The organism is Winogradskya humida, assembly GCF_016862215.1.
Classification (GTDB): Bacteria; Actinomycetota; Actinomycetes; order Mycobacteriales; family Micromonosporaceae; genus Actinoplanes; species Actinoplanes humidus.
Genome location: NZ_BOMN01000100.1, coordinates 54,415 through 104,827 on the forward strand (window position 1 = coordinate 54,415; position 50,413 = coordinate 104,827).

The following is a 50,413-nucleotide window of genomic DNA, read 5'->3' on the forward strand; positions in this document are numbered from 1 at the left end:
GGGTGGCCAGTGGCCTGATCGCCGTGCTCTCGCGGCACACGGACCTGACCGTGGGTGACTCGACCGTCGGCATCGTCACCGTCCTGGTGTTCGGCGCGGGAACCGACTACGCGCTGTTGCTCATCTCCCGTTACCGCGAGGAGTTGCACCTGCACGAGGACCGCCGCGAGGCGATGCGCCGGGCCCTGCGCGGCGCCGGGCCGGCCGTGATCGCCAGCGCAGCGACCGTCGTGCTCAGCCTGCTGACCCTGCTGCTGGCCAGCCTCGGTGACACGGTCGCACTCGGCGTCACCGCGGCGCTCGGCATCGGCGTGGCCGCGCTCTTCGCCCTGGTCGTGCTCCCGCCCGCGCTGGTGGTCTGCGGCCGCGGCCTGTTCTGGCCGTTCATCCCCCGCGTCGGCGACGAGCTCAGACACGGTCTGTGGTCGAGGGTCGGTAACGCTGTGGCACGGCGCCCCGGGCTGGTCACCGTCGTGTCCATCGTGATCCTCGGCGCGCTCTCCGCGGGCATCCCCGGCACCCAGCTCGGCCTGTCGCAGACCGAGCAGTTCCGGGTCAAGGCCGAGTCCGTCGAGGGTCTCGACACGCTGAGCCGCTCGTTCCCCGCCGGCGCCGCGGACCCGGCCGTCGTGCTCACCGACCCCGCGCACGCCCAGGAGGTCCTCGCCGCCGTCACCGCGACCGCGGGCGTCGCCCAGGCCAGGATCGCCGAGCAGACCGCCACGGTGGTCCGGATCGCCGCGACCCTCACGGCCGCACCCGACACCCCCGAAAGCTACGAATCCATCCGTACGCTCAGAGCGGACCTCCCCGCCGGTGCGCTCGTCGGTGGCAGCGTGGCGACCGCGCTCGACAAACGGGACGCGTCACGCCACGACCTCAAGGTCATCGTCCCGGTCATCCTGCTCATCGTGCTGCTGGTCCTCGGCGTGCTGCTGCGCGCGGCGGTCGCGGCGGTGCTGCTCATCGTCACCGTGATCGCGAGTTTCGGGGCAGCGCTGGGCGCCGGATCGCTGCTTTTCCGCACCGTTCTCGGATATCCGGGACTCGACAACCAGGTCCCGCTGTACTCGTTCCTGTTCCTCGTCGCGCTCGGCGTCGACTACAACATCTTCCTGGTGACAAGAGCCAGAGAAGAAGCCGCCCATCGGGGTACGCGCGACGGAATGGTGCACGCCCTGGCCGCCACCGGTGCGGTGATCACGAGTGCGGGCATCCTGCTGGCCGCGGTCTTCGGGGTGCTCGGGGTGCTGCCGATCATCACGCTCACCCAGATCGGCGTCATCGTCGGGGTGGGTGTGCTGCTCGATACGCTGCTCGTGCGTACGGTGCTGGTCCCGGCCCTGGCCACCCTCCTGGGTGACCGGTTCTGGTGGCCCGCGCGCCCCGCGGCCCTTGCCGGAACCCCCTCCGATGACTGATGCTGATCACCCTCGCGTGCGCATCCCGCGAGAAAAAGTTCGCCCGGCGTTGAACCCTTCGGATCAGCCGAACGGATGATGCCCGCGGGTCGGGCGGGCTCACATATTTCTTCTTTAATTTACGCCTAAGAATGCATAAAGGTTCTGGCGTGAAATGGCTTTCCGGCTCCCGGACCCTTACCGTTCGGGAGCCAGCTCATATGGGGCCCGTAAGGGCGTCAGCAATCCTGGAAAAGGTTGCTGACGATGAGCGAAAGACTACAGAAGAGGTATCACCCATGCGAAGGTCGTCTTCCCGCCGGGCCGCTACCCGCCGCGGCCCCGACCGTCGTCTCATCGCCGGCGCCGCGGTCCTCGTGGCGATCGGCGGTGTCATCGGCTTCACCCAGTTCGCCAACGCGGACGAGACCAAGGTCGCCGCGTGCTCCGCCCCGGCCGCCGCCTCGTCGCAGGAGCCGGGCGGCGCGAAGAGCGCCACCGACCCGAAGGTCGGCGACTACGTCGACAAGAACGGCAAGCTGCAGCACAAGGGCGACGGGCAGCTGGCCAAGGGCGAGAAGGCCCCCGAGCCGGAACCGGTTGCCGAGTGCACCGAGGGCGCGACCATCAAGAAGACGGTCAACGGCCTCGAGATCCTCGAGAACACCTGCGAGAACACCAAGCTCGCGGCGCACACCGGCTTCCAGGACGGCGACCGCTGCGTCTCCACCGAGTTCGGTGAGGTCGGCGAGGCGGCGAAGAACCCCACGCTGCTGATCACGGACTCCCCCGAGCAGGTCACCGTGGGCCAGCCCTTCACGCTGAAGGTCAGCACCCGCAACCTGGTCCGCGACCGCTTCCTCGCCGCCGGTCAGGGTGGCTACTACGTGGAGAGCTCCGTTCTCAACGCCGAGGGCCTGGTCCGCGGCCACTTCCACACCGCCTGCCGGATGCTGGAGAGCACCACCGAGGCCGTCGACCCCTCGCCGGTCCCGGCGTTCTTCGTGGCCACCGAGGACGGCAAGGGCGGCGCGGCCCCCGACACCGTGACGATCCAGGTCCCCGGCCTGCCGCAGGAGGGCACCGCCCAGTGCGCCTCGTGGGCCGGTGACGGCTCGCACCGCGTGCCGATGATGCAGCGCGCCAACGAGACCCCCGCCATCGACGCGGTCCGCCTCAAGGTCAACGCCGCCGCGGGCGGCGGCAACGGCGACGACCAGGGCGACGACGGTGACGACCAGGGCAACGGTGGCAACAACGGTGGCGGCAACAACAACGGCGGTGGCAACAACAACGGGGGCGGGAACAACAACGGCGGCGGCGACAACGCCGGTGGCGGTAACGGTGCCGAGCAGCCGGATCCGGCTGAGAGCAGCGCCGCACCGGAGACCGAGACCGGCACCACGCCGCCGAAGTCCCCGACCGTGACCATCCCGCCGACGACGAAGCCCGCCACGGGCACCGACGGCCAGGCCGAGTCGACCAGCTCCCCCAGGCCGACGAAGACCACGGTCAAACCGACGACCAAGGCGCCGGCCGACAGCGACGACTCTTCCAGCGGTGGCTCGACCAGCGGTGACTCGGGCGACAACGGCTCGGGCGACAACGGCTCGGACAACAGCGGCTCGGGCGACAGCGGCTCGTCGGGCGACAGCGGCTCGTCGGGCGAGGCCGAGGAGGAGACCCCGGCGCAGAACGTGCAGGGGAACAAGACCTCGACGCCGAAGCCGGGCAAGTCCTCCGCGGCGGCGACCACCGGTGACTCCTCGGACGACGACGGTGCCCCCGACGCGGTCGCCCCGACCGCGCAGCACCTCGAGGACGAGGACATCCAGGCGTCGAACGAGAACAAGCTCGCCCTCACCGGCGCCAACGTCATGACGGCCGTGCTCGGCGGCGCCGTCCTGATCCTGGCCGGCTTCCTGGTCCTCAGCGTCACCCGGCGCCGGCGCTCCGGCGGCCAGTAGGCACCAGCGAGTTCCAGCATCCCGGCCCGGGTCGTCCACGTGACGGCCCGGGCCGGTTTCCGTCCGAATGAGACATGGCATTTGCGCTGGTGGATTGGTAGGTTCCCAGCGCATGGAAGCCTTCGATCAACTCGCCGAGCTCTACCAGGGCGAGCACAGCCACAATCCCTTCCAGGCCGCCCTCGTCGAGCGGATCGCCGCGCAGCTGCCCCCGAGCGCGATCCTCGACCTCGGCTGCGGCACCGGCGTGCCCACCGCGAAACTGCTCACCGGGGCAGGCCACCGCGTCATCGGTGTCGACATCGCCGAGGGCATGCTGCGCCTGGCCCGCGAGCAGGTCCCGCAGGCCGAGTTCCGGCACGCCGACATCCGCGAGCTCCCCGACGACTACGGCCCGTTCGGCGCGGTCACCGCGTTCTTCTCCCTGCTGATGCTCAGCCGCGCCGACATCGAGAAGACCCTGGCCCGCATCACCGGCTGGCTCGAGCCCGGTGGCCTGTTCGCCCTGGGCATGGTCAACCTCGACGCCGACAGCCTCCCCGTCGAGTTCCTCGGCGTACCCGTCCACGTCACCGGCTACCCCCAGGACCAGCTCGCCGCCAAACTCACCGAGGCCGGCTTCACCCTCGACAGCATCGAAACCGTCGACTTCACCCCGGCCGGCGGCCCGCCGGAGAGCCAGATCTTCGCCCTGGCCCGGCTCAGCGCATAACCTGCGCGGATGCGTGACGAATACGACGAGACGGCTCCGGGTGTCTGGACCTGGCTGCAGGCCTGGTACGCGACCCAGTGCAACGGCGACTGGGAGCACGAGTTCGGGATCCGGATCGAAACCCTCGACAACCCGGGCTGGACCATCGTGATCGACCTCGGCGACACCGCGCTGGAGGACAAACCGTACGAGCGGCAGGAGATTCACCGCAGCGAGCACGACTGGATCTTCACCCGCGTCGAGTCACGTCAGTTCACGGCGTCCTGCGGGCCGCTGAACCTCGGCGAGGTGCTGCACCTTTTCCGCTGCTGGATCACGGGGTGAGGCCGCGGAACGTGCGGCGGTAGGTTTCCGGGGGTACGCCGAGCTGCCCGCTGAAGTGGCGGCGCAGGGTGGTGGCGGTGCCCATGCCCGTACGGGTGGCGATCTGCTCGATGGTCAGCGACGTGGTTTCCAGGAGTTCCTGGGCCAGGCGGATGCGCTGGGTGTGCAGCCAGCGCAGCGGGCTCATGCCGGTGACGGCGGTGAAGTGGCGGGCCAGGGTGCGCGGGCTCATCCGGGCCTCGCGGGCCAGGTCACGCACCGTGGTGGGCCGGTCGAGGCGGTCGAGGGCCCAGGGCAGGACGTCGCCCAGGACGTGGCCGGCGCCGTGGGCGACCGCGGCCGGGATGAACTGCGCCTGGCCGCCGGGGCGGTGCGGCGGGACCACCAGGGTGCGGGCGAGGGTGTTGGCGACGGCGGTGCCGTGGTCCTGGCGTACGAGATGCAGGCAGAGATCCATGCCCGCGGCCTTGCCCGCGGAGGTGAGGACGTCGGTGTCGTCGACGTAGAGGACGTCCGGGTCGACCCGCACCGCCGGATATCTGCGCTGCATGAGGGCGGTGTGCGCCCAGTGGGTGGTGGCGCGGCGGCCGTCGAGCAGCCCCGCCTCGGCCAGCACGAACGCGCCCGTGCACAGCGACGCCACCCGCGCACCCGCGGCGTGGGCGGCGCGGACGGCGGCGACCAGGGCGGGCGGCGGGGGCACCTCCGCGTCCCGGCACGACGGGACGATCACGGTGTCCGCCTCGGACAACGCGTCGAGACCGCGGCCGATGCCGGCGTTCAGCCAGCCGCCGACCCTCGCACCGTCGTCGCCGCAGATCATGAACGAATACCACGGGTCGGCCAGCTCGCGGTCCACGCCGAACACCTCGCACGCCGCGGCCAGCTCGAACAGGGGCGTGCCGTCGGTGACGGCGAGGGCAACCGAGTGCATGTCCGAAACTGTACGGGTGACGGCGTAGACGTCAGGCCCTCAGATAACGCAGCACGGCCAGGACCCGGCGGTGGTCGTCGGCCGCCGTGGGCAGACCGAGCTTGGTGAAGATGCCGGTGATGTGCTTCTCGACGGACCCGTACGCGAGCACGAGCCGGTCGGCGATCGCGGTGTTCGACCGTCCCTCGGCCATCAGCGCCAGCACCTCGCGCTCACGCGGGGTCAGCGTGGCGAGGTGGTCGCCGTGGCGAGCCGCGTTCAGCATCGGGGTGATCACCTCGGGGTCGAGCACGGTCCCACCGGCGGCGACCCGGGCCACGGCGTCGATGAAGTCGCTGACGTCGGCGACCCGGTCCTTGAGCAGGTAGCCGACTTTCCGCGCCCCGGCGGCGAGCAGCTCGGTGGCGTACCGCGTCTCGACGTACTGCGAGAACACGAGCACCCCCGTCCCCGGATGATCGCGGCGGATGGCGATCGCCGCGCGCAGCCCCTCGTCGGTGTGCGTCGGTGGCATCCGAATGTCGACGATCGCGACGTCGGGGTGGTGCTCCCCCACCGCGGCGAGCAGGGCGCCACCGTCGGCAACGGCGGCCGGCACCTCGTGGCCCCGGGCGGTCAGGATGTGGGTGAGGCCGTCGCGCAGCACAGCGGCGTCCTCGGCGATCACGATCCGCACGGCAGCTCCACGGTCACGACAGTAGGACCGGCGACGGGGCTGTCCACGTCCAGACGGCCGTCGACCGTCCGGACCCGGTCGGCCAGCCCGGCGAGCCCCCCGCCGGCCCGGGCCCGGGCCCCGCCCCGGCCTTCGTCGCGGACCCGGAGCCGCAGGGTGTCACCGTCCTGCCCGACGGCGACCGTGGCCGCCTGTGCCCCACTGTGTCTGGCCACGTTGGTGAGCAACTCCGAAACGCAGAAGTAGGCGATGGTCTCCATCTCCGGGGCCGGGCGCCGGGGCAGGGAGACGGTCAGCTCCACCGGCTGCGGGGTGCGTTCGGTGAGGCTGACCAGCGCGGCGCCGAGCCCGTTGTCGAGCACGGGCGGGTGGATGCCGCGGGCCAGATCCCGGACCTCGACCAGGGCCTGCTTCGCCTCCCGGTGAGCGCAGCCGACGAGGTCGCGGGACTCGGGGTCGGCTCCGGTCCGGTCGAGGCGCTCCTTGGCGGCGCCGATGGTCATGGCCAGGGCCACCAGCCGGGCCTGCGTCCCGTCATGCAGGTCACGCTCGATGCGCCGCAGCGCCGCGGCGGCGTCCTGGACCGCGAACGCCCTGGTCTCCTCCAGCTCCCGGACCCGTTCCCGGAGCTTTCCCGGCCCGAGCTTTCCCGGCCCGAGCTTTCCCGGCCCGAGCTTTCCCGGCCCGAGCAGAGCGATGATGGCGAGCCGGTCGACGGCCACGACCGCACGCAGCGCGAACGGGGCGGTGAGGAGCAGCGCCACACCGGCGACGGCCACGAGCGCGACCCGCGGCCAGGTGTCGAGGTAGACGTCTCCGGGCAACGGCAGGCCGGCGTGACCGTCCTGGACGGGGACGAGCTGCCACCACGCCGGATAGGTCAGCGCCGCGAACCCGTACCCGTAGAAGAGGAACGTGACCGCGGCGGTGAGCACCGCTATCGGCGCCTTGAGCAGCAGGTAGGCCGCTGCCTGCCAGCCGGCCCGGTCGGTCAGGCCGATCGTGACCCAGTCGGTGAAGCCGGCGGCGGAACGCGGGGCTGCGGGAGCCGCGCCGGGCATCCCGATCAGTCGCCGCGCGAGGCTGTGGTGCAGCGCGCCGAGGCGACGGGCACCGCGCACGGCGGCGCCCAGCAGCGGCAGCCCGACCACGGTGAGCGACAACGCCGAGCCGGCCACGATGGTGAACACGACGTAGGCCAGCCCGAACAACCCCACCGGCAACCCGAGTAGGACGTAGACCAGCTGTTTCAGACCGCGCATGGGTCCAGAATGGCCGATCGCCGGGCGCGGGAACATCCGGTTGTCCCCCGCTTCGGGTACCGGGTTCTCCCCCGGGCCGGTTCGGGGGCTCGCCGGGTCGTTTCACGGACGCCGGGCCGGAAGAGTCGTTGCCACGAACCGAGTGAGGGAGCAGACATGACCAAGGCGGTACTGCGGGCGATCGGAGCCGGGACCGCCGACCTGAGCACCGGGCGCCCGGCCCACCCGGACGACCGCTGGCGGATCTTCAGCAACACCAAGTCGTTCGTCGCGACCGTTCTGCTGCAGCTGGAGGGCGAGCAGCGGCTGAGCCTCGACGACAGCGTGCGGCGGTGGCTGCCCGGCGTGGCCATCGACCGCAGGATCACGGTGCGGCAGCTGCTCAACCACACCAGCGGCGTCTACGACCCGACCGACGACCCGGAGGTCGCCACCGACCGGGGTGGGCTCGGCCCGCGCGAGGTGATCGCGCTGGCGGCCGCACACCCGCCGCTGTTCGAGCCGGGAGAGCAGTGGGACTACTCGAACACCGACTACCTGCTCGCCGGGATGATCATCCAAGCGGTCACCCACCACCGCGCCGACCAGGAGATCCGGCGACGGATCATCGTCCCGCTCGGGCTCTCGCACACGTCGTTCCCGCTGAGCGATCCGCGGATCCCGGGCCCGCACCTGCACGGCTACGACCTGAGCGGGCGGGACGTGACGGGCTTCGATCCCTCCGGCGAGTGGACGGCCGGGGCGATGATCTCCACCACCGCCGACCTCGCCCGCTTCGACGCCGCCCTGTTCGGCGGCCGGCTCCTGCGACCTCAGCAACAGCGGGAACTGCTGACCACGGTCCGTGGCGAGGGCTATGGGCTGGGGGTGCAGCGGATCGCCGTCCCTTGCGGGGAAGCGGCCGTGACAGTGTGGGAGACCGACGGCGGCGGTCCGGGATTCACCAGCGTCTCGATGACCAACGAGGATGCCTCCCGGCAGCTCGTGGTGGTGGCGGACGTCTTCGACCTCACCCGCGACCAGCGCAAGGTCCCGGGCCGGCCACCGGTTCCGGACGCCGGAGCGGCCTACCTCACGATGGTCACCAGCGTCCTCTGCCCTCGTTGAGACGGCTCTGAGGGACGCCTGTCCGAAACTGTACGGGTAACGTCGTTCCGGACACTCCCGGTTGGCGTCCGCGACGGCGATCCTGGTGCCATGTCCTACCGAATCGCCGTGCCGGGCGCCGCCGGCCACACCGGCCGTTTTGTCATCGCCGAGCTGGAGCGCCGCGGCGTGACACCGGTTGCCTGCGACCGCACGACCGACCTGGACACCGCGCTGCGGGACGCCGACGCCGTCGTCAACTGCGCCGGCCCGTTCGCCGCCACCGCGGACCCGGTCATCACGGCAGCGATCCGGGCCGGCATCCCGTACCTCGATGTCACCGCGGAGATCGAGGTCGTCACCAGCACCTTCGACCGTTACGCCGGCGCACCCGTCCCGATCGTCCCGGCAGCCGGGTTCTTCGGCGGCCTCGGCGACCTGCTCGCAACCGCGGTGGCCTTCCCGGGCACGGAAAGGCTCACCATTGCGTACGCCCTGAGCGGCTGGCGCCCCACCCCGGGAACCCGCGCGACGGGCCGGGTGTCCGCCGAGCGTCGCGGCGGCCTGCGACCCGTCCACAGCGGCGGGAAACTGCAGTACCGCGACGGCGCCCAGCCCCGCACCGAATTCGCGTTCACCATCGGCACCCACCCGGTCGTCGCCGAGTTCACCATGGCGGACAGCGCCACCATCCCCACCCACCTCGACATCCCCGACATCGACACCTACATGACCACCAACGCGGTCGACGACCTGCACGCCGCCGACCCCTCCGGCCCGGCCGCCGTGGACGCGCACGGCCGGTCCGCGCAGACCTTCCACATCGAGGTCATCGCGAGCGGCGGCGGAAAGCAACGCCGCATTGTTTACGCGGGCCGTGACATCTACGCGATCACCGCACCGCTCGTGGTCGGCGCGGCGCTGCTGATCCTCGCCGGGGAGGGCGCCACGAACGGTCCGGCGTCGCTCGGCGCCCGCTTCACCCTCGACGCCCTGGTCGGACCCGGCAGGCGACAATAAGGTCATGAGTGGGTACGACGTGCTGCGCCTGGCGGTGACGCCCGCCCCCGACCTGCCCGGCGGCTTCCAGGTGGAGGTCTACGTCAACGACGACGAGATGACGTCGGCGGGTGCCGGGCTCGGCATGGACCCACGTCAGATCCTCACCCCGGTGAACCGTCTCGAGGCGGCCCCGGAGCCCCGCACGACCCCGTTCGCCCGCTGCGACTGCGGCGACTACGGCTGCGGCGTGACCGACGTGACCATCACCCGCGACGGCGACGCCGTGCACTGGGACTGGTCCGTCGAACTCCCCATCAACCGGCGCGTCTCCTTCGCCGCCGACCAGTACGACACCGAGATCACCCGGATGGCCGCCGACAACTCCTGGGAGACCCCGGAACGCACGGCCGCCCGGCTCGTCGAGATCCAGGCCGACCGGGCCGCGCTGACCACCCACGGGCTCTCCTTCAGCTGGGCCGCCAACGACCACCGCGATCCCGCGACGTTCCGGGTCGCCGTGATGCTCGGCTCCGACTACCAGATCTTCGTCGGTACGCCGTGGCGGGACCACACGCCGGAGAGCCTGGCCGCCGAGGTCTGCGAAAACCTCGCGCAGGGACCCGGCAGATGGCGAGCCACCTGGCATCCCGTCCACTCCGGCGTCCCGGGCCCACCCCCGATCGCCCGCCCCTCCTGGCGACAGGAACAGGTCTGACCGGCCGGGCTCAGCGTCCCTGCGTCGAACGTGAGCACCACGGGCTGATCAAACCTTGCACGAGCGCGTTGTAACAACTACGGTTACAGCGCGAGGAGGTGGCGATGAGTGCGAACAGCAAGCTCACGGTGGCCGTGCATGCACTGGCGTGGATGGGGCTTCATCAGAGCCGCGGCCACGAGGTGTCGACCTCCGAGCAGATCGCCGCCAGCGTGGGCACCAATGCCGTGGTGATCCGGCGGCTGCTCGGTGACCTGCGGCGCGCGGGGCTGACGGAGTCGCGGCGGGGTGCGGGTTCCGGCTGGGTGCTGGGGCGCGAGCCGGCTGCGATCACCGTGCTGGACGTCTACGACGCGCTGGACGACGGGCCGGTCTTCGCCCTGCACCACAGCGAACCCGACCCCGGCTGCGTTGTCGGCGGCGGCATCCAGCCCGTATTGAGCGGGCTCTACGGCCGCGTCGACGGGGCCCTGCGCGCCGAACTCGCCCGCACCACCATCGCCGACGTCCTCAAAGGCATCCTCACCGCCCACTGAAACGCCGCCCACTGAAACGCCGCCCGCTGAAACGCCGCCCACTGAAACGCCGCCCGCTGAAACGGCCGCCCACTGAAACGCCGCCCTCTGAACGCCGCCCGTTGAAACGGCCGCCCGCCGAAACGCCACCCGCCGATCCACCCGCCGGCGTGCCGCCCGACGACTTCGCCGCCGAATCCCGCCCGCTGACATTCCACCCCGGCAACCCGGCCCACTCATTATTTTTTTTACCCGCCATTGTAACAATTCCAGTTACGCCTGAAAGGTTTTCCATGGACCAGCGGACAGCTCTCGTGACCGGCGCCTCCAGTGGCATCGGCCTGGCGATCGCACGACGTCTCACCGAGGACGGCGCACGTGTCTATCTCACCGGCCGCCGGGTGCCGGAGCTCGACGCGGCCGCGGCACAGCTCGGCCCGAACGCGATCGCCGTACCCTGCGACGTGTCGGAAGCAGCCGACCTGGACCGTCTCTTCGCGATCATCCGCGGCGACGGGCGGCCGCTGGACGTGGTGGTGGCCAACGCGGGCCTCGGTGCCGCCGCTCGGCTGCAGGATGCCACCGAGGAGCAGTACGCCCATGTCTTCGACGTGAACGTCAAGGGGACCCTGCTCACCGTACAGAAATCGGTCCCGTTGCTGGCGGACGGCGCCTCGGTCATCCTGATCTCGTCCTCGACCAACCGGCACGGCGCGGAGAAAATGGGGCTCTACGCGGCTTCCAAGGCCGCTGTCCGCAGCCTCGGCCGCACGTGGGCCGCGGAGCTGGCGCCCCGGGTGCGGGTCAACGTGATCAGCCCCGGCCCGGTCGTCACCCCGGCGACCGATGCCCTCGCGGGCCGGCTGGGCAGCACCCCGGAACAGTTCCACGAGAGTGTCGGCGCAACGGTGCCGCTCGGGCGGATGGGCCGTCCGGAGGAGATCGCCGATGTCGCCGCGTTCCTGGCCGGCCCGGGGAGCTCGTTCGTCACCGGCGCCGAGTTCGACGTGGACGGCGGCCTCAACCAGGTATGACACGGTACGGTCTGGCGTGCCCAACGATCGACGTCCGCCCATCATCGTGGCGATCGCCGCGCTCCTGCTCGCCACCGCGGGCGTCTGGTTGTCAGCCGGCGCGGGCGGGGACACGCACCGCGCACACGTCGTGGTCGACGGGGTGCCACTGGACGAGGTTCATCCCTCCGGTGACCGGCATCCCGGGGTGGTGGTGGCGCACGGGTTCGCCGGGTCGGCGCGGCTGATGGCGCCGTTCGGGGACACACTCGCCGCGCGGGGCTACGTGGTGGTGCTGCTCGACTTCAGCGGGCACGGCGCCAACACGCACCCCCTGCCGTCCGGCGACGACGCGCTGCAGCACGACCTCGACGTCGCAATGGCCCATCTGCGCTCGCTGCCCGATGTGGACCCTGCCCGCGTCGCGCTCGTCGGGCACTCCATGGGCGCCACGGCCGTCACCCGCTACGCCGGAAGCCACCCGGACGTCAGCGCCACGGTCGCCATCTCCCTGCCCTACGCCTCGGTCGCCCGGACCGGCGACCCGAAGCACCTGCTCCTGATGGTGGGCGCCCTGGAATTCCCCGCATTCCACGAGGTCGCCACCACCGCCGCCGCGGTCAGCCCCGGCCGCTCCCTGGTGGTCGTCCCCGCGGTCGAGCACATCTCCATCCTGTACGCACCCCGCACCCACCGCGAAACCGCAGCCTGGCTCGACAAATCCCTCGGCAACCCCGTCAGCTCCGGTCCGCTCCCCTCCCCGTTCCGGCGCCCCGCAGGCGCGGCACTCCTCCTGCTGGCATTCGCCATCGGCCTGTTCCCCCTCACACGACTCCTGCTCGGCCGACCGGCCGCCGAATCAGCCCACTCCGACGTACCCCCGGCCACAAGCTCAACCCGCTCCGACGCACCCCCGGCCACAAGCTCAACCCGCTCCGACGCACCCCCGGCCGCCGGATCGGCCCGCTCCGACGCACCCGCGCTCGGACGACCGGCCCGCTCCGACGCACCCGCGCTCGGACGACCGGCCGCGGGATTGTCACGCTTCGATGCGCCGCTGATCGGTCGCGTGAGCCTGGCTGCTGCCGGTGCCGCACTGGTGGGGGCGCTGCTGGCCCCGATCCTGCCGAGCAACAGGCTGCCACTGGACCTGGGCGGCTACGTCGTGGGGCTCACCGGGGTCACAGGCGCGCTGCTCCTCGCGTACACGATGAGGACACGGACCAGACGCCGAGCCGGACCGAAGATCCAGGTCTTGATCATGGTGTACGCCGCCGCGATCACCGTGCCCCTGCAGCTCGGCGTGACCCACGTCGTGCCCACGGGAATCCGCTGGTGGCTGCTCCTGGCGGTCTGGGCAGCTTTCACCCTCCTCACGTACGCCACCGAGCGCGCCACCAACGGCAACGTCTACGCCGCCCTGGCCGTCTCGGCGGTGACGCTGCTGGCCCTGACCGGAGCGGCGATCACGGGCCTGACCTCGTCCTTCGTCCTGCTGGTCGTGCCGCTGCTGGCCCTGCTCATGCTGTGGCAGGCAGCCTGGAGCACCCTCCTGAACCGCGCCGGCGCCTCCCCCTGGCTGACCGCCGCCGCCGGCTCCCTCCTCCTCGCCTGGCCCATCGCCACCGCCCTCCCGATCACCGGCGGTTGACCGGGCGGGCCGGCGGTTGACCGGCGGGCCGGCGGTGCCGCAGCCGTCCGTGACGGTCAGTTCGTGCGACCACGGTTGCGTTCCGGCCACCTCGATCCGCACGCCGGTGTGCTCCCCCTCGGTCTCCAGCCATATCCCTCCCGCTCGACCGCTACCGTCCACGCGTGACACCGCTGATCTTCCTCGACGTCGACGGCCCCCTGATCCCTTTGCGCGCGCGGCCGGGCAGCCGGCCGGCGACCGCGCCGGGTGACGGCGGCAACCCGCTGCTGGATCGGCTCGACCCCGTGGAGGGGCAGCGGCTTCTCGGACTGGGGTGCGAGCTGGTCTGGGCGACCACGTGGATGCACGAGGCGAACGAGATCGTGGCGCCGCGGCTCGGTCTCCCCCGGCTACCCGTCGTTGACTGGCCGGACGAGGATGATGACCCCCGGGACGGCCTGCACTGGAAGACGATCGCGCTGACCCGGTGGGCGGACGGACGGCCGTTCGTGTGGCTGGACGACGAGACGACCGGTGCCGACCGGCGATGGGTGGCGGCGAATCACCCCGGCCGCGCGCTCGTGCACCGCGTCGACCCCCTGATCGGCCTGACGAACGCGGACTTCACCGCGGTGGAACGGTGGCTCGGTCAGGCGTCGCCGCAGACCTGGTCCCCCAGGTCTGTGCGGGCGTAGCGCACCTGGCGCCCGTCCCTGTTGCCCACGACGAGCCCGGCATCGCGCAACGTCGTCAGGTGGTGCGACGCCGTTGCCGCCGAGATCCCGAGCGCCGCAGCGACCTCGCCCGTGCTGTGCGGTGCGGCGACCAGCGTCAGCACGGCTGCCCGCGTAGCCCCGAGCAGCGCCGACACCGCCGCTCCCGGAACCGGCCCCGGGGCGTTCCACAATGTCCCGAAACCGCGCGGTGGGTACCAGAGGGCTGAGCCGCGCGGTGAGGATGTAAGGGCGAATACCTTCGGCCCGGCGAAGGCTGACGGGAGCAGGGTCATGGCCTGGCCGGCGTACGTTTCGGTGGCTTTGTGGCTCTGCAGGGCCAGGACCGAGCCGTCCCAGCGAACCGTCGGATGCAGCTCGTGCAACATCGCCGGGCCGGTGCGGGTGCGCATCTCGCCCTCGGCCGCCGCGCGCAGGCGTGGCCAGAGCGGTGCGACGGCGACCTCGAAATACTGCCGTATGTCCCGCACCAGCAGGGCCAGGCCCCGCGCCGGATCGGTGGCGAACATCGAGATCTCCGGCGGCGGCTCGCTGCCTTTCCAGGCCAGGTCCATCTCGTACGCGACCAGGTCGAGCGGGGTCGCCGCGATCTGCGCCAGCTCGTCGCGGAGCCGGGGGCGGGGATGCCCGATCGCCGGGACCGGGGTGAGGAAGTCGGGAAGCCACACGTGCGGGTGCGCGACCACGGCGGGCAGCGTCCTCAGGCCGAGGGCGGCGAGGGCCGGTGTGACGCGGGCGCGCCAGGACGCGTACATCCAGAATCTGTCTGTTTCCTGGAGCGCGACCAGACTCGCCATGGTCTCCGCCATCGGGGAGTGAGCGAAGCGGACCTCGGCGGCGGTGAGCTCGAACGTGAGCATGCGACCATTCGAGCACAGTCGAACGGTTACCCGTCAGCGCGTACCCGGAGCCAGGATCGCGGCATGAGGTACACGAAGCTGGGGCGGACCGGCCTGCGGGTGTCGCGGGTCTGTCTCGGGACGATGAATTTCGGCTGGCTGACCACCGAGAGCGAGAGTCACGCGATCCTGGACCGGGCGCTCGCGGAGGGGATCAATTTCGTCGACACAGCGAACATGTACGGGGGCGTGGACGGCGACGGCACGGCTGAGAAGTTCATCGGGAGCTGGTCCGGGCAGCGTGACAAGGTGGTGCTGGCGACGAAGGTGTACGCGCCGATGAGCGACTGGCCGAACGACGGCGGCCTCTCCGCGCGGCACATCATCGCGTCCTGCGAGGCTTCGCTGCGGCGGTTGCGGACCGACTGGATCGACCTGTTCCAGCTGCACCACATCGAGCGCGGCACCCCGTGGGAGGAGATCTGGCAGGCCCTGGAGACGCTGACCCAGCAGGGCAAGATCCGGTACGCGGGTTCGTCGAACTTCGCGGGCTGGCACCTGGCCTGCGCACAGGCCGCCGCCGACCGCCGCAACTACCTCGGCCTCGTCTCCGAGCAGGCTAAATACAACCTGCTCACCCGGCACGTGGAGCTCGAGGTGCTACCCGCGGCGATCGAGCTGGGGATCGGCGTGCTGCCGTACTCCCCGCTGCACTTCGGCGCGCTCTCCGGGGCCCTGCGCAAGCAACGGGAGAACACCGGCGTCCGCACGGCCCGCGACGCCGCGATCCGGGTCGAACCGCACGTCGCAGCGCTCGAACGCTACGAGAAGCTGTGCGCCGGGCTGGGCCTGGAACCGACCACGGTCGCCCTGGCGTGGCTGCTGTCCCGTCCCGGGGTCACCGCCCCGGTGGTCGGCCCGCGCGTTCCCGGGCAGCTGGATCAGGCCCTGCTCGCGCTGGAGACCACGCTCTCCACGGAGACGCTGAGCGCGCTGGACGACATCTTCCCGCCGATCGGCAACGGCGGCCCGGGTCCGGAGGCCTGGGCCTGGTAGACGTAGTGACATGCACACCGTCGAACTGCTGCCCGACGAGCAGCTCGAGGCCGGCGTACGCCACCTGTGGTCACTCCTGGCCGCCGCCGGCCTGCCGAGCCTGGCCACCCACCCGCACCCGACCAACCGCCCGCACCTGACGATGATCACCGCGGCGTCGCTGGAAGGGCTGAGCCCGCTGCCACTCCCCGTCCCGGCGGAACTCGGCCGGGTACGCATCCTCGGGCGAGCCCTGGTCCGCGAGGTGACACCGACCGCCGGCCTCCGCGCCCTCCAGTCCGGCATCTGGACCTCCCTGACCGGCGCGGACCCGTGGCCGCCACCACCGGACTTCGTGCCGCACATCAGCCTGGCCCTCAAGATCACAGAGACAGCCCGTGACCAGGCACTTCATCTGCTCGCCGGCCTGCCACCCGCGCATGGGAGCTTCGTCGCCGCACGCAGTTACGACTCGGGGATGCGTACCGTCACCGGCCTGTAGCCGGTTGTCCTCACCTGGCCGGGGGGACTGCCGATTATGGGCGTCATGCAACGGCCGGCGATCGACGACCACACCGCGGAGTACTGGGCGCGGCAGGTCCGGCTGGGGTCGGGAATCGCCGGTGGGGTGACCCTGCTGGCCTCGGTACGCGTGGCGGTGAACTGGGCGCCCGACGTGCGGTGGTGGGTGGCGCCGCTGCTGGTTGCCGCTGCCGTGGTGCAGGCCGCTGCGGTGGCGCTCCCGTGGCGGCGGTACGTCCGCAATCATCGGCTGCGTCGGTGGCTTTTGCTCTGGTGGGTGGCCGAGCTGCCGATCCTGTGGCTGTTCGCGGCGAACGACCAGCAGGGCGTGACGGCGTACCTGCCGTGTGTGGCGTTGCTGTTGATCACCTCATCGATGCTGTACGGGCCGGCCGTGGTCGTCGCGATCGGCGTGACCTCGGTCGTGGGGCTGCTGGGGCTGGTGCAGCTGCGCGTCGGCGGCAACGCCGTCGCGGTCGTCACGCTCGCCGCGATCCTGGCCAGCGTCGCCGCCCTCTGCGCGGTCGGGGCGCAGAACCGACGGCGGCTGCACGCCCGGCGCCGCTCGGTCGAGCACCGCGCCGAGCTGCTGCTCGAGGCGTCGTCCGACGCGGTGTTCGCGATCGACAGGAACTTCCACATCCACTACGTGAGCCCGTCGGTGCAGACCGTCCTGGGGCGGGCGCCCGCCGAGTTCACCGGGGAACTGCTCGGGCAGCTGATGCACCCCGACGACCGGATCCTCGCCCGGTCCTGGATGGCCGCGCTGTTCGAGGCCCCGGAAGGCGGGACCAGCCGCATCGAGATGCGGATTCAGGGCGCGTACGGCACGTGGGTGCACCTCGACGTCATCGGCACGAACCGGCACGGCGACCCGGACCTGCGCGCGGCCGTGATCAGCCTGCGGGACATCGGGAGCCGCCGCGCCCTGGAGGCGGAACTCAGCCGGCAGGCGTTCACCGACTCCCTGACCGGCCTGCCGAACCGGGCGCTGTTCCGGGACCGGCTCGCTCAGGCCGTCGCCCGGATCGACCACACCGAGATCGGCGTGCTCCTGCTCGACCTCGACGACTTCAAACTGATCAACGACGACCTCGGGCACAGCCTCGGCGACGAACTGCTGGCCACGATCGCCACCCGGCTCAGCCGCGAGATCGGACCCGGAGACGTCCTCGCCCGGCTCGGCGGCGACGAGTTCGCGGTGCTGCTCGAGGACACCGACGAACCGGCCGCGGTGGCGCTCGCCGAACGGTTGCTGCGCGCCGGCCACGAACAGATCCGCCTCGGCAGCCGCGAGGTCACGTGCTCGCTGAGCATCGGCATCGCCGGTGGCACCCGCCCCGCCGAGCAACTGCTCCGCGACGCCGACCTGGCCATGTACGCCGCGAAACGGGCCGGCCGCAACGCGTACGCCGTGTTCGACCCGTCGATGTCACGCTCGGTGCTCGAAGAGGCGCAGCAACGCGTCGACATGGAACGGGGCCTCGCCGAGGACCAGTTCGAGGTGCTCTACCAGCCGGTCGTCGACATGCGCACCCGGCGGGTCACCGGGGTCGAGGCGCTCGTGCGGTGGCGGCATCCGGAACGGGGGCTGCTCAGCCCGTACAGTTTCATCGCCGCGGCTGAGGCGAACGGCCTGATCGTGCCGCTGGGTCGCTGGGTCCTGCGCCGCGCCTGCGCGCAACTCGCCCGCTGGCGCGCCGAAACGCCCGCCGCCGCCCACCTGAAGATCAACGTCAACCTCTCCGCCCGCCAGTTTCAGTACGCCGGCCTCGTCGACGATGTCGCCGCCGCCCTCTCCGACGCGGGCATCCCCGCGAACCACCTCACCCTCGAGATCACCGAATCCATGCTCATGGCGGACATCACCGCGGCGATCGAGACCTTGGGCGCCCTGCGCAGCCTCGGCGTCAGCCTGGCCATCGACGATTTCGGTACGGGCTACAGCTCCCTCAGTTACCTCAAACAACTCCCCGTCGACATCATCAAAATCGACAAATCCTTCGTCGACGGCGTCGACACCGACCCCAGCGACCACGCCCTCGTCAACGCCATGGTCGGCCTCGGCAAAGCCCTCCGCATGCAGACAGTCGCCGAAGGCATCGAAACCGACGCCCAATGGTCCGTCCTGCGCCGCATCGGCTGCGACCACGGCCAGGGCTACCTCTTCGGCCGCCCCGCCGACCACGCCACGGTCCTCGGCCTCCTCACCACCCAGGACCTCCCCGCCGCGGCCTGAGACTGCCACGGCCCGGAGGATTGCGCGGCCAAGGTTCTGGCCCGCTCCGAGGGCGGCGTCCTGCACTTCGTCGGGCGTTCGCTGGACTCCATGCACGACCCTGCTCACCGGCGTGCTGGCGTGCTGGCCGACAGCTCGCGGTTGCGACGGTTGCCGTTCAGCACGGCCGGATCGATGTGGGTGCCGCATGACGAATGGCGTGAGGCGGCTCGCATCAACCTGACGCGAGCCGGCATCACGCCGTACGACCTGGCCCGTACCCGTGATCCGGTCTCGTTCGCCGACATCGTGTCCACCGGCCGGTCGTACGGAACCCTGTACGCCCTGCTCCGCGACTGGGCCGACGACGAGCGGGAGCCGTGGGACGTGATCCGCCGCAAGATCCGGTTCATCGGGGTCGTCTCCCGGCGAAGGACGAGCCCGAACACGCAACGCTGGCAGCAGCGCGCGGTCTGGACCTCCGGCCTGCCGTCGAGCATGGATCCGGTGCTGTACTCGTACCTCGCGGATCGCCAGGAGAAGCTGACAGTTTCGTTCGGCCCGGTCCCCTGGGCCCCGCCCGGGGTCCGGCGCGACGACGGCGTCCAATACGCGCTGGCGGAGGCCGTCGCCCTGGTGGACCACGGCCGCCGCCCCCGAGACCCGCGCGACGTTGATCCGGACCGTGTCGGCGCAGAAGCCGTACCCGGGGAAATGGGTCGCGATGCTCACTAGCGCGTGACGGATGCACCGCTTTCGCGCCAGGCACGTTCCTTGGCGACCCACTCGTTGTCCTGCGGGAATTCCTCGATGCCGGGCACCCGGCGGATCTCGACGCTCGAGCCGGGGAAGGCCGGGATCCGCTTGGCCCACTCGACCGCCTCCTGCTTCGAGGCGACCTCGAGCAGGTAGAAACCACCAAAAAGTTCCCTGGTCTCACCGTACGGCCCGTCGGTGACCACCGGGCTCTCGCCGCCGAGGTCGACCACCACACCCTGCCCCGGATCGTCCAGCCCCTCGGCGGCGAGCAGCACACCCGCCTTGATCAGCTCCTCGTTGAACCGGCCCGTCGTGGCCAGCATCTCCTCGAACGGCGTGGCCATCATGGCGGCGGTCGTCTCGTCGGTGCCCCGCATGATCAGCATGTACTTCGGCATCGGTCCTCCTCATCGGGCAGGGCCGCCCCTCGGCCCTCGCCCCCACCCGTCGAACGAGCGGCGCGCGGATCGACACGGCCCCGGAAAAAATGTCGCACCCCCACCATAAAATCCCGGCTATGTCATACGACCTCGCTGTCCGGGAAGGGGACCGCCCGGCGAACGACGCTGCGTACGCAGAGTGCCTGAAACTGTCCCCGGACCAGCGCTTCCGGGCCGGGGTGGTGAACATCGACAGGGTCGTGCGGGCGTTCACGGGTTTCCCCGACGGGGACCCGGCCATCGCCGTCCGATATTCGTGGCGGCCGTTCGTGGTGGGGCCATGAGCGAGTACGTGACGTTTTTCCTGGCGCGCGAGGACTCGGCGGCTGTTGCTACGCGGAATCGGGGGCCGGTGGGCGGCGTCGTGGGATCTTTCTTCAGTGCGGACGATGCGGTTGTCATCTGGGAGAGCTTGCTGACCGGCCGGTCCGTCGAGGAGCTGTGGGAAACCGGTGGGCCGCGGGTGGTGGCGCCGTGGGTCAACGACGGCAGCGCGGTCTTCGCCTTGTCCGATGAGCTGACCGGCCGGTTGCTGCACGCCGATGCCGCTCAGCTCGAAAAGCTGGCTGCGCAGTGGTCAGCGATGGTGGCGCGGGACGGGGACGAGCTCGCTGCGGACGTCGCGTTGCGGGTTGTCACGGGCGTGGCCGGGCTGGCCCACGAGGCGGTCAGGGCCGGGTGGCCGGTCTACTGCCGGGTTGCCTGCTGATCGGGGTGGATCGGGGTGGTGGCGCTGGGTGCCGCACCGGTCAGGACAGGACGGCGTAGGTGGTGATCCACGCGATTTCCAGGATGACGATGGCGATGCCGGCGATGCGGCCGCGGCGGGCGACCCGGGGGTGGTCCGGGTGGGAGCCGATGCCGGGATCTTTCGCGGAGGGCATGTCGGCGGGGAGTTTGCCCATCCAGAACAGAGGCAGGGCGGCGACCGCGAAGCCGCCACCGCCGAGCACCAGCTGTCCGGACGACGGACCGGCGGTGAGGGCGAAGAGGAGAAAGATTCCCAGGGCCGGGAGGACCCGCCCGGTCATGCTCCGGCGCCGGCGGTACGGCGGGGTCATCCGGAACAGGGCCGCGGCCAGCAGGGCTGTCCCGCCGAGCCCGAGGGACCATCCGAGCCAGGCGGGCGGGTTGGCGGCGCTCATCGACCTCACCTCACGGACGTGACTTCAGCCGCCATGTTTCCACGAGCCATCCCGAGGTTTCCCACGAGCCATCCCGGGCCTCCCCGGCCAGACCGGCCTCCCACCTACGCGCCGGGCCTCCCAGCCAGACCGGGCCTACCGGCCAGACCGGGCCTCCCAGCCATGCTCGGGCCTCCCAGCCATGCTCGGGCCTCCCAGCCATGCTCGGCATTCCCACCGGACCGGGCATCCCACACCACGCCGGGTCTTCCCAGCCATACCGGGCCTCCCCAGCTGTGCCGGGCCTTCGATGAGGCCGGGAATAGGGCCGGGATGAGGCCGAAGCGCCGCCGCCCCTGGCCGACGAGCGGGGGCGGCGGCGTCCGGGTGGGGTCAGCCGAGTTGTTTGCCGACGAAAGCCGTGGCGTCGTCGGCGAATTTGGCGTAGTCGAGGTGGGCGGCGAGGCTGGTGCCGCCCTGGCAGAACTGGTCGTTGCGGTTGCAGAAGGACTGGGTGCGGCCGGCGAAGGTGTTCAGGCGGCCCGCGCCGCGGGGGAAGACGCCGGAGCGGGTGCCGTCGGTGACGTTGAAGGGTTCGTTGCGGGTGAAGGTGGGGTCGCCGAAGAGCAGGACCGCCGCGACCCGGTCCTGCAGCGCGGCGGGCAGGGCCGACTGGCTGGTCAGCGCGTCGCCGACCACGTCCGCGCCCTGCGAGTAGCCCATCAGGACGAAGCGGGTGTTCTTGCAGGCCGCGGCCGTGCGCTGGACGTCGCCGGCCAGTGCGGTGACGCCCTGGCGGACGCTGGCGGTGTAGTTGAAGTTGGCGGGATAGTCGACCGCCGTGGTCCTGATGCTCTGCGGCAGCTCGCGGGTGAGCTGCTGGGCGAGCGGGGTGAGCAGGATGCCCAGGCCCGGTCGTTCGGTGGTGCCGCGGGCGCCGATCACTTCGACGTCGGCGCAGGCGTTTCCGGGTGCCTGCGCGGCGAACGTCAGCGGGGCCACCACGAGGCCGGCCGCGCCGACCACGCCTGCCGCTGCGAGGCTGAGAACTGTCCGTAACCGCATGCCGTCATCCCTTCATAGGCGGGCAACTTCATGCACTAACTACGCACATAGCTCCGCCACAGGATGTGTCCTGCTTGTTTCTTCACAGTGCCGAGGAAAGTTGAACCGCCGGGGTGGCCCCGATGGGGGATCAGGTGTCGTAGTCGACGATCACCTTGGGTGACAGCGGGAGTGACTGGCAGGTCAGGACGAAACCGGCTGCCACCTCCGCCGGCTCCAGAGCGAAGTTGCGGCGCATCTCCACCTCGCCCTCCGTGACCATGGCCCGGCACGTTCCGCACACGCCGCCCTTGCACGCGAACGGCAGGTCGGGCCGGGACCGCTGGGCACTCGCGAGGATCGTCTCGCCGTCGGCGACCGGGACCGTCGTCGAGCGGCCGTCCATCATGACCGTCACCTCACGGCTAGCGCCCAGGTCCGCCGAGGGCCGGTCAACAACCGGCGGTGGCTCATCCACCCAGAACAACTCACGGTGGATCACACCCACATCCGTCCCGTACGCCCGGAGCACCTCGGTAGCGTCCGTCACCATCCCGAACGGCCCGCACAACCACCAGTGATCCACCGCCGCCACGTCGATGAGCAGCGGCAACAGGGTGCGCAACTTCGCAGCGTCCAGCCGGCCGGACAGCAGCGAAACCTCGCGCTCCTCCCGCGACAGCAGGTGCACCAGCTCCAGCCGCGACGGGTTCGCGTCCTTCAGATCGGCCAGCTCCTCGGCGAACATGACGGTGTCCGCGCGGCGGTTCCCGTACAGAATGGTGACCTGAGAAGTGGGGTGCCGCAGCAGCGACGACGCGATGGACAACACCGGGGTGATCCCGGAGCCGGCGGCGATCAGCACATGCCGGCCGCCCGCCGCGAGGTCCGGGGTGAACGTCCCGCTGGGCGGCGCCACCTCGACCACGTCACCCGGGCGCACGTCGTGCACCAGCCACGACGAGACCAGGCCGCCGGGCACCTCCCGCACCCCGATCCGGGGCGGGGCACCGGCAGCGGAACAGATCGAATACGTACGCCGTTCGTCCGCAGCCCCGGAACGCTCAGCCCCGGAACCTACAGCGTCAGAACGCACGGCCCCGGAACGCACAGCGTCAGAACGCACGGCTCCGGAACGCACGGTGAGAGACTGGCCGGGGCGGAATGCGAACGTGCCGGACAACTCACGGGGCACCTCGAAGGTGACGGCGACGGCATCTGCGCAGAGCCGGTCGACGGTCGCGACACGCAGTGGGTGGAAGGGCACCTCAGATCTCCTTGACGTGCTCGAATGGCTCCCGGCACGCGGGGCAGCGGCGCAGCTCGCGGCAGGCGGTGGCGCTGAACGCGGCGATCTGCTCGGTGGCCGGGGCGCCGCAGCGGGGGCAGGGCACCTGGGGGCGTACCGGGAAAAGGGTCAGGGGCACCGGCCCGGCGGCCCGGCGCGGTGCGGGACCCGGCGGGGCGATCCCGGCCGCGGTGAGCTTGTCCTTGCCCGCCGGGGTGATCCAGTCGGTGGTCCAGGCCGGGGTGAGCACCGTACGCACCTCGACCCGCGGATACCCGGCCGCTCGCAGCGCACCGGTGAGGTCGTCGCGGATCGCACCCATCGCCGGGCAGCCGGAATACGTCGGGGTGATCGTCACGACGACCCGGTCGGCCAGCTCCTCGACCTCGCGCAGGATGCCCAGGTCGGCGAGGGTGAGCCAGGGCAGCTCCGGGTCCTGCACGCGGGCCGCCACGGCGAAAGCGGTCACCAGGTGCCGCCCGGGTTGTCCCGTGCCACTCCCTGCAGCTCGGCGAGGATGTCCGCCATCGCCGGCGTGTGCGCGCCCCGCGGCTCGCCGCCACGCCACGGCGCCGCCTGCAGCTTCGCGGCGTCGAGGACCTGTGCCCAGACCCGTTCGACCTCGGTGCGGGTGCTCGCCGGGTCGACGCCGAACCCCGCCGCCGCCATGCTCAGCTCGGTCTCGTGCGGGGCGAACAGGTCCGCCGCGGACACCGCCTCGGCCGCGTCCTGCATGCGGATGTGCGAGATGTCCGTGCCGTCGCCGAGCCGCACGACCCACTGGGCGGCGTACTCGCGGTGGTAGGTCAGCTCCTTGGTGCCCTTCTCCGCGATCGCGGCCAGCACCGGGTCGGCGGACTTCGTCAGCTGATCGAAGATCGCCAGCCGCCATGACGAGAACACCACGAGCCGCGCGACCAGGTGCGCGAAGTCGTCGTCGGTGCGCTCCACCAGGCGTACGTTGCGGAAGCCCGCCTGCTCTCGCAGATAGGCCAGGGAATCCTCGTCCCGGCCCGCGTCCTCGACCACGGCCGCGCGGCTGAGCAGCAGCCGGGCCTGGCCGAGCAGGTCCAGGGCGATGTTGGCGATCGCCAGCTCGTCCTCGATCTCCGGCGCGCGGGTCACCCACTGCTGCAGCCGGTGCGACATGATCAGCGCGTCGTCACCGAGCATCAGGCAGTAGTCCGCGAGTGCGGCCCGGTCGGCACCGGCGGGCACCGCCGTGTCCACCCCGGCGAGAGGGTCGGCGAACCCCGTCCCGTATGCCCACCGCGCGTCGTCGTCGTGGTCGGTCAGCGCCTCGTAAGCGTCGTCGAAGGACATCGTGCACCGCCTCAGATGTGCGGCACGGAGCCGGGGATCGTGTAATACGTGGGATGCCGGTACGACTTGTCGCCGCTCGGCTCGAAGAACGCCGCCTTGTCCTCGGGACTCGACGCGACCACGTCGTCGGAGCGCACCACCCAGATGCTCACGCCCTCGTTGCGCCGTGTGTAGAGGTCGCGGGCATGGTGCACGGCCATCTCGTGGTCGGCGGCGCGCAGGGAACCGACGTGCACGTGGTTGAGCCCGCGTCTGGCTCGGACGAACACCTCGAACAGTGGCCACTCGTGGTTCATGCGACGACCTTCTCCCTCTTCCGCGCGTGCGCGGCTGCCGCTTCCCTGACCCAGGCGCCGTCCTCGTCGGCGCGGCGGCGGCGCTCGATGCGGGCGGCGTTGCAGGGTCCGTCGCCGGAGATGACCCGGGTCAGCTCGGCCCAGTCCGGCGTGCCGAAGTCATAGTGCCCGCGGTCGGCGTTCCAGCGCAGTTCGTCATCCGGAAGGGTGACACCGAGGGCCTCCGCCTGCGGGACACTCATGTCGACGTAACGCTGGCGCAGCTCGTCGTTGCTGTGCCGCTTGATCTTCCACGCCATGGACCGCGCCGAGTTGGGCGACTGGTCATCCGGCGGCCCGAACATCATCAGCGACGGCCACCACCAGCGGTTCACCGCGTCCTGGACCATGGCCCGCTGACCCGGCGTCCCGCCCATCATGGTCATCAGCAGCTCGAAACCCTGCCGCTGGTGGAAGGACTCCTCCTTGCAGATGCGGATCATCGCGCGCCCGTACGGACCATACGAGCTGCGGCAGAGCGGAACCTGGTTGCAGATCGCCGCGCCGTCCACGAGCCATCCGATCACGCCCACGTCGGCGAACGTCAGCGTCGGATAGTTGAAGATCGACGAATACTTCTGCCGGCCCTCGATGAGCCGCCGCGTCAGGTCGCCGCGGTCCGCACCGAGCGTCTCCGCCGCCGAGTAGAGATACAGCCCGTGCCCCGCCTCGTCCTGCACCTTCGCGAGCAGGATCGCCTTGCGGCGCAACGACGGCGCCCGGGTGATCCACTCCCCCTCCGGCTGCATGCCGATGATCTCCGAGTGGGCGTGCTGGGCGATCTGCCGGATCATCGTGCTGCGGTAGCCGTCGGGCATGGCGTCCCCGGGCTCGATCCGCTGATCCCGCGCGATGGTGTCCTCGAAGTCACTCATGAGACATGCCGCCGCGACTGCAGGGTGTAGAACCGGCCCGTTATGTAAGCCGCGTCGCTGAGCGATGCCGTAGCCGCGGGATTCGCGCCCGTGCCGTGCAGATCGCTGAACGCCGCCGTCTGGTTGACGAACACCCCGCCCGTGAGATTCTCGGACAGATGCACGCCGGCATCCAGCGCGGCATTTCGGGCTTGTTCCAGAATGTCATCGGAGGTCGAGTGGACCAGTGCGGTCAGCGCGCCGTGATGCCCGACGGTCTGCTCAAAGATCGAGATGCTCTCCGCAGTGGAAGCGGTGGTGATGACGAACGAGATCGGCCCGAACCACTCCCGGGTGTAGACCTTCTCGTCGGCGACATCAAGACGCACGATCAGCGGCGTACGACTGGACTCGATCTCTTGTGAGGGGTGTAGCACCCCCGGGAGCGTCCCCGCCTCGGTCAGCCGGGCGAGCACTCCGTCGTTGACGATCGCGCCGAGCGTGCCGACCGCCCGCTGCGGATCGCCGAGCAGCTTGTCGACCGCCGCACCCAGATCGGCACCGAACTCCGCGGGACTCTTGTGCCCGGCGTCCGTGTCGATGCCCGTCGCCGGGACCAGCAGATTCTGCGGGGTCGTGCACATCTGCCCGCTGTAGAGCGACAGCGAGAACGCCAGATTGCGCAACATCCCCTTGTAGTCGTCGGTCGAGTCGACGATCACCGTGTTGAGCCCGGCCTTCTCCGTGTAGACGACGGCCTGCCGGGCGTTCGCCTCCAGCCAGTTGCCGAACTCGCTCGACCCGGTGAAGTCGACGATCCGCACGTCGGGGTGGGTGGCGAGGGTCGCCGCGATACCGTCGCCGCGCTCCTCCACGGCCAGGGTGACCACGTTGGGATCCAGGCCCGCCTCGGTCAGCACCTCGCGGGCGATCTGCACGGTGATGGCGAGCGGCAGGACCGCGCCAGGATGCGGTTTGACGATCACCGGGTTGCCGGTGACCAGGCTCGCGAACAGGCCGGGATAACTGTTCCAGGTGGGGAACGTGGTGCAGCCGATCACCAGCGCGACCCCGCGCCCCACCGCCGTGCTGGTCTTCTCCAGCCGCAACGGATCCCCGCCACGCTGCGGTTTCGCCCACTGCGCGGCAGCCGGGATCCGGGTCGACTCGGCGAGCGCGACCGCGACGGCTTCCAGGCCGCGGTCCTGCGCGTGGGCGCCACCGGCCTGGAACGCCATGACGAACGCCTGCCCGGTCGTGAGCTGCACCGCGTGCGCCATCTCGAAGATGCGCGCGTTGATCCGCCGCAGGATCTCGGCGGCGACTCCGGCACGCCCCTGCGGTCCGGCAGCACGCCACCCCGGGGTCGCTGCGCGCGCTGCCGCGACCAGATCGCCCGGGTCACCCTTGGGATAGGAAACGTGCGCACCGGGCTCAGTCGACACAGTCGTGGTCGCACCGGGCACCTCGATCGGGAACTCCGCCCCGAGCAGTGCCTGGAAAGCGGCCTCCCCCGCCGGCGCAGCCTCCTCGCCGTAGACGGACTTGCTCGGCGACTCGGGATAGGCCGACCAGTAATCGCGGGCGGCGGCCGCCTCGATCGCACGGTCGAGCAGCTCGCGGTGCCTCTGGTAGAACTCAGCGGGGGTTGTCACCAGCGCTCCTTTGCGATTGGCTGTACCTATTATCTACCGTCCGTTCGGTCGGTTAATCAAGACCTGGGGGTGGGGATGGCACAAAATTCCAGTGGCCGCCGCGGCCGCCCCGGCCATGACGTGCAGGCCGTGCTCGACGCCGCCGTGGAGCTGTTCAACGAGCGGGGCTACGACGCCACCAGCATGGATGACGTCGCCCGGCGCCTCGAGATCACCAAATCGAGCATCTACCACCACGTCCGGGGCAAGCAGGAGCTCCTCCGGATGGCGATCGACCACGCCCTCGACGGCCTCGACGACGCCATGACCCAGGTGCGCGGCCTCGACGACTCGACCGCGCTGGAACGCCTGGAGACCCTGATCAGGCTCAGCGTGCTGGTGCTTGCCGGCCGCCTGCCCTACGTCACCCTGCTGCTGCGGGTCCGCGGCAACAGCGAGGTGGAGCTGGACGCACTCACCCGCCGCCGCGCCTTCGACCACGAGGTGACAGCCCTGGTGAAAGCCGCCCAGACCGAAGGCGGCATCCGCCCCGACATCGACCCGGCAACGGCCGCGCGCGTGCTCTTCGGCATGGTCAACTCGCTCGCCGAGTGGTACAGCCCCGCCCGCGGCAACGCCGGTGAACTCGCCACCATCCTGACCACCGTGGCCTTCGACGGGCTCAGCATCCGGGAGTGACAGGTTGACCATGGAATCCCGAACGCCACCTCCACATTCCCTGGAGCCGATCGAACGCGCCTCGGTCTCCTCGCTCCGCGACCTTCAGCTGTCACGCTTACGCTGGTCGCTCGCCCACGCTCACGCGAACGTCCCCCACTACCGCGACGCATGGGGCTCTCCCGAGATCGCGGATCTGTCTGACTTGGCGCGCTTCCCGTTCACGGACAAGGCGGTCCTGCGCGCCAACTATCCGTTCGGGATGTTCGCCGTGCCGCGCACGTCGATCGCCAGGCTGCACGCCTCGTCGGGCACCACGGGCCGGCCCACCGTCGTCGGTTACACCCGTGAGGACCTCGATACGTGGGCCCGCCTGATGGCCCGGTCGATTCGTGCGGCGGGCGGGCGGCCCGCTGACCGCGTACACATCGCATATGGATATGGACTCTTCACCGGAGGACTCGGCGCGCACTACGGGGCCGAGCAGCTCGGATGCACGGTCATCCCGGTCTCGGGTGGCATGACGGAGCGTCAGGTCACGCTCATCAGCGATTTCGAGCCCGAGATCATCATGGTCACCCCGAGTTACATGCTGGCCATCGTGGACGAGATGCGCCGGCAGGGCATCGACCCGCGTACGACCTCTCTGAAGGTCGGCATCTTCGGCGCAGAGCCGTGGACCGAGGATCTGCGTACGGAGATCGAGGACCAGCTCGACCTGCACGCGGTGGACATCTACGGGCTGTCCGAGGTGATGGGCCCCGGCGTGGCCAGCGAATGCGTCGAGACCAAGGACGGCCTGACCGTCTGGGAGGACCACTTCTACCCGGAGATCATCGACCCGCTGACCGGCGAGGTCCTGCCGGACGGCACCCTCGGCGAACTCGTTCTCACCTCTCTGACCAAACAGGCCATGCCGGTGATCCGCTACCGCACCCGCGACCTGACCCGCCTGCTCCCCGGCACGGCCCGCCCCATGCGCCGCCTCGAGAAGATCACCGGCCGCACCGACGACATGATCATCCTGCGCGGCGTCAACCTCTTCCCCACCCAGATCGAAGAACTCATCCTCCGTACGCCCGCCCTGGCCCCCCACTTCCAATGCGTCCTCACCCGCACCGGCCGCCTCGACGAGCTCACCGTCAAGGTCGAACGCCGCCCCGGCGCCGTCCCCGAAACCGCCTTCGCCGCCGGCCAGGCCTTGGCCGGCCACATCAAGAACACCATCGGCGTCAGCGTCACCGTCGACGTCATCCCCCCGGACGGCATCGAACGCTCCCTCGGCAAGATGCGCCGCATCGTCGACAACCGCTGAGGCCTACGATGACGGCCTCGCCATCCACCATGGAGGTCCCGGATGACCACGCCGCCCGTGATCGACACCTCTGTGGCCCACCCGGCGCGGCGTTACGACTACTGGCTGGGCGGCAAGGACAACTTCGCCGCCGACCGGGAGTCGGGGGATCAGATCGCCGCCAAGTTTCCCGGCATCCGCACCGCCGTGGTCGAGAACCGGCGATTCCTGCACCGCGCGGTCACCCACCTGACGACACAGGCGGGAGTGCGCCAGTTCCTCGACATCGGCACCGGTCTACCGACCGTTGACAACACCCACGAGGTCGCTCAGCGTACGGCGCCGGAGTCCCGCATCGTCTACGTCGACAACGATCCGCTGGTCCTCGTGCACGCGCGCGCCCTGCTGACCAGCTCGCCGCAGGGCGCCACGGCCTACGTCGACGCCGACCTGCGCGACCCCGCCACGATCCTCGAGCAGGCCGCGAAGACCCTGGATCTCAGTCAGCCGGTCGCCCTGATGCTCCTCGCGATCCTGCACTTCATCCCCGAGAGCGATGATCCGTACGCCGTCCTGCGCACCCTGACCGCAGCCCTCCCGCCCGGCAGCTACGTGGTGCTCTCCCACGCCACCAGCGATTACCTGCCGCCGGACCTCGTCGCGGATATCTCGTCGGGGCGTCACGGGCAGGGCCGGCTGCGTACCAAATCCGAATTCGCCTCTTTCTTCGACGGCCTCGACCTGCTCACCCCCGGTGTCGTCCCCCTCGCCGAATGGCACGCCGAAGGCGAGCCCGTCCCTCGCCCGGCCGCCGACGAGGTCGCCATGTACGCCGGCGTCGCCGCTATTCCGAGCCGGTGAGGACGAGCCTCCGCCTCGCCGCCGAGAACCTCCTCGCCGCCGCCGCGAAGGCCGACGTCGTCTAGGGCCACGTCGAGGCAAGGCTCCCGGGAGTTATCCACAGGGGAGCACATGAGGGCGGCGCGGGGTCGGCGGACGTCGCTAGGGTGGCGGGTGTCGAGCTGCCTGCGAGGAGGTCTGATGATGAGACGGCTATTGGCTGCGCTCACGGCGGGGCTGTTCCTCTGCGGGTGCTCGTCCCCCTCCCCGTCGCCTTCCTCCGCTCCCGCTCCGGTCCTGCCCGGAGCTTCCGCGGCCTCTACCGGCCCGTCCCTCGCTGATCCCTCCCTCACCGGTCCCTCCGTCGCACCGGTGCCGGTCGAGACGCGGCGGGTCGACGCCGGTGGCGATGCGCTCACCATGGCGGTCGGGCCACTGATCCGCTCCGGCGACGTCGTCGTGCTGAGCATCGGCACCACGCTCCAAAGCGCGGGCTCGGCGCAGGTGGGCCGCCAGTTCTCCGCCTCGCAGACGACCTCGTTCGACGGCGCCCGCCTCGTCGACACCGCGGGCCGCCGCGTCTACCTGACCGCCGAGGCCGGCGGCAACTGTGTCTGCACCACCAGGGTGCGGATCGGCCAGGGCGAGACCCGCCCGTTGCAAGCCGCCTTCTCCGGAGTCCCGGCGACCGTCACCAGCCTGTCGGTGATGCTGCCGTATGCGGGGGTGTTCGCCGACGTGCCCGTCGTCGCCGGCCCGGTGCCCGCCCCGCCCACCGGGCCCGACTCGCTCGGCCGCACCCAGAAGCCGCTCGACCTGACCGGTGCGGTGTCGGTCAGCGCCGCGCTCGATGCCTACTCGGACCGCTCCGACGTCGGTCTGCGCACCCGCAGCGGCGCTGACGGCGTCGACCTCAACCTGGACACCGACGTGCTCTTCAAACTGGACAGCTCGCAGCTCACCGCCCAGGCCGGCAAAACGATCGCCGCAGCCGTCGCGGACGTGAAGGCCGCCGGCGCCGGCCCGCTCACCGTCACCGGGCACACCGACGACAGCGGCAGCACCGCTCACAACCAGACGCTGTCGAAACAACGCGCCGAGGCGGTCGCCACAGCGATCACCGGCCCGCTACCCGACGCGACATGGCCCAAGACCGTCGCGGCGAAGGGCGAAACCCAGCCGGCCGTGCCCAACACCGACGCCGCGAGCCGCGCCCGCAACAGACGGGTGACCATCTCCTTCCAGGGCGACGGCCGGTCCGCCGCCCAGCGCGCCAAAGCCACGCTGCCGAAGACAGCCGGCGCCGTCGGCAAGGCCGCAGCAGGAGTCGAGGTGTCACTCCCCCTGCACCGCGGCACGATCCGCTTCACCCCCGGCCGCGCCCGGCTCAGCGGCCCGTTCCTGCAGCTCGACCTGATCGCCACCACCGTCGGCCCGGACAAAGCCACGATCCACGACTTCCTCGGCCAGGGCGTCTTCACCGCCCGCGACGAATTCGACCCCTACGCCCGCTACGGCGCCGCCGGCATCCGCCTCTTCGACGGCACCACCACCTCCTACAACCTCGACTACGAACTCCACCCCGGCGACCACCGCTGCCTCTGCGACCGCCTCCTCAACCAACCCATCCCACCCGGCAGCAGCCAGACCCTCTCCCTCTGGTTCCCCGCCCCACCCCCGGCAACGAAATCAGTCACCCTCGACGTCCCCGACAAACTCCGCCTCACCGACGTCCCCATCGGTTGACCCCCTGACTGCGCACGCCTCCGCGAGTGAACCGCCGACGCAAACCACGCCGTAGCCGTCGGTCTGCGGCTCGGCGAGTCGGCGAGTCGGCGGGTCTGCGGTCTACGAGTCGGCGGCTCGGCGGTCTGCGAGTCGGCGGTCGGCGGGTCTGCGAGTCGGCGACACGCCAGCCCGGGTGCGGAGCCGGTCGCACGGTGCCGGTGCCGGTGCCGGTCACGCGGAGCCGGTCACGCGGAGCCGGTGCAGGTGCCGGCCGAGCGGTGGGCTTGCCCGGTCACGCTCAACGTCCGACCCCGCGGGCACGAGATCACCAGATTCAGCCGCGGCCAGAGTGTCCGATTGAGCCCGGCCTTCTCGCGGTGCTCTCTGTAGAAGCTGTGGACAAATGGCTGGACCAGAGTCAGTTCCTCCGCCGCGCGCATGGGGGAGCTCAGTCGTGCATGGAGGCGGAGATGTTGCGGAGGATCGACTGCGTCATGGTGCGGGTGGGGGACCTCGGGGCGGCGACGGAGTTCTATGCCCGGGTTTTTGGGCTGCGGACGCTCTGGCACGACGAATTGGCTGTCGGGATGGGGATGCCGGAGACTGACGCGGAGGTGGTGCTGCACACCATGGACCTCGCACGGGATGTCGGCGTGCGCTACCTCGTCGATGACGTGCTGGCTGCGGTGGCGGCGTATGAACACGGCGGCTGTGTGATTCGCGAGCCGCTGTTCGACATCGCCATCGGCCGGTGCGCTGTTCTGGAGGATCCGTTCGGCAACGCGGTGTGCATCCTGGACATGAGCCGCGGTGCTCCTCAAGTAGCCCGACCGTGACTTACTAGGCTTCCTGGGTGCGCTACCTGACTAGGCATCCTGGATGCACTACATGACTAGGCTTCCTGGATGCGCTATCTGACCCGACAGTTCTCCGTCGCGGCTCTGCGACGTGGGAGAGCCGTTGAGCAGTTCCTCGGCGGCACGGAGGTGCACGGCGAACGCGCCGTCCGATGGGTGGCGATCAACTCCGAAGACGGGCAGTGCCGGATCTCGCTGCACACCGTCCGGGATCCGGATGACGAGAAAGCCGGTGACCTTGCCAACTTTTGGTCCCTGGATCCCGTCGACGAGGCGTATGCCGGCGAAGGTCGCGAAATCGGAACCCGTGCCGGCGAACGGGAAGCGCTCCTGCTCGCGGAACGGTTGACCGGCGCTGATCCCGGCCGCTGGGTCAACGAAGGGGTGGCCGGCGAGGAGTACCGGGATCACGTCCGCGGGCGGCGGGATGCGGATGGGGCAGGCAGATCTGAACCTGCGCTCGGTAGTCCATGAAGGACCTTGTAAAAGTGGGCGGTCGGAGACAGCGGCGGTCGATAGGGTTCGGATGTGGTCAGTTTTGGGGTTGATGATGTGGTCCGGGCGGCTGAGGTGCTGCCGGTGCGGCCGCTCGGTGGGCTGTTTCCGGATGCGTTGACCGTGGGCGGGGATGCGGGGGTGGCGGTTGTCGAGCCGGACGGGGTGCATCCTCTGCTGAGTGCCGTGGGGCAGGCGTTTGCCGGGCATCGGCCGCTGGTGTTGTCGCCCGATGCGGTGTGGCTGACCATCGCGCAGGGCGTTGCCCAGCATGTACGGCTGCACGAGGAGGAGTTGCGGGCGCGGCTCGTTGAGCATCCGGGGCGTAAGCGGATTGAGGTTCGGCACGTCGGGCCGATGCCGACGGACGCCGAGTCGTGGCGCTGGCTGGTGGAGGGGTTGAGCAGCCAGCTCGATGATGATGACTTCTTCGCGTGCGACTTCTCCACCAGCACGGACGTGGAGCGCATGGCGGGGCAGGTTGTGCTGCTGGATGCGTACTCTCCGTATTTTTCGGTGTGGCTGGTCTGTGTCTGCGGGATTCCGGAGATCATGCTGACCGGGACTGTGGACGATTGGCGCAGGATCCGGGAGCGGGTGGACGGGCTGGGGCGGTTCGGGCTGGAGCGGTGGGGTGAGTCGCTGGGGCCGATCGCCGGCCAGTTCGTGCGGGCGGCGGGCGGTGACGTTGATGTCGCTTTCTGGCGGAGGATCTACAACCCGGCTGACGCGTACGGCGCGAAGGTGATCACCGGGTGGATCGCACGGCTGTATCCCTACCTTGAAGGGGGCGGGAGCGTCGACCGGCCGAACCCGTTGCTGGAGCTGCCCCTCGACGAACCTCGCGACCTGACGTCCGGAGACCGGATGGGTTATGACGGGCCGGGAATTCGCAGCAGCAGCGTTCCGGCCATGCTTTCGCGCGTGATCGTGCACGTCAACGACGGCGACATCCACACGGTTGCCCTGCACGCCGGTCTGGTCGGGGTCGCCCAGGATCCGGGCGGGGCCCTGCGCCCGATCGCCGGCTGGCACCTCACACCGGCCGAGCCGTTGATCGACGACGTGATCGACCGGATCATCCGCGAGCATGTCACCACCCCGCCGACCGACCGGCGCATGTTCCACGCCTCCGCCGATCTTGCCGCGCTATACCGGCGCATCGGCTCGGGCACGCTCTTCGACGGGGCCTGGCGCCTGCGCCCGATCGCCGAGCACGGCCGCATCTACCGGGGCGAGACCCGCCCGGCCCTGCTCACGATCATCGACCTGCCCGACGGCAGCAGCATCGGCGCCGCCATCGACGCCACGACCCGGGCACTGCACTGGCTGATCTATCGTGTCGAGCCATCCGCCGGGACCGGGTCCGAGATCAGGACCGGGGCCGAGACTCTGCTCGACGACCCGGCCGGCATCGCCGTGCACGGCACCTCGCTCACCCTGCTGCTCACCGCGGCGCTCGACAACAACGGCGACATCAGCCACCTGCAGACCGGGCGCCTCGCCGACCTCGACGACACCCCCGCACCGGTCACGGCCAACCTGCGCCGCAAGTCCCCCGCCGCGCCCCTGCGAGACGTGGAGCCGGACGGTTCCGAGCTCGACAGGGAGATCTTCCGGATACGGCGCGCCAAGGAGAAAGCGATCGACGGAGAGGACTTCCAGCGGGCGGCCGATCTGCGCGACCGCGAAAAGGAGCTCCTTCGCGACATTGCCGCTACGACACCACAACCATGACTCGCCTTCACTACTGGAAAGCAGCTTACTGTCGGGAAGTACGCTGGTGGCGTGACGGAACCCCACCAGCTCGGCGTGGCGCAGCGGTTGCTGGCCAACGACACGTTCGACAAGAAGTGTGCGTATCGGCCGATCATGGATCAGGTGACCAATCGGTGGTCGACGCTGATTGTGGCGGCGTTGATGGGTGGGCCGTACAGGTTCTCGGCGCTGCATGGGCGGGTGGGCGGGATCAGCGAGAAGATGCTGTCGCAGAACCTGAAGGCGCTGGTGCGGTACGGCCTGGTCGCCCGCGATGTTGAGCCGACCGTGCCGCCGCAGGTGACGTACAGCCTGACGGAGCTCGGGGTGAGCCTGGCCGGGCCGCTCACCGAGTTGCTCGGCTGGTTCGGGCGCCACCGTGACGAATTGTTCGCCGCGCAGGGTCGTTACGACGAGGGCTGACGGCATGAGCCGGTCGTGGGCGGGTCGCCTTCGGCAGTGATGGTCCGGGTGGCGCCGTCGGAGGACATGGTCACGGTGCGCGAGCCCGAGTGGCCGTAGAGCGCGATGGTGACCGACCCCTTGCCGGCTGTGGAGCGGATGACGATCGGATATCCGGTGTCGTTGGCGATCTCGGAGGCTCCGGAACAGGGGAGCCCGGCGAACCGGGCCGCGTAGAACAGGGCGGGCGGGGCGTCCGGCAGCGTGAGGGTGGTTGAGTCGCGGACGGTCACCGTCACCGTCGCGGCGACGACGACGGTCACGGTGTGCGACGACGGGCCGGGGGTTGAGCCCGCCGACGCCGAACGGATCTTCGAACGGTTCACCCGGTTCGAGGAGTCCCGGCAGCGCGACGCCGGTGGAACGGGATTAGGACTCGCGATCGCCCGGGAGCTGACCAGCAGGATGGGCGGCACGCTCACCCTGACCGGCCGCAGCTGCTTCGAGGTGGCGCTGGACCTCGGCCAGGTTGAACCGGCAGCTTTCGGCGGCGCGTTCCTCCCACGCGAAGACGCAGACCGTGGCGATGCCGTCGAAGGAGAGCGCGGTGAGCGTACGGAAGAAAAGATCCCAGTCGACCTCGCCCTGGCCGATGTCGAGGTGCTGGTGGACGCGGGCCGTGGAGCCCGGCGGGTTGACGATGTAGCGCAGGCCCGAGCCGCGGTGGTCGAACGAGTCGGCGAGGTGCACCTGGGTGAGCAGCGGGCCGGCGTAGGTGAGGACGTCGGCCAGGTCGCCGCCCTGGTGGAACGTGTGCGGGGCGCAGTAGAGGAAGCTGACCAGCGGTGAGGTGATGCCGCGGACCAGGTCGACGCCCGCGCGGCCGTCCTCGACGAAGTCGTCGGGGTGGGGTTCCAGGACCAGGCGCACGCCCTCGCGTTCGAAGATCGGGAGCAACTCCTCGAGGGAGCGCCAGAACTGGGCCTCCGAAGCGGCGGCCGACGAAGGAGCGGCAGGGGCAGAGGGGCGGCCGTTGAATTCGGAGTTCATGACGCCGACGCCGAGGTCGACGGTGATCTGGAGGGCGCGTTTCCAGTAGCGGACGGCGGCCTGGCGTTCGTCCTCGTCCGGGCCGGACCATTTGTAGAGCGGCAGCACCGACGCGACCTGGACCTCCGCGGCGGCGAGGGCCTTCCGGAATCCAGCGCGATCCTCACGCGACCACCTCGTACAGCGCGGGCCGCTCCATCAGGCTGACCGCGACCAGGGAGCCACTGCGCAGCGCCTCGACACCGGCGTCGGAGACCACGGCGGCGGCGTACCCGTCCCAGGCGCTCGGGCCGGCCGGTGGGCCGCCGGAGGCGATGGAGTCGATCCATTCCTGCAGTTCCACGTCGTATGCGCGGGCGAAGCGTTCGCGCCAGTCGAGCGGCACCGGGCTGGCGACCCGGCCCCCGCCGCGTACGACGACCGGGCTCTGCGAGCCGAGTGAGGCGGTGCCATCTTCTCCCACGACCTCGCCGCGGATGTCGTACCCGTAGCGGATGTTGACCGACAGCTCGACGTCGATCAGAGCGCCGCCCTCGGTCTGCAGGATGAGCAGCAGCGGGTCCTGCAGGTCTCCCCCGTTGCGGTTCTTTCTCGGTACGAGCACCCGCGCGGAAGTGATCTCCTCGCCGAACATCCAGCGCACCATGTCGATCTCGTGCACCGCCGTGTCGGTGATGATGCTTTCCCTCTCATAGAAACCCGGCACCCCGGCGTTGCGGTGCGCGCAGTGCATCATGAGCGGGTTGCCGATCTCGCCGCTCTCGATCGCGGCCTTGAGTGCCCGGTACGCCGCGTCGTAGCGGCGCATGTAGCCGACCTGCACGAGCCGGCGCCCCGCGGCGACCTCGGCGGCGACGATCCGGCGGCAGGCCTCCTCGGTGGTCGCGAGGGGTTTCTCGCAGAAGACCTGTTTGCCCGCGGTGATCGCGGCGAGGACGTACTGCTCGTGGGTGGGTCCCCACGAGCAGACGACGACCGCGTCCACCGCGGGGTCGGCGATCAACTCTTCGCCCGTCTGGTGGACGACCGCGCCCGGGAGGCCCTCGGCGACCCGTTTGGCGAGGTCGGCGTCCACGTCGGTGACCGCCGTGACGGTCGCGCCGGCGAGGACCCTGGTGATCCGGCGGAGATGGTCCTGGCCGATCATGCCGGTTCCGATGACTCCGACGGTCAGCATCAGCGCCCCAGTTCGTGGGAGAGCTCGGCCAGCTCGTCGCCGCCGGCCATCTGGGTGGTCAGCTCGTCGAGGTCGACCTCGTCGCGGGTCTTGTCGAGGACGGCCTCGCCGAGTTTGAGGATGATGAAGTGATCACCCACGAGGTACGCGTGGTGCGGGTTGTGCGTGATGAACACGACGCCGAGCCCCGCGTCCCGGGCGGCGGCGACGTACTTGAGCACGACACCCGACTGCTTGACGCCGAGCGCGGCGGTCGGCTCGTCGAGGATGAGCACCCGCGCCCCGAAGTAGACGGCGCGGGCGATCGCGACACACTGCCGCTGGCCGCCGGAGAGCGTACCGATGGGCTGGTCGATGTCCTGCACGACGATGCCCATCTTGCGCAGTTCCTCGTCGGCGATCCGCTTCATCTGTTTGATCCGCAGGCCGGCAAGGGGGAACCGGCCCGCGGAGATCTCGGCGCCGAGGAAGAAGTTGCGCCAGACTTCCATCAGCGGGACGACGGCGAGGTCCTGGTAGACCGTGGCGATGCCGTGGTCGAGGGCCTCGCGCGGGGAGCTGAACGTCTGCTTCTCGCCGTCGACGAGCAGCGCGCCCTCGTTGTGCGGGTGCAGCCCCGACATGATCTTGATGAGGGTGGACTTGCCCGCGCCGTTGTCGCCGAGCACGCAGGTGACCTCGCCCGCGTTGACCTTCAGGCTGATGTCCCGCAGAGCGCTGATCGCGCCGTAGGACTTGCCGACGTTTTCCATCTCGATGAGCGTCGTCATGACAGCCTCCGGCTCGTCGCCATCCGCTTGATGTAGAGGTTCACGAGCACGGCGAGCAGCAGCATGACGCCGAGGAACGCCTTGAACCAGTTGGGGTCCCAGCCCGCGTAGACGATGCCCAGGCTGGTCATGCCGAAGATGAACGCACCGATCGCGACACCCACGGCGTTGCCGAAGCCACCGGTCAGCAACGTGCCACCGACGACCGCCGCGATGATGTAGAGGAACTCGTTACCCACCCCGTTACCGGCCTGCAGCGTGTTGAACCGGTACAGCGTGTGCATTCCCACGAACCAGCCCAAGAACGAGACACCCATGAAGAGGCCGATTTTGGTACGCACGACGGGTACGCCCACCGCGCGTGCGCTCGCCGCTGCGCCGCCCACGGCGTACACCCAGTTGCCCGTCCTTGTCCTTTGCAGCAACCACGCGGCGAGGGCGACGAACAGTGCCCACCAGAGCACCGTGATCCAGACCGTGACCGGGCCGACCTTGAAGCTGGACGCGAAGATCTTCCCCAGCGAGTCGTAGCCCTGGATCTGGCTGATGTCGGGGCTGGAGACCGAGCCGCTGACCAGCTTCGTCACGCCGAGGTTCGCGCCCTGCAGCACGAAGAAGGTCCCCAGCGTGATCAGGAAGCTGGGAATGCCGGTGCGCATCACCAGGTAGCCGTTGACAAAGCCGATGAGCAGGCAGAACGCGAGCGACAACAGCGCGCCGACCCACAGGTTGACCCCGAAGTACCAGCAGAACATGGAGTTGACCAGGCCGGCCGTGGTGGTGATGACGCCGGCGGAGAGGTCGAACTCGCCGCCGATCATCAGCAGGCCCACGCCGACCGCGACGATACCGATGGTCGACGACTGGTAGAGCACGGTGAAGAACGACTCGGCGGAGCGGAACGACGGCGCCGCGATCAGGAAGAAGACGAAGATGAGGATCGCCGCGACCAGCGCGCCCACCTCGGGGCGGCCGAGCACGCGGCTGGAGAGACTGCGGCGGAACCTCGGGGGTCCCGCGGGCGCCGGCATCGGCGGCGCCGCCTGCACGCTGTGACTCATCGCGTGTTGCTCTTCGTGAACGGCAGGATCTTCGCGATGTTGTCCTTGTCGACGAACGACGGGCCGGTCAGGACGGGCTTGCCGCCGCCGATGTCGTTACCGTTCTTCAGGTAGAGGTAGAGCGAGCTGACCGCCAGGTACCCCTGCGCGTACGGCTGCTGGTCGATGGAGAACTCGATCTTCCCGTCCGCGATGTTCTGGGCGATCTCGGCGTTGAGGTCGAAAGTGATCAGCTTCGCCGCGCTGCCGGCGGCGGCGAGGGCCTTGATCGAGTCCTGGGCGATCGGGGCGCCGAGCGTGACGATGTAGTCGATCGACTTGTCCTGCGACAGCTTGGCCTGCAGCGTCGACACCACCGCCGCGTCGTCCGCGCCGTTGACCTGGATGTTCTCGGTGCCGGGCACGGCGCTCTTCACCCCGGCGCAGCGGGCCTCGAGCGAGACCGAGCCGGCCTGGTGGATGACGCAGAGGGGGTGCTTGGCCCCGGCCGTGGCGATGCGCTGCCCGGCGGACTGCCCGGCGACGGTCTCGTCCGAACCGAAATACATCAGCGCGCCGAGCTGCTTGTACTGGTCGATGCCGGCGTTGAGGCCGACCACCGGGATCTTCGCGTCGGTCGCGGACTTCACCGCGCCGGCGAGCGCGTTCGGCGTGACCAGGGTCGTGGCGATGCCGTCGACCTTCGAGTCGACCGCGTTCTGGATGAGCACCGCCTGTTTGGTGGCGTCCGGGTCGTTGGAGTACTTGAGGGTGACGCCCTCGTCCTTGGCGGCCTGCTGCGCGCCCGCCTTGATCTTGTCCCAGAACGTGTCACCGGGCGTCTCGTGGGTGACGAACGCAACCGTGAAGCCGGAGCTGCCCGCGGCGTTCGCGCCCTCCCCGCTGCCGTTGTCGTCGGTCTTCACCCGTCCGCCGCCGCTGCACGCGGTGGCACCGAGGGTTACGACTGCGGCGAGCGCGACGATGCGCGCACCTCGCGAGAAGATCATCTTGGTTCTCCAAAGGTTCTACAGAGCTGTCGGAAATTGCAGCGATGCGCCGTGCGCGCTGGTGACGTGCGGCCACCGGGAGGTTACGACCTTGCCACGGGTGTAGAACGAGACACCCTCGGGACCGTGGATGTGCCGGTCGCCGAACAGGGAGTCCTTCCAGCCGCCGAAGGAGTAGTACGCCATCGGGACCGGGATGGGCACGTTGATCCCGATCATACCGACGTGCACGCCGCGCTGAAATCGCCGTGCGGCCTCGCCGCTGCCGGTGAAGATGGCGGTGCCGTTGCCATACGGGTTCGCGTTCACCAGGGCGATCGCGGCGTCCACCGAGTCGGCCCGCACCACGGACAGCACCGGGCCGAAGATCTCCTCGGTGTAGACGTCCATCCCGGTCTCCACCTGGTCGATCACGGTCGGCCCGACGAAGAAGCCGTCCTCGAACCCGTCGACGCTCAGGCCCCGCCCGTCGACCAGCACCTTCGCACCCTGCTGCTCCCCGGTGCCGATCAGCGACTCGACGCGCTCCTTGGCGGCGGCGGAGACGACCGGGCCCATCTCACTGCGCGGATCCCGGCCGGAGCCGACGACCACCTCGGCAGCCTTACGCGACACCAGCTCCATCAGCGGATCACCCGCACCACCGACCGCAACCGCCGCCGAGATCGCCATGCACCGCTCCCCGGCCGACCCGAACGCCGCCGCAGCGAGGTGGTTGGCCGCGAACTCCAGATCGGCGTCGGGCAGCACGATCGCGTGGTTCTTGGCACCCCCGAGCGCCTGCACCCGCTTCCCGGACGCGGCGGCCTCCTGGTGGATGTAACGCGCGATCGGTGTCGACCCGACGAACGAGATCGCGGCGACACCCGGATGCTGCAGCAACGCGTCGACGGCCACCTTGTCGCCGTGCACGACGTTGAACACCCCGTCGGGCAGCCCCGCCTGCCGCCACAGGTCCGCGACGAAGTTCGCCGCCGAGGGATCCCGCTCGCTGGGTTTGAGCACGAACGTGTTCCCGCACGCGATCGCGACCGGGTACATCCACATCGGCACCATCGCCGGGAAATTGAACGGCGTGATCCCCACGCACACCCCGAGCGGCTCACGGAAACTGAAAACGTCCACACCGTTCGAGGCCTGATCGGAATAGTCACCCTTCAACAGCTGCGGAATGCCACACGCGAACTCGACCACCTCGAGCCCGCGCTGCACCTCCCCGGCCGCGTCACTGAGCACCTTGCCATGCTCGTCCGAGATGATCCCCGCCAGCTCCTGCACATTCGCATTCACGAGCTCTCTGAATGCAAACATCACTTTGGTACGCGCGGAAAGCGACGCCTGCCCCCACGACCCGAACGCCGTCGTGGCAGCCGCAACGGCCGCGTCGACATCCGCGTGATCGGCGAGCACCACCTCATGCTGCTGCCGCCCGGTTGCGGGGTTGAACACCGCACCACGCCGTCCCCCGGCGCCCGCGGTGGGGCTGCCGCCGATCCAATGCTCAATGATGGACATGGGCAGGTCCCTCCCGGAGATACTGACGTTGGCCACGCTTCGCAGCCTCGTAACCCGCCCGCGCCTCCCGGGTGCTCCCCAGCTCGGAAACCGCACTCACCGGCACGTCCCACCACGACTCGGAGGACGGAATCGGCGAATGCGCATCGGTCTCGATATACACCACGGTCAGCCGATCGGCGTCCCGGGCGCGCTTCAGCCCCTCGGTCAGATCGGCGATGGTGCGGCACCGGACAACCGCGGCACCGAGGCTCTCGGCATTCGCAGCAAGATCAACGGGCAGATATCCGCCGTCGTAATCGTCGTCCGCCCCGCGATAGCGATAACTCGTGCCGAAACGCTGCGACCCGAGCGATTCCGACAGCGCGCCGATCGACGCGAAGCCGTGGTTCTGCACGAGCACGATGACAAGCTTCAGACCCTCGGCGATGGCGGTGACGATCTCCTGCGCCATCATCAGGTACGACCCGTCGCCTACCAGGGCATAGACCTCCCGGGTCGGGTCGGCAAGCTTGATCCCCACGGCGCCGGCGATCTCGAAACCCATACAGGAGTAGCCGTATTCCACGTGGTACTGCTTCGGATCGCGAGCACGCCAGAGCAGTTGCAGGTCACCGGGCATGCTTCCGGCTGCTTGCACGACAACGTCCCGCTCCCCACACGCGTCATTGACCGCACCGATCACCTCACTCTGCGCGGGCAACGGCCCATGATTCAGGTGATACGCCACGTCAACAACCCGCTGCCAAGCCACCACCTCCGCCTGCCAGACCCCCACCTCCCGCTGCCAGAGCGCCCCTCCCCGCCGACCGGACGCCGCTTCCCCCTCCCCGGCGACCTCCTCGCGCCGGGTGGACGCCACTCCACCCTCCCCGCCGGCCCCCTCACTCCGGCCGGGCACTTCCCCCTCCCCGGAGATACCCTCACTGCGGGCGGGCACTTCCCACCCCCGGCCGGCCCCATCACGCTGACCGGGCAGCCCCCGCTCCCCGCCGACCCCATCACGCTGACCGGGCAGCCCCCGCTCCCCGCCGACCCCATCACGCTGACCGGGCAACGCCTCGCGGGGGCTGGGCATCACTTCTCCCTGCTCGGACACCGCGTCGCGCCCAGCGGCCGCCATCCCCTGCCGCCAGGCCGCCGCTCTCCACTGGCCCGGCGCGGCCTCCCCTTGCTCCGAAACAGCCTCACGCTGCCCGGACACGACCTCACGCAGCCCGGCCGCCCCTTCTCCATGTTCGGGCACCGACTCATGCCGCCCGGACACCAACTCACGCTGGTCTCTCGCCACCTCACGCTGGCCTCTCGACACCTCACGCTGCCCTGTCGACACCTCACGCTGCCCTGTCGACACCTCACGCTGCCCTGTCGACACCTCACGCGGGCCTATCGACACCTCACGCGGGCCGGGCACCACGTTTTCCTGCCCAGCCATCGTCCGCCGCCCAGACACCGCCGTCTGCTCGCCGGACACCGCCGTCTGCTCGCCGGACACCGCCGTCTGCTGGCCAGACACCCCCGTCTGCTGGCCAGAGGCGATTTCCTCCGGGCTGGCTACCACTTCGCGCTGACTCACCACTCCCGTCGCTGTGTCATTATTTATCGCTATATCACTAAGTTCAGCGGTTAAAGCGGTCAGCCCAGAACGAGCATCGGCGACGACGGCGGTGGCTGACTGTTTGTGGGCGTCGAAGCTGGTGACGTTGAGGTTGACGAAGTGGACGCCGGGGTTGGCGAAGGCGGTGCGGGAGGCGGTGGTGAAGTCGCTGTAGCGCGTGCCGATGCCGATGATGACGTCGGCGTCCCGGGCGAGGTGGTTGGCGACCGGGGTGCCGGTGGAGCCGATGCCGCCGACCGACTGCGGGTGGTCCCAGCTCAGGGCGCCCTTGCCGGCGTGGGTGTCGGCGACGGGGATGCCGGTCGCGCGGGCGAACGCGTCGAGTTCCGCGGAGGCCTCCGAGTAGATCACTCCTCCGCCCGCGATGATCAGCGGACGACGGGCGGAGCGGATCGCATCGGCGGCACGGATGACGGCGGCCTGTTCGGGTGCCGGGCGGGCGATGTGCCAGACGCGGCGCGCGAACAACTCGTCCGGGAAGTCCCATGCCTCGGCCTGCACGTCCTGCGGGAGGCTGATCGTGACCGCACCGGTCTCCGCCGGGTCGAACAGCACACGCATCGCGGCGAGCAGTGCGGACGGGAGCTGCTCGGGGCGCCAGATGCGGTCGAAGAAGCGGGACAGAGGGCGGAAGGCGTCGTTGACCGTGACGTCGTACGTGCGGGGGTCCTCCAGCTCCTGCAGCACCGGGGCGGCCGCGCGGGTGGCGAAGACGTCGCTCGGGAGCAGCAGGACGGGGAGACGGTTCACGGTGGCGAGGGCGGCGCCGGTCAGCATGTTCGTCGAGCCGGGGCCGATCGATGCCGTGCAGGCGTACGTGGAGAGCCTGTTCTTCATCTTCGCGAAGCCGGCGGCCGCGTGCACCATGGCCTGCTCGTTCCTGGCGAGGCGGTAAGGCAGGTCCGCCGAACCCGTGCGCTGGGCCTGCAGCAGTGCCTGGCCGATCCCGGCGACGTTGCCGTGCCCGAAGATGCCCCACGCGCCCGCGATCGCGCGCTGCTCGACGCCGTCGCGCTCGGTCCACTGGCCGGCCAGGAACCGTACGACAGCCTGCGCGACGGTCAGCCTCACGATCGTCTCCTCTCGCGGATGGAAGTGAGCGGCAGCCGCGGGTCCATCTCCTGGTGGCTCCACGAACCCCGGACCCAGCCGTGCACGGGGTCGTCGGAGAACAGCCACCTGCGCTCGCCCGCGCCGGCCATCACGTTGAGGTAGTACAGGTCGTAGCCGGGGGCGGCCATCGAGGGGCCGTGCCAGCCGTACGGGATGAGGACGACGTCGCCGCTGCGTACCTCGGTGCAGATGTCGATGTCGTGGCCCGGGTGCCCGTACACCCTCTGGAAGCCGGCGCCCGGCGCACCCGAGGGCGACCCCGCGACCTCGAAGTAGTAGATCTCCTCGAGGGCGATCTCGTCCTCGGTGGTCTCGTCATGCTTGTGCGGCGGGTACGACGACCAGTTGCCGCCCGGGGTCAGCACCTCGACCGCGATCAGCCGCTCGGCCTCGAACGACTCCGGCGTGCAGAAGTTGTTGACCTGCCGGCTGGCCTGCCCGGCGCCGCGCAGCTCGACCGGCACCGACTCGGCCGGGCCGTAGCGGAACGGCAGTTTGCTCGTCGCCAGGGCGCTGGGCAGCGCGAACCGGCCGCCGTTGCCCGCCCGGATCGTCACCGACGAGTCCCGCGGCAGGTAGGCGAAATCGGTCACGCGGGAGAACACCGAGCGCCGCCCGGTCAGCGTCAGCCGCTCGTCGTCGCAGGTCACGTCGCAGCCCCCGGAGAGCGGCAGCACGATCGTCTCGGCGTCGCCCGTGTGGAAACTGACCCGCTGGCCGATGCCCATGTCGAGCACCCGCAGCCCGCTGTACCCCCAGCCGGCACTCGCCGGCGTCACGGCCAGCTCGAACGGCCCGGTCCCGCCCTCGCCCCGGCGCAGCAGATGGCTCACAGCAGGCTCACCGCCCGGTCGACGGCGTCCGCGACGTCCCCGCCCGCCGGATACAACAGGCTCCGGCCGATCACCAGACCCTGCACGGTGGGCAGGGCCAGAGCCTTGGCCCATTGGGCGTACGCGGCATCGGCGTCCTCGGAAACCTCACCGCCCAGCACCAGCGCGGGGAGCGTGGTCGCCGCCATCACCCGCTCCATGTCCGGGACCACAGGCACCTTCAGCCACGTGTACGCGCTGGTCGCCCCGAGCCCCGCGGCAACCGACGTCGCCCGGATCATCGCCTCAGCCGTCAGCTCGTTGCGCAGCCGCCCCTCGGCGTCGCGGTGCGAGATGAACGGCTCGACCATCGCCATCAGCCGGTGCGCCGCGAGCTCCCCCACGGCCTGCCCGCAGCTCTGCAGGGTCCGCGCGGTGCCCGCGTCCGCCGGGTCGATGCGCAGCAGCATCTTGCCGCCGTCGAACCCGGACGCGTTCAGGCTGTCCGCGTCGTACGCGGTGAACCGGTCGTCGACCTCGAACACCGTCCCGGCGAGCCCGCCCCGGTTCATCGAGCCGATCACGACCTTGTTGTCGAGCACCCCGAGCACCAGCAGATCCTCGAGGATGTCGGGGGTGCCGAGCACGCCGTTGACGCCGGGACGGGCGAGCGCGGTGCAGATGCGGTCGAGCAGGTCGGCCCGGTTTCCCATGGCCAGGGGATCGGCACCGGCCCGCAGCGCACCCCGCGCGGGGTGATCCGCCGCGATGATCATCAATCGGCCATGCTCCCCGCGCCACGACGCGGGACGATGCCGGCGCCGGGCCGCGGAGGCGATCGCATACGGCCGGTCGACCCGCGCCGTGATCAGGTCCTGAAGGTCACGCACGAGCCATCACCGCCCGGACCTCGTCCTCGGTCGGCATCGCATCCGCACACGCCATCCTCGACGCCACGATCGCCCCGGCCGCGTTGGCGAAACCGATGATCGTCGCCAGATCCCAGCCACTCAGCAGCCCGTGACAGAGCGCCCCACCGAACGCGTCCCCGGCCCCCAGCCCATTCACCACATCCACCGGGATCGGCTTGGCGCTGACCTCCTCGCGGAGGCCCGCGCCGGAGCCGGCGCGATCGTCGTCACCCCCCGCGTCGGAGCCGGCAGGCGCGGCGCCGGTCCGGCCGTCGCCGCCTGATTGGCCGCGGCGGGCCGTTACTCCGTCCGGGCCCTGCTTGACGATGACCAAGCCGTCGTCCGGGGTGGTGCCGGCCGTTTCCCACTCGTCGCGGTTGCCGACCACGATCGATGCGTGGGGTAGCGCCTGCTGGTACCAGCGGCGGGCCTCCTCACGGGACTCCCAGAACATCGGCCGGTAGTCGAGGTCGAAGACGGTCGTCTGCCCCTCGGCGCGGCATTTGAGGGCGCTGAGCGTGGCCGTCCGGGACGGCTCCTGACTGAGGCCGGTGCCCGTCACCCAGAATATGTCCGCATTTCCAATGGCTTCCAGATCTAATTCGGACTCGTGGATCTCGAGGTCCGGGGCCTTGGGGAAGCGGTAGAAGTACAGCGGGAAATCGTCCGGCGGGAAGATCTCGCAGAACGTCACCGGTGTGGGCAGGCCCGGCACGGCGGTCACGAACCGGTCGTCGACGTGGAAGCTGCGCAGTGCCTCGTGCAGGTAGGTGCCGAACGGGTCGGCGCCGGTCCGGGTGATCACCGCGCTGCGCCGGCCGTAGCGGGCCGCGGCGACCGCGACGTTCGTGGGGCTGCCACCGAGGAACTTCTCGAACGTGCGGACCTCGGGCAGCGGCACGCCGATCTGTTGTGGATACAGATCAACACCGATACGTCCCATGGTCAGTACTTCGTCAACGGCCACGCGTCCTCCTTGCGGAAGGATGAGGGCTTGCTCGAAGCGACCTTCAAGCCGCGGATGCCGCGCACGATGACGGCGCCATGAACAGGTTTCGATGTAATAACGTGGATGCTTCCAGGTCAATACTTTGTCCTGACAAACTCACATGGCGGTGTACGCCTGTCGAGGAGGGTCCACATGGCACCCGAACTGCACGCCCGCCTGGACAGATCCAGTCCGGTGCCGCTCTACTTCCAGGTCGCGTCGCGGCTGCAGGCATTGATCGAGCGCGGGGAGATCGGCGTCGGCGCCCGCATCGAGAACGAGATCGACCTCGCCGAACGGCTCGGCGTCTCCCGCCCGACCATCCGTCGCGCGATTCAGTACCTAGTCGAGCGCGGCATGCTGATCCGCAAACGGGGCGTCGGCACGCAGGTCGTGCATCCCAAGGTCCGGCGTCCGGTCGAGCTGTCAAGCTTGTACGACGATCTGGTCAGCTCCGGGCGTACACCCCGGACTGAGGTCTTGCAGTTGACTGTCATGCCCGTGCCGGCGCAGGCGGCCGCCGCCCTGGAGATCGAGCTCGGCACGGAGGTCACCTGGATCGAGAGATTGAGGTACGCGGGCGGCGAACCCCTCGCCCTCATGCACAACGCCATCCCCCTCGGCGTCCTGCGCCCGGACCGCGCCGACCTGGCCGAACACGGCCTCTACGAGCTCCTGCGCCGCGCGGGCCACGTCCCCAGGATCGCGACGCAGATGATCGGCGCCCGCTCGGCCACCTCCGCGGAGGCCCGCACACTCACGGAGAAACGCGGCGCGTCACTACTGACGATGAGCCGCACGGCCTGGGACGCCGCCGGGCACGTGCTCGAATACGGCTCGCACGTCTATCGAGCCAGCCGCTACAGCTTCGAGCTCAGCCTTTCGACTCACTGAGCCCTGTCCATCTACTCACTGAGCCCTGTCCATCTACTCACTGAGTCCTGTCTATCTACTCACTGATCTTTGTCTTTCGACTCACTGACCCTTGTCAGGAGTGCGTCCACCACGTCCTTGACCGGGCCCGCCAGCTCCTCCGCCGTCGCGCCGCTCAGCGGTTGCAGCCCCACCCCCGACCGGATGACCGCCACGCCCACACCCAGCGCCAGCAACAACTGGGCCCGCAGCATCTCGCCGTCCCCCGACACCTCCAGCAACCTGTTGCTGAAGTCCTCCATCGCTGTGCGGCGCAGCTCCTCGACGTTCTCGTTCTCAGAGACGCGCAACAGCATCAGCACGGGATGCTCGCCGAACTCCGGCCACGCATCCACGGACAACTGCCGGCTGAGCTCCTCCACGAGCGCATCCCGGTCACTCGGAAACTCACCGGGCCCGGGCGTCGCCGCCAGCGCCGCCTTGAACAGCCCTTCCTTCGAGTCAAAATAACGCTTGATCAGCGCCAGATTCACCCCGGCATCCGCCGCCACATCCCGCAACGTCGTCCCATCAAACCCCAACCGCATGAAACGTACGCGAGCAGCCCCCAACAAATCCCGCTTCGTCTGCCCCGAATCCCGCCGCCGCTCCACCACACCCCCATCCCCATGTCATCACTTGTTGACACCATCCCCCAGCATGACTACCTTATCAAGTCATCATGTGATTACATCCCCTGCGCAACCACACCCGCTCCTGCCCAACCGCATGTCCTGCGTAACCACACCGCCCTGCCCAACCACATCGCCTGCGTAGCTGGACCGCCCTGCCCAACGACATCGCCCTGCGTAGCTGGACCGCCCTGCCCAACTACATCGCCCTGCGCCACTACATCGTCTTGCGCAACTACATCGCGCCGTGTACTTACACCGCCCCGCGTACTTGGAGCCGCCCGCTATGACCCAGGCCCTGCTCGTCATGGACGTCCAACCCGTCGTCCTCAGCCGCTACCCCGACGACACCTACCTCCCCCGCCTGGCCGACGCCATCGCGGCCGCCCGCACAGCAGGCCTCCCGGTCATCTACGTGGTGGTCGGCTTCCGCCCCGGCTACCAGGAAGTCAGCAAAACCAACAAAATGTTCGGCGCCCTAGCCATAGCCAAGCCCCCCGCACCCCCGGAAGCCACCGCCGTCCACCCCGCCGTAGCCCCCGAAAAAGACGACATCATCATCACCAAACGCCGAGTAAGCGCCTTCACCGGCAGCGACCTGGACCTCATCCTCCGAGCCGGCGCCATCACCCACCTCACCCTCACCGGCTGCGCCACCAGCGGAGTAGTCCTCTCCACCCTCCGAGAAGCCGCCGACCGAGACCTCACCCTCACCGTCCTCTCCGACGCCTGCCTAGACAACGACCCCGAAGTCCACCAGCTCCTCACCGAAAAAATCTTCCCCACCCAGGCCACAGTCACCACCATCGCCACCTGGAAACAATCCCTCTAACCCACCCCACCCGCACCCACCCCGCCCGCACCCACCTCACCCGCACCCACCCGCCGCCCGACTCTCGACGCCGCACCGCCCGTCCTTCCCGGACGGGCTTCGGGTAAGCCGGCACCACGAGACCACCGCGCCAGGCGGTGGGTAAAACCAGCAGCACGAGACACCGCGGCGGCGAACCGCGGCTTCGGCATCGGTTCGGACATGCAGATCTCCGGCATCCTCACGGCATGCAGGGCTTTGGCATCGCTGTCGGCAAGGCGGGCCAGTCCCCCTGACCTCGACCATCGCGATAGCAGCAGCCGGCGCCATGGCCGATCAATCCGGCAGGGTGAACCACCCCAAGCCGCACGCTTGCCCGACACCACCGGGGGCGACCGCTTCAGAGCACAAGAAGTGCCGCCTCAAACTCAAGCGCACCGAAATCAGCTAGCGCGCACCAAGAACTCATTGCCGCCGGGATCGACCATCACAACCACACCACCCACGCCGCCTCCAACCTCCGCGCCGTCCGCACCGCTCCCAACCCCTGCGCCGTCCGCACCGCTCCCAACCCCTGCGCCGTCCGCACCGCTCCCAACCCCTGCGCCGTCCGC

The 50,413-nt window shown here is 69.9% G+C and carries 51 protein-coding genes and 2 pseudogenes (1 of these 53 cut by a window edge); 28 read left to right on the forward strand and 25 right to left on the reverse strand.

The features are described 5' to 3' along the window. From Ahu01nite_RS34770 to Ahu01nite_RS34785, 4 genes are all read left to right on the forward strand, one after another. On the forward strand, positions 1 to 1,421 hold the 3' portion of the coding sequence (locus tag Ahu01nite_RS34770; RefSeq protein ID WP_239159362.1) for an MMPL family transporter. Its footprint begins 592 nt before the window's first position; the window shows 1,421 of its 2,013 coding nt (coding positions 593-2,013); the start codon falls outside the window, past its left edge; it ends in the stop codon at positions 1,419 to 1,421. Positions 1,422 to 1,699: 278 nt separating this feature from the next. After that, a complete protein-coding gene (locus tag Ahu01nite_RS50765; protein WP_239159363.1) occupies positions 1,700 to 3,367 on the forward strand; it encodes an LPXTG cell wall anchor domain-containing protein in 1,668 nt (555 codons plus the stop codon). A 112-nt stretch (positions 3,368 to 3,479) separates the two neighbouring features. Beyond that, entirely contained in the window at positions 3,480 to 4,079 is a 600-nt protein-coding gene (locus tag Ahu01nite_RS34780; protein ID WP_203840962.1) for a class I SAM-dependent DNA methyltransferase, read from the forward strand. Between the two features lie 9 nt (positions 4,080 to 4,088). Further along, a complete protein-coding gene (locus tag Ahu01nite_RS34785; RefSeq protein WP_203840963.1) occupies positions 4,089 to 4,403 on the forward strand; it encodes an immunity 53 family protein in 315 nt (104 codons plus the stop codon). On the opposite strand, the gene Ahu01nite_RS34790 is transcribed toward Ahu01nite_RS34785, so the two are convergent. From Ahu01nite_RS34790 to Ahu01nite_RS34800, 3 genes are read right to left on the reverse strand one after another with little or no spacing between them, the layout of a single operon-like run. Next, positions 4,393 to 5,337, reverse strand: coding sequence for a helix-turn-helix domain-containing protein (locus Ahu01nite_RS34790; RefSeq protein WP_203840964.1), 945 nt, complete (start codon positions 5,335 to 5,337; stop codon positions 4,393 to 4,395). The genes Ahu01nite_RS34785 and Ahu01nite_RS34790 overlap by 11 nt on opposite strands. Positions 5,338 to 5,368: 31 nt before the next feature. Continuing rightward, complete coding sequence (locus Ahu01nite_RS34795; RefSeq protein ID WP_203840965.1) at positions 5,369 to 6,013, reverse strand: response regulator transcription factor; 645 nt, start codon at positions 6,011 to 6,013, stop codon at positions 5,369 to 5,371. Beyond that, complete coding sequence (locus tag Ahu01nite_RS34800) at positions 6,001 to 7,275, reverse strand: sensor histidine kinase (protein WP_203840966.1); 1,275 nt, start codon at positions 7,273 to 7,275, stop codon at positions 6,001 to 6,003. Before Ahu01nite_RS34800 ends, Ahu01nite_RS34795 begins: the two co-directional genes overlap by 13 nt. A 156-nt stretch (positions 7,276 to 7,431) precedes the next feature. Between Ahu01nite_RS34800 and Ahu01nite_RS34805 the strand changes: the two genes are divergently transcribed. The 7 genes from Ahu01nite_RS34805 (at position 7,432) to Ahu01nite_RS34835 (ending at position 13,934) form a co-directional block, all read left to right on the forward strand. Beyond that, positions 7,432 to 8,382: a serine hydrolase domain-containing protein gene (locus Ahu01nite_RS34805; protein WP_239159364.1), complete on the forward strand. Its 951-nt coding sequence runs from the start codon at positions 7,432 to 7,434 to the stop codon at positions 8,380 to 8,382. A gap of 90 nt (positions 8,383 to 8,472) precedes the next feature. Continuing rightward, on the forward strand, positions 8,473 to 9,381 hold the full coding sequence (locus tag Ahu01nite_RS34810; protein ID WP_239159365.1) for a saccharopine dehydrogenase family protein: 909 nt from the start codon (positions 8,473 to 8,475) through the stop codon (positions 9,379 to 9,381). Positions 9,382 to 9,385: 4 nt separating this feature from the next. Further along, complete coding sequence (locus Ahu01nite_RS34815; protein ID WP_203840968.1) at positions 9,386 to 10,078, forward strand: hypothetical protein; 693 nt, start codon at positions 9,386 to 9,388, stop codon at positions 10,076 to 10,078. A 104-nt stretch (positions 10,079 to 10,182) separates the two neighbouring features. Beyond that, on the forward strand, positions 10,183 to 10,614 hold the full coding sequence (locus tag Ahu01nite_RS34820) for an Rrf2 family transcriptional regulator (protein WP_203840969.1): 432 nt from the start codon (positions 10,183 to 10,185) through the stop codon (positions 10,612 to 10,614). A gap of 272 nt (positions 10,615 to 10,886) precedes the next feature. Continuing rightward, the gene (locus Ahu01nite_RS34825; protein WP_203840970.1) at positions 10,887 to 11,627 is read left to right on the forward strand and encodes an SDR family NAD(P)-dependent oxidoreductase; all 741 of its coding nucleotides are present in this window, start codon (positions 10,887 to 10,889) and stop codon (positions 11,625 to 11,627) included. A gap of 16 nt (positions 11,628 to 11,643) precedes the next feature. Beyond that, positions 11,644 to 13,257 (forward strand): alpha/beta hydrolase, encoded by a 1,614-nt coding sequence (locus Ahu01nite_RS34830; protein WP_203840971.1) that lies wholly within the window; start codon positions 11,644 to 11,646, stop codon positions 13,255 to 13,257. 173 nt (positions 13,258 to 13,430) lie between these two features. Next, entirely contained in the window at positions 13,431 to 13,934 is a 504-nt protein-coding gene (locus Ahu01nite_RS34835; protein WP_203841013.1) for an HAD domain-containing protein, read from the forward strand. Here Ahu01nite_RS34835 and Ahu01nite_RS34840 read toward each other — a convergent pair. Then, on the reverse strand, positions 13,889 to 14,833 hold the full coding sequence (locus Ahu01nite_RS34840; RefSeq protein WP_203840972.1) for an ArsR/SmtB family transcription factor: 945 nt from the start codon (positions 14,831 to 14,833) through the stop codon (positions 13,889 to 13,891). The genes Ahu01nite_RS34835 and Ahu01nite_RS34840 overlap by 46 nt on opposite strands. A 63-nt stretch (positions 14,834 to 14,896) precedes the next feature. Here Ahu01nite_RS34840 and Ahu01nite_RS34845 point away from each other — a divergent pair, with 63 nt between their 5' ends. The 4 genes from Ahu01nite_RS34845 (at position 14,897) to Ahu01nite_RS34860 (ending at position 19,322) form a co-directional block, all read left to right on the forward strand. Further along, positions 14,897 to 15,868, forward strand: a complete 972-nt coding sequence (locus Ahu01nite_RS34845; protein WP_203840973.1) for an aldo/keto reductase — start codon at positions 14,897 to 14,899, stop codon at positions 15,866 to 15,868. A 10-nt stretch (positions 15,869 to 15,878) separates the two neighbouring features. After that, positions 15,879 to 16,349 carry a 2'-5' RNA ligase family protein gene (locus Ahu01nite_RS34850; RefSeq protein ID WP_203840974.1) on the forward strand — a complete coding sequence of 157 codons (471 nt, stop codon included), beginning with the start codon at positions 15,879 to 15,881 and terminating at the stop codon, positions 16,347 to 16,349. 45 nt (positions 16,350 to 16,394) lie between these two features. After that, entirely contained in the window at positions 16,395 to 18,608 is a 2,214-nt protein-coding gene (locus Ahu01nite_RS34855) for a putative bifunctional diguanylate cyclase/phosphodiesterase (protein ID WP_203840975.1), read from the forward strand. Positions 18,609 to 18,698: 90 nt separating this feature from the next. Beyond that, positions 18,699 to 19,322 (forward strand): hypothetical protein, encoded by a 624-nt coding sequence (locus Ahu01nite_RS34860; RefSeq protein WP_203840976.1) that lies wholly within the window; start codon positions 18,699 to 18,701, stop codon positions 19,320 to 19,322. Here Ahu01nite_RS34860 and Ahu01nite_RS34865 read toward each other — a convergent pair. After that, on the reverse strand, positions 19,319 to 19,744 hold the full coding sequence (locus Ahu01nite_RS34865; RefSeq protein WP_203840977.1) for a YciI family protein: 426 nt from the start codon (positions 19,742 to 19,744) through the stop codon (positions 19,319 to 19,321). The genes Ahu01nite_RS34860 and Ahu01nite_RS34865 overlap by 4 nt on opposite strands. Before the next feature lie 119 nt (positions 19,745 to 19,863). Here Ahu01nite_RS34865 and Ahu01nite_RS34870 point away from each other — a divergent pair, with 119 nt between their 5' ends. Then, the gene (locus Ahu01nite_RS34870) at positions 19,864 to 20,070 is read left to right on the forward strand and encodes a hypothetical protein (protein ID WP_203840978.1); all 207 of its coding nucleotides are present in this window, start codon (positions 19,864 to 19,866) and stop codon (positions 20,068 to 20,070) included. Next, the gene (locus Ahu01nite_RS34875; protein ID WP_203840979.1) at positions 20,067 to 20,495 is read left to right on the forward strand and encodes a hypothetical protein; all 429 of its coding nucleotides are present in this window, start codon (positions 20,067 to 20,069) and stop codon (positions 20,493 to 20,495) included. The genes Ahu01nite_RS34870 and Ahu01nite_RS34875 overlap by 4 nt, the downstream gene beginning before the upstream one ends. A gap of 40 nt (positions 20,496 to 20,535) precedes the next feature. Here the strand turns inward: Ahu01nite_RS34875 and Ahu01nite_RS34880 are convergent, their stop codons facing one another. The 8 genes from Ahu01nite_RS34880 to paaN form a co-directional block, all read right to left on the reverse strand. Beyond that, entirely contained in the window at positions 20,536 to 20,931 is a 396-nt protein-coding gene (locus Ahu01nite_RS34880) for a hypothetical protein (RefSeq protein ID WP_203840980.1), read from the reverse strand. Between the two features lie 372 nt (positions 20,932 to 21,303). Further along, positions 21,304 to 21,975: a cutinase family protein gene (locus Ahu01nite_RS34885; RefSeq protein WP_203840981.1), complete on the reverse strand. Its 672-nt coding sequence runs from the start codon at positions 21,973 to 21,975 to the stop codon at positions 21,304 to 21,306. A gap of 130 nt (positions 21,976 to 22,105) precedes the next feature. Continuing rightward, positions 22,106 to 23,221: a 2Fe-2S iron-sulfur cluster-binding protein gene (locus Ahu01nite_RS34890; protein WP_203840982.1), complete on the reverse strand. Its 1,116-nt coding sequence runs from the start codon at positions 23,219 to 23,221 to the stop codon at positions 22,106 to 22,108. 1 nt (position 23,222) lies between these two features. Further along, the gene (gene paaD / locus Ahu01nite_RS34895) at positions 23,223 to 23,714 is read right to left on the reverse strand and encodes a 1,2-phenylacetyl-CoA epoxidase subunit PaaD (RefSeq protein WP_203841014.1); all 492 of its coding nucleotides are present in this window, start codon (positions 23,712 to 23,714) and stop codon (positions 23,223 to 23,225) included. Further along, positions 23,708 to 24,565: a 1,2-phenylacetyl-CoA epoxidase subunit PaaC gene (paaC, locus tag Ahu01nite_RS34900; protein WP_203840983.1), complete on the reverse strand. Its 858-nt coding sequence runs from the start codon at positions 24,563 to 24,565 to the stop codon at positions 23,708 to 23,710. Before paaC ends, paaD begins: the two co-directional genes overlap by 7 nt. Positions 24,566 to 24,576: 11 nt before the next feature. Continuing rightward, a complete protein-coding gene (gene paaB / locus Ahu01nite_RS34905; RefSeq protein ID WP_203840984.1) occupies positions 24,577 to 24,861 on the reverse strand; it encodes a 1,2-phenylacetyl-CoA epoxidase subunit PaaB in 285 nt (94 codons plus the stop codon). Continuing rightward, on the reverse strand, positions 24,858 to 25,775 hold the full coding sequence (gene paaA, locus Ahu01nite_RS34910) for a 1,2-phenylacetyl-CoA epoxidase subunit PaaA (RefSeq protein WP_203840985.1): 918 nt from the start codon (positions 25,773 to 25,775) through the stop codon (positions 24,858 to 24,860). The genes paaB and paaA overlap by 4 nt, the downstream gene beginning before the upstream one ends. Then, the gene (paaN, locus tag Ahu01nite_RS34915; RefSeq protein ID WP_438874852.1) at positions 25,772 to 27,412 is read right to left on the reverse strand and encodes a phenylacetic acid degradation protein PaaN; all 1,641 of its coding nucleotides are present in this window, start codon (positions 27,410 to 27,412) and stop codon (positions 25,772 to 25,774) included. Before paaN ends, paaA begins: the two co-directional genes overlap by 4 nt. 72 nt (positions 27,413 to 27,484) lie before the next feature. On the opposite strand from paaN, the gene Ahu01nite_RS34920 reads away from it, so the two are divergent. From Ahu01nite_RS34920 to Ahu01nite_RS34955, 8 genes are all read left to right on the forward strand, one after another. Then, on the forward strand, positions 27,485 to 28,087 hold the full coding sequence (locus Ahu01nite_RS34920; protein WP_203840987.1) for a TetR/AcrR family transcriptional regulator: 603 nt from the start codon (positions 27,485 to 27,487) through the stop codon (positions 28,085 to 28,087). 10 nt (positions 28,088 to 28,097) lie between these two features. Then, positions 28,098 to 29,381 (forward strand): phenylacetate--CoA ligase PaaK, encoded by a 1,284-nt coding sequence (paaK, locus tag Ahu01nite_RS34925; RefSeq protein ID WP_203840988.1) that lies wholly within the window; start codon positions 28,098 to 28,100, stop codon positions 29,379 to 29,381. Between the two features lie 42 nt (positions 29,382 to 29,423). Then, positions 29,424 to 30,221, forward strand: a complete 798-nt coding sequence (locus tag Ahu01nite_RS34930) for an SAM-dependent methyltransferase (protein WP_203840989.1) — start codon at positions 29,424 to 29,426, stop codon at positions 30,219 to 30,221. A 180-nt stretch (positions 30,222 to 30,401) separates the two neighbouring features. Next, on the forward strand, positions 30,402 to 31,946 hold the full coding sequence (locus tag Ahu01nite_RS34935; RefSeq protein WP_203840990.1) for an OmpA family protein: 1,545 nt from the start codon (positions 30,402 to 30,404) through the stop codon (positions 31,944 to 31,946). A 440-nt stretch (positions 31,947 to 32,386) separates the two neighbouring features. Beyond that, entirely contained in the window at positions 32,387 to 32,764 is a 378-nt protein-coding gene (locus Ahu01nite_RS34940; protein WP_203840991.1) for a VOC family protein, read from the forward strand. Between the two features lie 69 nt (positions 32,765 to 32,833). Continuing rightward, positions 32,834 to 33,259 carry a hypothetical protein gene (locus Ahu01nite_RS34945; protein WP_203840992.1) on the forward strand — a complete coding sequence of 142 codons (426 nt, stop codon included), beginning with the start codon at positions 32,834 to 32,836 and terminating at the stop codon, positions 33,257 to 33,259. Positions 33,260 to 33,313: 54 nt separating this feature from the next. Further along, on the forward strand, positions 33,314 to 35,017 hold the full coding sequence (locus Ahu01nite_RS52065) for a DUF4419 domain-containing protein (protein ID WP_203840993.1): 1,704 nt from the start codon (positions 33,314 to 33,316) through the stop codon (positions 35,015 to 35,017). A 51-nt stretch (positions 35,018 to 35,068) separates the two neighbouring features. Beyond that, positions 35,069 to 35,461, forward strand: coding sequence for a winged helix-turn-helix transcriptional regulator (locus tag Ahu01nite_RS34955; protein ID WP_203840994.1), 393 nt, complete (start codon positions 35,069 to 35,071; stop codon positions 35,459 to 35,461). Here Ahu01nite_RS34955 and Ahu01nite_RS34960 read toward each other — a convergent pair. Then, positions 35,446 to 35,826, reverse strand: coding sequence for a VanW family protein (locus Ahu01nite_RS34960; protein WP_239159372.1), 381 nt, complete (start codon positions 35,824 to 35,826; stop codon positions 35,446 to 35,448). The genes Ahu01nite_RS34955 and Ahu01nite_RS34960 overlap by 16 nt on opposite strands. On the opposite strand from Ahu01nite_RS34960, the pseudogene Ahu01nite_RS50780 reads away from it, so the two are divergent. Continuing rightward, positions 35,759 to 35,926 (forward strand): annotated as a pseudogene (locus Ahu01nite_RS50780) (ATP-binding protein); the annotation flags it as partial. The gene Ahu01nite_RS34960 and the pseudogene Ahu01nite_RS50780 overlap by 68 nt on opposite strands. Here the strand turns inward: Ahu01nite_RS50780 and Ahu01nite_RS50785 are convergent. From Ahu01nite_RS50785 to iolC, 10 genes and pseudogenes are all read right to left on the reverse strand, one after another. Beyond that, a pseudogene (locus Ahu01nite_RS50785) lies at positions 35,870 to 36,607 on the reverse strand (sugar phosphate isomerase/epimerase family protein); the annotation flags it as partial. The pseudogenes Ahu01nite_RS50780 and Ahu01nite_RS50785 overlap by 57 nt on opposite strands. A gap of 46 nt (positions 36,608 to 36,653) precedes the next feature. Continuing rightward, positions 36,654 to 37,667: a Gfo/Idh/MocA family oxidoreductase gene (locus tag Ahu01nite_RS34970; protein WP_203840997.1), complete on the reverse strand. Its 1,014-nt coding sequence runs from the start codon at positions 37,665 to 37,667 to the stop codon at positions 36,654 to 36,656. Next, on the reverse strand, positions 37,667 to 38,437 hold the full coding sequence (locus tag Ahu01nite_RS34975) for an ATP-binding cassette domain-containing protein (RefSeq protein ID WP_203840998.1): 771 nt from the start codon (positions 38,435 to 38,437) through the stop codon (positions 37,667 to 37,669). Before Ahu01nite_RS34975 ends, Ahu01nite_RS34970 begins: the two co-directional genes overlap by 1 nt. Further along, positions 38,434 to 39,498, reverse strand: a complete 1,065-nt coding sequence (locus tag Ahu01nite_RS34980) for an ABC transporter permease (protein WP_203840999.1) — start codon at positions 39,496 to 39,498, stop codon at positions 38,434 to 38,436. The genes Ahu01nite_RS34975 and Ahu01nite_RS34980 overlap by 4 nt, the downstream gene beginning before the upstream one ends. Then, a complete protein-coding gene (locus Ahu01nite_RS34985) occupies positions 39,495 to 40,487 on the reverse strand; it encodes a substrate-binding domain-containing protein (RefSeq protein ID WP_203841000.1) in 993 nt (330 codons plus the stop codon). Before Ahu01nite_RS34985 ends, Ahu01nite_RS34980 begins: the two co-directional genes overlap by 4 nt. An 18-nt stretch (positions 40,488 to 40,505) precedes the next feature. Next, positions 40,506 to 42,002 carry a CoA-acylating methylmalonate-semialdehyde dehydrogenase gene (locus Ahu01nite_RS34990; protein WP_203841001.1) on the reverse strand — a complete coding sequence of 499 codons (1,497 nt, stop codon included), beginning with the start codon at positions 42,000 to 42,002 and terminating at the stop codon, positions 40,506 to 40,508. Then, positions 41,989 to 44,691 (reverse strand): thiamine pyrophosphate-dependent enzyme, encoded by a 2,703-nt coding sequence (locus Ahu01nite_RS50790; protein WP_239159366.1) that lies wholly within the window; start codon positions 44,689 to 44,691, stop codon positions 41,989 to 41,991. Before Ahu01nite_RS50790 ends, Ahu01nite_RS34990 begins: the two co-directional genes overlap by 14 nt. Then, positions 44,688 to 45,566, reverse strand: a complete 879-nt coding sequence (gene iolB / locus Ahu01nite_RS35005) for a 5-deoxy-glucuronate isomerase (RefSeq protein ID WP_239159367.1) — start codon at positions 45,564 to 45,566, stop codon at positions 44,688 to 44,690. The genes Ahu01nite_RS50790 and iolB overlap by 4 nt, the downstream gene beginning before the upstream one ends. Beyond that, entirely contained in the window at positions 45,563 to 46,435 is an 873-nt protein-coding gene (locus tag Ahu01nite_RS35010) for a Cgl0159 family (beta/alpha)8-fold protein (RefSeq protein ID WP_203841003.1), read from the reverse strand. The genes iolB and Ahu01nite_RS35010 overlap by 4 nt, the downstream gene beginning before the upstream one ends. Continuing rightward, positions 46,428 to 47,423 carry a 5-dehydro-2-deoxygluconokinase gene (gene iolC / locus Ahu01nite_RS35015; RefSeq protein WP_239159368.1) on the reverse strand — a complete coding sequence of 332 codons (996 nt, stop codon included), beginning with the start codon at positions 47,421 to 47,423 and terminating at the stop codon, positions 46,428 to 46,430. The genes Ahu01nite_RS35010 and iolC overlap by 8 nt, the downstream gene beginning before the upstream one ends. Before the next feature lie 174 nt (positions 47,424 to 47,597). On the opposite strand from iolC, the gene Ahu01nite_RS35020 reads away from it, so the two are divergent. Continuing rightward, entirely contained in the window at positions 47,598 to 48,338 is a 741-nt protein-coding gene (locus Ahu01nite_RS35020; protein WP_203841004.1) for a GntR family transcriptional regulator, read from the forward strand. 59 nt (positions 48,339 to 48,397) lie between these two features. Here the strand turns inward: Ahu01nite_RS35020 and Ahu01nite_RS35025 are convergent, their stop codons facing one another. Next, the gene (locus Ahu01nite_RS35025) at positions 48,398 to 48,973 is read right to left on the reverse strand and encodes a TetR/AcrR family transcriptional regulator (RefSeq protein ID WP_203841005.1); all 576 of its coding nucleotides are present in this window, start codon (positions 48,971 to 48,973) and stop codon (positions 48,398 to 48,400) included. Between the two features lie 301 nt (positions 48,974 to 49,274). Between Ahu01nite_RS35025 and Ahu01nite_RS35030 the strand changes: the two genes are divergently transcribed. Beyond that, complete coding sequence (locus tag Ahu01nite_RS35030) at positions 49,275 to 49,820, forward strand: cysteine hydrolase family protein (RefSeq protein WP_203841006.1); 546 nt, start codon at positions 49,275 to 49,277, stop codon at positions 49,818 to 49,820. The last annotated feature ends 593 nt before the right edge of the window (positions 49,821 to 50,413 follow it).

Bases quoted from the DNA above. Each gene is read 5' to 3' on its own strand.
- Ahu01nite_RS35030 (WP_203841006.1), top strand. From the start codon at position 49,275: ATGACCCAGGCCCTGCTCGTCATGGACGTCCAACCCGTCGTCCTCAGC.
- Ahu01nite_RS34885 (WP_203840981.1), bottom strand. From the start codon at position 21,975: ATGCGGTTACGGACAGTTCTCAGCCTCGCAGCGGCAGGCGTGGTCGGC.
- Ahu01nite_RS34990 (WP_203841001.1), bottom strand. From the start codon at position 42,002: ATGTCCATCATTGAGCATTGGATCGGCGGCAGCCCCACCGCGGGCGCC.
- Ahu01nite_RS34785 (WP_203840963.1), top strand. From the start codon at position 4,089: ATGCGTGACGAATACGACGAGACGGCTCCGGGTGTCTGGACCTGGCTG.
- Ahu01nite_RS34875 (WP_203840979.1), top strand. From the start codon at position 20,067: ATGAGCGAGTACGTGACGTTTTTCCTGGCGCGCGAGGACTCGGCGGCT.
- Ahu01nite_RS34855 (WP_203840975.1), top strand. From the start codon at position 16,395: ATGCAACGGCCGGCGATCGACGACCACACCGCGGAGTACTGGGCGCGG.
- Ahu01nite_RS34860 (WP_203840976.1), top strand. From the start codon at position 18,699: ATGCACGACCCTGCTCACCGGCGTGCTGGCGTGCTGGCCGACAGCTCG.
- paaK (WP_203840988.1), top strand. From the start codon at position 28,098: ATGGAATCCCGAACGCCACCTCCACATTCCCTGGAGCCGATCGAACGC.
- Ahu01nite_RS34820 (WP_203840969.1), top strand. From the start codon at position 10,183: ATGAGTGCGAACAGCAAGCTCACGGTGGCCGTGCATGCACTGGCGTGG.
- paaA (WP_203840985.1), bottom strand. From the start codon at position 25,775: ATGAGTGACTTCGAGGACACCATCGCGCGGGATCAGCGGATCGAGCCC.
- Ahu01nite_RS34870 (WP_203840978.1), top strand. From the start codon at position 19,864: ATGTCATACGACCTCGCTGTCCGGGAAGGGGACCGCCCGGCGAACGAC.
- Ahu01nite_RS34780 (WP_203840962.1), top strand. From the start codon at position 3,480: ATGGAAGCCTTCGATCAACTCGCCGAGCTCTACCAGGGCGAGCACAGC.
- Ahu01nite_RS34930 (WP_203840989.1), top strand. From the start codon at position 29,424: ATGACCACGCCGCCCGTGATCGACACCTCTGTGGCCCACCCGGCGCGG.
- Ahu01nite_RS34840 (WP_203840972.1), bottom strand. From the start codon at position 14,833: ATGCTCACGTTCGAGCTCACCGCCGCCGAGGTCCGCTTCGCTCACTCC.
- Ahu01nite_RS34810 (WP_239159365.1), top strand. From the start codon at position 8,473: ATGTCCTACCGAATCGCCGTGCCGGGCGCCGCCGGCCACACCGGCCGT.
- Ahu01nite_RS34970 (WP_203840997.1), bottom strand. From the start codon at position 37,667: ATGCTGACCGTCGGAGTCATCGGAACCGGCATGATCGGCCAGGACCAT.
- Ahu01nite_RS34935 (WP_203840990.1), top strand. From the start codon at position 30,402: ATGATGAGACGGCTATTGGCTGCGCTCACGGCGGGGCTGTTCCTCTGC.
- Ahu01nite_RS34880 (WP_203840980.1), bottom strand. From the start codon at position 20,931: ATGAGCGCCGCCAACCCGCCCGCCTGGCTCGGATGGTCCCTCGGGCTC.
- Ahu01nite_RS34850 (WP_203840974.1), top strand. From the start codon at position 15,879: ATGCACACCGTCGAACTGCTGCCCGACGAGCAGCTCGAGGCCGGCGTA.
- paaB (WP_203840984.1), bottom strand. From the start codon at position 24,861: ATGAACCACGAGTGGCCACTGTTCGAGGTGTTCGTCCGAGCCAGACGC.
- Ahu01nite_RS34920 (WP_203840987.1), top strand. From the start codon at position 27,485: ATGGCACAAAATTCCAGTGGCCGCCGCGGCCGCCCCGGCCATGACGTG.
- Ahu01nite_RS34800 (WP_203840966.1), bottom strand. From the start codon at position 7,275: ATGCGCGGTCTGAAACAGCTGGTCTACGTCCTACTCGGGTTGCCGGTG.
- Ahu01nite_RS34865 (WP_203840977.1), bottom strand. From the start codon at position 19,744: ATGCCGAAGTACATGCTGATCATGCGGGGCACCGACGAGACGACCGCC.
- Ahu01nite_RS34815 (WP_203840968.1), top strand. From the start codon at position 9,386: ATGAGTGGGTACGACGTGCTGCGCCTGGCGGTGACGCCCGCCCCCGAC.
- Ahu01nite_RS34790 (WP_203840964.1), bottom strand. From the start codon at position 5,337: ATGCACTCGGTTGCCCTCGCCGTCACCGACGGCACGCCCCTGTTCGAG.
- Ahu01nite_RS34805 (WP_239159364.1), top strand. From the start codon at position 7,432: ATGACCAAGGCGGTACTGCGGGCGATCGGAGCCGGGACCGCCGACCTG.
- Ahu01nite_RS34945 (WP_203840992.1), top strand. From the start codon at position 32,834: ATGCGCTATCTGACCCGACAGTTCTCCGTCGCGGCTCTGCGACGTGGG.
- Ahu01nite_RS34985 (WP_203841000.1), bottom strand. From the start codon at position 40,487: ATGATCTTCTCGCGAGGTGCGCGCATCGTCGCGCTCGCCGCAGTCGTA.
- Ahu01nite_RS34825 (WP_203840970.1), top strand. From the start codon at position 10,887: ATGGACCAGCGGACAGCTCTCGTGACCGGCGCCTCCAGTGGCATCGGC.
- Ahu01nite_RS35020 (WP_203841004.1), top strand. From the start codon at position 47,598: ATGGCACCCGAACTGCACGCCCGCCTGGACAGATCCAGTCCGGTGCCG.
- paaC (WP_203840983.1), bottom strand. From the start codon at position 24,565: ATGTCCTTCGACGACGCTTACGAGGCGCTGACCGACCACGACGACGAC.
- Ahu01nite_RS34975 (WP_203840998.1), bottom strand. From the start codon at position 38,437: ATGACGACGCTCATCGAGATGGAAAACGTCGGCAAGTCCTACGGCGCG.
- Ahu01nite_RS50765 (WP_239159363.1), top strand. From the start codon at position 1,700: ATGCGAAGGTCGTCTTCCCGCCGGGCCGCTACCCGCCGCGGCCCCGAC.
- Ahu01nite_RS34845 (WP_203840973.1), top strand. From the start codon at position 14,897: ATGAGGTACACGAAGCTGGGGCGGACCGGCCTGCGGGTGTCGCGGGTC.
- Ahu01nite_RS34940 (WP_203840991.1), top strand. From the start codon at position 32,387: ATGGAGGCGGAGATGTTGCGGAGGATCGACTGCGTCATGGTGCGGGTG.
- Ahu01nite_RS34980 (WP_203840999.1), bottom strand. From the start codon at position 39,498: ATGAGTCACAGCGTGCAGGCGGCGCCGCCGATGCCGGCGCCCGCGGGA.